Source organism: Pseudoalteromonas sp. SW0106-04 (assembly GCF_001293805.1).
GTDB classification, from domain to species: Bacteria; Pseudomonadota; Gammaproteobacteria; order Enterobacterales; family Alteromonadaceae; genus Pseudoalteromonas; species Pseudoalteromonas ruthenica.
In genome coordinates this window covers 115,343-173,013 of record NZ_BCAI01000010.1, presented here as the reverse complement: position 1 = coordinate 173,013, position 57,671 = coordinate 115,343, and the positions used below count along the sequence as shown (strand labels likewise).

Genomic DNA, 57,671 nt, shown 5'->3' with positions numbered 1-57,671 from the left:
AGCTTAAAAGTGATTATGCCGTGGCCAGGGGTTTACAAATTGAGCTCAAAGTCATCCGCATCCTGCCATGCGGGAAAGGATTCCTTATAGTCCTCTAACTGCGCTAAATCCAAGGTAACCGTAATCGTCTGGGCCTTATTATCCTCGCCATAAGCGAGCTGCTTGCCATCGAAGCGATAAGCTGCGGTGCCGCCATTGTGCTCAACACCTTGACCATCTTCACCAACCCGGTTGACCGCTAACACGTAACACTGGTTTTCTATGGCCCGGGCTTTTAATAACGTATCCCAGGCATCGCGCCGAGCAGCTGGCCAATTAGCAATATTAACCATCACATCATAATCATTACGGTTACGTTGGAATACGCCAAAACGCAGGTCATAACATACTTGAGGAAGGACTCTGACCCCTTTTACGGTGAACACCTTGCGCGCTGTGCCGGCGTCCATGTGCTCACCCTCTTTGCCTAAGCAAAATAGATGGCGTTTGTCGTAATAATCCAGCTCGCCACTGGGCTGCACCCAATATAGGCGGTTAAACTTGCCTGTCTCGTCGGCACTAATAACACTGGCACACAAAACCGCTTGGCGGCGCTGGGCCTGGTCTTTAAGCCAAGCAATAATGCGCTCGCTATGACGCTCCACATTTGGTTCGGCGACAGCGAATCCAGTGGCAAAGGTCTCACTCAGCAAGATTAAATCAACCTCTGGTAGCGATTGCAGCTGCGCCGCTAAGTGTTCGAGGTTTGCCTCTACGTCCAACCAGTGAATGTCATGCTGTAGCAAAGCGACGGTTAGTTTCGACATCGTTACTCCTGTTGCTCATAGATATTTACTGGCACCGATAAACGCGCCCCACCTATCTCGATATGCTGCCATTGCGGCGCTGTTAAAGTAAACTCCCCTGCTGCCAAAGCCTGCTTAATTTGCTCTTCATCGTCAGTAGCGTTGGCCACCTGCAAGTGATAACTCTGCCACTGCTGTTGCTGGTTTTCGGTGAACATCACCCCTTGCAGATAATTGTGTTGCTGGTGCAGCAATAGCCATTCTAACTGCTGATCTTGGTTCACATCGGCAGCAATGAGGTACAAAGAAGCCCCCTGGCCATAATATTTGTAGAAGTTATTGCTATGGATAAACTGTAACAAGCTGGAAGGAGGTTGGTTCGCCGCATCGGCAATGCGCACCCCTTGCAGCCATTGTGACCGCCATTTTTCAAAGTCGCTGGGTTCATCACGATTAGCATATAAGCGAACTATACGCGCTTTAAGAGAGTCATTATCAGTATGCTGTTGTATTTGCTGCAGCGCCTCAAAGCCAGCCTTGCCAAGTTCCCTGTAAAAGTAATACACATCAAACTCATCGGCACTGACTTGCCCCGATTGCAATCGGTGTACTTGGCTTTGGGCACTGAGCTGTTGCAAATTAGCAAGCGGTGAATTGACCGCCAACAACGCCATAAATAATGCGGCGCAGCCGATAACGTTGATTTTGTGCACCCAAATGAGCCATAGCTGGCGCTTGATGATGATAGCCCCGCAGTAACTGAAGGCAAAGTATGCCAAGGTGGCGCTGATCAGCACTCCCCACCCCCGGCTCACTGTCAGGCCATACTGTTCAATGCGCAGCCACAGGCCGTAATGTGCCAACATTGCGTATAGCGGTAAAGTCAGCAGCGCCAATAGCATCCCCCCACGCCACCAGTGATAGTAAGGCAGAGCATCGGTTCGGCTGTACACGGTATTAAAGAAGAACAACAAACTCGCTTGCATCCACAGCAGCATTAAGGTGCTGTTCTCCAGCCGCCAGAGCGACTCTAATCCGGTAAATGGCAAGCTGGCGATAAAGGTAATGGCCAGCACAGCAAGCACGGGCAGTAAAAATTTGGCTAAAATTTTCAGTAGCTTTTCAATATTTTCGACGGCCGAAAGCATGCTTCTAAGAGCAATAGCAGCCCCAGCAAACGCACAGGTAAGCACTGGAATACTAACCCAAGGTTCATCGAGCAGGTCAGCTAAAATTTCAATGCCGATGGTGCTGAATAGCTCGCCGCCAAGTAGCAAAATAAGCCATAAAGCTAAAGCAAAGAAGCAACATAAACTGAACTGAATAAAATGCTGCCAAGATAGCTCATACAGCTGCCGATAGGTGATCGGCTCGCATCTGCTATACAAAGTGGCTACATTAAGTAGCTTTAACGTGGTGATTAAGGCACATAATACAAAGGTGACAATCAACGCGTCGTTATTAAAGAGCTCTTGTTGTGGCTGCTGCGCACCGATATACATCCCCAACACACTCAACAACAGCGAGTAGGGCACGGCTAAAGTTAAAAAGCGCCGCCAACCTGCGCGTTCTAATCGCAGGTAACATAATCCAGGAAAGACGATAGTCAGGGTAACTAAACCCACCAACCAGGTGGGCGATTGCGCTGGCCAGTTGCCATTGTCAACGGCTAAGTACAGCCACACCAGCAAGGCACTTTGCAGCAAAGCCTGAGGCACTAACCACCGTAAAATAAAGTGCTGTTTCTCGGTCATGAGTATGTTCCTATCCTTAGTCGTTCACACTCACCATACGCTATTTTTAGCGCCTTGCGCAAAATCCTTATCGGGACACGAACAACATTATTGTTGGGCGTTGTATGGCCACGTGTGGAAGGTTTTAATATAAAGCTGCTCTACTTCCTCTCTCGCCCAAGGCGTACGACGTAAGAACTTCAGTGATGACTTCACCGAGGGATCATTCTTAAAGCTGTTAATATTGATGTGCTGCGCTAGCACCTGCCAGCCATAATGCTCGACTAGACGAGTCACTATTTGTTCCAGCTTAACGCCATGCAGGGGGTTATTGGGTTGATTATCCATTGTACTTAGCCTTTTAAACAGGGCGCGATTGGCCTCATAGCGCTAAGAATACCATGCAATGCGCAGCGACTGGAAACTGCCGCTGTGCATCATTTAGTCTCAATCTAAAAGTTTATTATGGTAGAAACCGCTTGTTCGTCAGCCGTTTCAATGGATAAGGTAATTGTTCGTTGCTGCCAGTCAATATCAACCATGCCATAGTTGCTGCCCGATTTATTGATAAAATGGCGATTACCCGTACTGAGGCGGCCAATATTATTGCTCACCGTGCCCACTTCACCACCCGGGATCTGAGCGCCACTGCCAGCACAGTTTCCCCATTGCTGAGCAACGCCTTGGCCGTTTGCGTCGGTTTCGGTATAACACCACGGCTTATCATGATCTCGAGTAATACAACCTTGATAAGTTACTCCCGCGTAAGTAAACGGCAGTTGACACTGATGCCGATAAACACCGTCGCCTTGATGATCTGCATAGATAGGCATACGCAGTGGGTTTTCTATATGATACGGCCAATTTTGCCCAAACCCAGAGGCCGTTACCTCATACACTGTGACCGCTTTGCTATACTCAGCACTGGCGGGAATTTTTTTCTGTAGCAGTTCGCCCCAATGTTGGTCGCCCGATAAGAAAATAACAGCTTGGGTACGTCCTTCATTCACGGCTTGCTGAACTAAGCGTAACAGTCTCGCGCGTTGAGCTGGCATCTCTGCCCAAGACTCATAACTCGTTCCTGACATTGTTTGCTCTTGCATACTGCTGAGCGCGTCCTCGAAGGCCTGGCCATCACCATAAGCACAATAGCTGCTGCGGCTACGTTGTTGGTGTAACGGTGGCAGCACTTGAATGCCACTGGCTATTAAGGTGACTTGAGCCGGTTGTTGCAGCTGGTGCTCTAACCACTGCCATTGCTGCTCGCCAAGAATGGTACTTTGCTCACCCTCGCATTGGCCATATTGGCTAAATGTGGGCGAACGGAAGTAGCGTGCATCTAGGGTGATCACATGAGTACGCTCACCGCTGGGGCCAAGCATTTTGGCTTCATATATGCCCTGCTGTTGCTGATAACGTGGGTCAGTTTCGGGGATATCGAAGTGACGTAGATACTCCTGCTGCGCTTGCTCGCGCTTGGGGTAATGCTTACCGTCGTTGTTGCGGCCAAAGTCATGATCGTCCCAAGTCGCCATAACAGGGATTTGTGCAGCCAAAAATTGTCGATAATGCGGGTTTTGCTTCTTATCGTCGTATTTTTGCCGCATAACCTTCATATCTTGGGTGTCGGCATAAATATTATCCCCCAGCCATAAAAATAAATCAGGTTGATGAGAGATCAGTCGCGCCAAGGCCTCTGGCATGTCGCCCTTGGTTTTGAAGCACGAACCCAGGGCAATACGATCTAAACGTTTACTTTGCTGCGGCTGCGTATGTTTAAGTAGCTCAGGTGGCGGCACTGGCGCGCATTCTTGCCAACTGCCATCAGCAATATAACACCAAGGTGCACTGTGATTGCGTGTGCTACATCCATAAAAAGATTCGCCTTGATACTGCGAAGGGGCCTGGCAGCGCTCTCCCTGCACGGTGGTAAATTGAGGGATAGTTTCATTACGAACATGCCCCCATGTCGCACCGTCTATGGCTTCTTGTAAATAACACCATTGCGAACCGCTATTATTTCTGTCGGTTGTGCCTTGATAATCAGTGCCCATATAACTGAAGCGCTTTTTACACGCTTCATAGTGCACCTCGGGCTCAGCCAAGGCCGCGCTACTGAACAGTGCCACCATAACACTTAATGTTTTTTTCATTATATCCTCGGTAAGTTGTAAAGTTCCTTTAAAAGAAACAGCCTACCGAAGTAATGTTAAAAAGAGGTTAAAGTCAGCAGCTCGCCCTTTTACGCGTTACTTATAATGCGCGTACATCTCATCCAAGGTTTGCGACAAACCGTCTTCTTGCACCACACGCACATGCTGACGATTTAGGCCACGTATGTTATTCACTCCACAAGAGTGAGCAATCAGACCTATGCCATAGTGAATATATTTATTGTAGTTCGCAACGCGCTGAGTTTTATCAACCACATCAAGCCCTTTCATCAGTTTCGGGTTGTGGGTGGTGATCCCTGTGGGACAAGTATCTTTGTTGCATTGCAGCGCCTGAATACACCCCAAGGAAAACATGTGGCCACGAGCCGAGACCACAAAGTCAGCGCCCAAGGCAATCGCCCAGGCCACTTTAGAAGGCACAATCAACTTGCCAGAAACAATGACACGAATACGACCACGTAATCCATTATGCTCAAGCAAGTCGACCACCCAAGGCAGGCTCTCTTTCAATGGCAAACCAACCGAGTCCAGCAGCGGTTGAGGGGCGGCGCCAGTGCCGCCATCGGCGCTATCAATAGTGATAAAATCTGGCGCACTGTGCTCGCCACGTTGTTTAATCAGGGCCACCAGTTGCTCAAGCCACTGAGTTTCCCCTAATACTGCTTTAAATCCCGTTGGCTTCCCGGTCACCTCACGCACGTGGTTTATCATATCCAGCAAATCACTAACGCTTTTAATTTCCGGATGTCCATTCGGGCTAATGGAGTCTTTACCCTCAGGAATGCCACGAATTTTGGCGATTTCAGCGTTGACCTTAACCCCAGGTAACATCCCGCCTTTACCGGGCTTTGCACCTTGACTCATTTTGATCTCGAACATTTTAACTTGCTCATGGGCCGCCACTTCCTTGAGTTTATGATCACTGAGCTGACCATGCTCATCACGCACCCCATATTTGGCGGTGCCAATTTGAAAGACAATATCGGCGCCACCCTCAAGGTGATAGGGGCTCAATCCCCCCTCACCGGTATTCATCCAGCACCCCGCTTGGCGGGCTCCGCGCGATAGCGCCAACACGGCGCGTTTAGATAAAGCGCCATAACTCATGCCAGAGATATTAAACACCGCCTTCGCGGTGTAGGGGTGGCGAGATTGCTCACCGAGCACAATGGGCTCAGGGTCAATGGCGTCTTCTTCTAAGGTGGGAAAGGCACAATTCATAAACATAATGGTGCCGGCGGGATCTAAGCTTTGTGTGGAGCCAAATGCGGAGGTGCGATCAACATTTTTCGCCGCTTTGTATACCCAGCTGCGCTCGGCACGGTTGAACGGCATTTCCTCGCGGTCCATGGCGAAGAAATATTGCCGAAAAAACTCGCCTTGGCGCTCGAAAAAATAACGAAACCGACCAATTACTGGATAGTTTCGACGAATTGCATGCTTGTTCTGATTAACATCAACAATATAAAAATAAATCACCACCAGTACGATGATGCCCAACGCCAGTAAAAACAGACTGGTCAAAAAGTCGATGGCGTATATGAAAAAGTCGCTCATCAGCTAACCCCTTGTTGTCCCTAATGCTATGCAGATTTACATATAGTGAGGCAATTGACCAGACTGTTAATGGGGTTATTTGCTTTCTACCCAGAGTACAGCGATTGAAACAAAAGTACGCAGCACCATTAGTAATAACCGTTTTTGCCGTAGGGCACTTCTAAAGTGTTATCTTGTTGGCGAGTCGGCTGACCGCACATTTCATCGTAAGCACTGCTATGGCGCAGTACCATTGCGTGATAGGCAATATCATCGAACAGCTTTTGAATATGCAATGGGCTATTGGCTTTGAGGATCTCGCCTCGAGGGTCTTTGACATAGTATTCAATATTGTTGATTACTACCGATACTTGATACAACGCCATATCCAATGAGTGGATCACTACTTTTTGAATCGGTTGATGATGCTGCAGGTTAGTAAAGTCGATACCCATGATTTGCTCCAAACATTAAGGTTTAAAGCTATACGTAAGCAAAGGCCATGGCGATTAAAGCATGCTATGATGGCCTTGTCCGTTAGTTACAGTAATAATCATGTCACCGCCTATTCGTGTCGCTAAGTTTTTATCTCATGCTGGCGTTTGCTCACGCCGACAAGCCTCAAGACTGATTACCGCCGAGCGAGTGAGAGTCAACGGTGCCTTGGCGCAACACATTACCCATGTCAGTCTCCATGACCATATCACCGTGGATGGCGAGGAAGTGCTGGGACTGGCGCCGAAACGTTATTTTGCTTATCACAAACCGGTGGGCATTGATTGCAAGCTGCAATCACACAACCCTCATAGTCTTATTCATCACCTCCCAGCTGGACCCCGTGTTTACCCGGTTGGTCGCCTTGATAAAGACTCACGCGGATTACTGATATTGACCAATGACGGTGCGCTGTGCCAACGCCTCTCACACCCCGACTTTGCGCATCAAAAAGAGTATTGGGTTGAAGTTGATAAACCATTAAACCCCGAGTTTTTTGTGCAAATGCGCAGTGGCATTACTCTGGGCGAACACACGACGCGTCCCTGTGTTTGCGAACCTCTTTCAACAACTCGCTTTAAAATCATCCTGACCCAAGGGCTTAATCGGCAAATCCGTAAAATGGCGAAGCACTGCGGCTATCGGGTGACCGACCTTATGCGTGTGCGTATAGGAGACTATGTACTGCAACCCGAGCGGATCAACGAACACCATTTTCAAGCACTGACACCGGAGCAGGTGTACGGATTACAAAAATAACTTGACGACATTGACTACAAGTGTAATCTTTAGTTTAAGAATTACATTTGTGAGCAATACTATGATCGAGTTGTCGAAAGCCGAATTTGCCGTTATGGAAGCCCTTTGGCAAGGCCACCCAGCGAAAGCCAGCGAGGTGGTTGCACGCCTGAGCGACGACACCCAGTGGCATGAAAAAACCATAAAAACGCTGTTAGGCCGACTAGTAAAAAAACAGGCGGTCAGCTTTGAAAAACAGGGCCGTTTATACAGTTACACACCCACAATTGGCCGCGAAGAATATACCCTCAAGCAAAGTAAGAGCTTAATACAACGATTTTTCAGTGGCCGTATTGCGCCATTAGTCAGCGGTTTTGCGAAAACAGAGCAACTGTCACAGCAAGATATCAACGAACTCAAAGCCGTTATAAAAGAGTGGGAAGACCAACAAGGAAAGTAATATGTTTGCCTGGATCATCGCCCAACAAGCTTGGCTCTCTGCGTTGTTAATAACACTTGTTATTGTCGAGCGCTATGCCCTTAAATCATTGACCGCCCGTTTTATATATGGCCTGTGGCTTGTGGTTCCTGCAGCGCTCATAGCGCACCATGTTGAGCTCAGCCAATCAGTGGCATCACCGACAGTGCTAAACAGTTACATCGTGACGCCTCTGCAGCAAGCGAGTACGCAGGTTAGCATGAATTGGGAAATCGCTTATTGGTTAGTGGTCACAGTGTTATTGCTAGGAGTTTTCTTGCAGCATGCACAGTTTCAACGCCGCATAGGCGCTAAACTGACCAGCACTGCCAACGTAAGTAATGCATCACTGCCTATTTACGAGAGCACAAAAATAAGCTCCCCCATGCTTATCGGCTTTATAAGGCCACGTATTGTGCTACCTAGCTATTTGGTAACACAGCATAACCCCGACACCTTGGCTTTGATGATTGAACATGAGCATGTGCACCTAAGACGCCATGACAACATCATTAATGCCGCTGCGTTAGGTTGTGTGATTTTAATGTGGTTCAACCCACTAACATGGCTAGGATACTTCAGCTTAAGACGCACCCAAGAGCTGGCCTGCGATGAACTGGTATTGGCAAACAAATCGGCCACACAGCGCTTGCTGTATGGCAAATCCATGGTCGAGTGTGCGAGTCGTTCGCAACTGCACAGCTTGGCTTATTCATACTACGGAGATAAAAACATGATGTTACAACGCTTACATAATATGCAATCGGCGAATCGGGGTCATATCGTCGCTAAAGTGCTGAGTATTTTACTCGCACTCGCGAGCCTAACGCTGATTGCCACAACACAAGCAGGTGAAGGGCACAATCAAGACAAAACCGACCAACCGCAAGCAATGATACGCATAGAACCAAAATACCCAATTGAGGCTGCGGAACAAAACATTTCCGGTTCTGTGGTTTTGCGATTCCAAATTGCGCAAGATGGTTCGGTGAACAATGTTACGGTGGTGAAATCACAGCCGGCCCAAGTGTTTGACAAAGAGGCGGTGCGCGCGCTTGAACAATGGCAATACCAGCCTTATTCGGATCCTGAGCATGAGCACCTAGTGCAACTTGATTTCAAACTCAGCAACGACGTGCAATTGCCTGATTTAACCGAGCGCATTAACGTCACTTCGCACTAATTCGCGACCAACAAAAACACAAAGCAAGCCCCTTAAATTAGGTGCTTGCTTTGTGTTTTTCGTTAACACCAGAAAAGTGCTAAATACTTAGTGCGATCATAGCAATGGGACAGGCATAAGAAACCGCCCAAATTAATGAGCGCAGCAAATGTAAATCAAACCAATAGCAAAGACAGTACAACACCCGCGCAACAATATAGCTGATAGCTAAGGTATCCATAACTGCGGCTTGTTTATTGGCGCCAATCACCACAGCTAATGCCACAGCAAAAATAATCAGGGACTCGAAGCTATTTTGGTGCGCTGCTAATGCTCTTGCGCCAAAGCCGGTAAGCGCTTGTTGTTGCGCCCTAGGGTGGCGATTATCGTACCCCCCTTGCTGGTTCTGCGCCCAAGCGAGCGGCGCTTTGGCAAGTATAGGTAACACACAGGCGATCAACGCACACACAACTAATACACTCATAATCGTTCCTTTTTAAAGGCCACAGGCTTGGTACTACCCTAATCCAATGATAAGCCCGGTGCTAGGTTATTGTTTTTTACGCATCACAGCTCCTATTTTAGCCCCTAAAACAGACACCAAGGTTAAATAATTGTAAATTTCAGCTTGCAATTGTACCTCTTTAGTCTATTTTCTGATCGGAGGTCACACCTCTACCCTGATGGAAATAACAATCAACAGGAACACACATGAAAATAAAACTAATCTCTCTCGCGCTTACGCTCGGAATGAGCCAAGGCGTTTTTGCAACTGAGGGCGTTGCCTTCATTCACGGTACAGGCCAGCAAAGCGATGCCTACAACGACTACTGGACCAGTGGTTTTGTTGATAAGGTTCGTCAAGGCATTGCCAACCCCAATAACTTTACGGTGATTAATTGTGACTTTGAGCAGTTTATGTGGGCCGAAGGCGCCGCAGGTTGCCTAGCCGACTCATTAAACAGCTTTATTGCCAACAAAAATATTACTGACTTAACGCTGATCACTCATTCAAACGGCGGCAATGTCGTGCGTTGGATCCTCTCCAACCCCACGTGGGATAGCCGTTACCCAAGTATCATCAATAAAGTCAATCACACCATCGCCTTGGCCCCTTCCAGTGGCGGCACCCCTTTGGCTGATGCGGTGATTGCCGGTAACACCTTTGAACAAGGGTTAGGTTGGATCCTCGGCTACGGCAATGACGCAGTAAAACAACAGCAAGTATCTTGGATGGCTGCTTATAATGCCGAGTGGTTAAAAGGTACGCCGAATCGCCCAACCCTCCCCTCACGTTTTGAAACCGTGATCGGCAGCGACGTTGAATCTGCGGTGTGGGATTCGGATAGTTATTGCGGTGGTTATCAAAATCAGGTTGGCCTAGAGGTCACGCAAAACTGGTTAGATGACTGTTCCGATGGTTTTTTAGAGTGCAGTTCTCAAGCTCTAGCAGGCTCGGTATGGTTTACCGATAAATCACGCACTCGTGGCAGTGAGCCACTAAGCCACCAGCAAAGTCGTCGCGACTGCTTTGGCTTGGGCGATATGCTGAAAAACAGAATATAGGAGCTAGACATGAAATACACACTAACCCTGAGTGCTCTGGCCATGATGACCAGCGCCGCAATGGCCAATGAACAAACCATATATCAGTGGCCTAATGTATATCAAGGCGACAACACCAGCTTGCAACAGTTAACAAAAAGCAGCCATGAATACTGGCAAACGGTCAGTGGTCGAGAGCTTAAACAAGGTGTGGCTGTGCACGTCACCCAAGCCGACCACCTCATCCGCGTTGCGCCAAAAGCGCGTTTTGACAGCGGCACAGTGATTAAACCGCAGCAGTTGCAAATGGATAAACTGCAACTGCGAGATGCAAAAACTAACGCCACATTGGCCCTAAAAAGCATAGCTGCACAGCAACAAATGCAACAAGCGGGCTTTAAAGATGGCAGTGTTGCCATTCAACTCAAAAATGTCAGTGCGCAGGGCAAACCGATGCTACAAAGTACTCAGCCACTGGGTGACGATGACCAATACTTAGTGCATGTAGTAGAGAAAGACTCCCCCTATGCACTGAAAGCCCACGCCGATTTCAGCGTCGATGAACAACAGCGCTCCCTGGCGATGGATTTATCAATAGCGCAGCAGGGCAACGCTAGCAAGGCTGCCAACAATGTTTCGCTGCGCGTTCACAGCCCAGTGAATGAACAACTATCTGCTCGTTACGCCAATGGTAAAGTGATTTTCAGCCAGCCGTTACAGCATGTAGGAGCGGCGCAAGGATTTTATGAAATAGAAGCCGACACCACAGTAAACATTAACGGCCAACAGGTTAAACGCACCATAAAACTGCCTTTTGTGTATAGTAAAGACACTATTACCATGAAAACCGCAAAAGTCAGTGCGCTCGGTAATAACCGTTTCCAAGCCAGCGTACCGGTGAATGTGAGTGATGAAGGCCGTTACGCTATTCGCGCTACGCTGCAGGGGATGGTAGCAGGTAAGGCCACCAAGCTGGCTACTGTCGAGGTCGCGAAAGAGATAAAAGGTGTTGATACCTTTACCCTGCCTTTCGATGTTGCCACAGCGGCTACGGGGCCATTCAAGTTGGTGGATGTCGAGTTAAGTGACCACACTCGGATGCTGAAATTCACCCCCACCCAGAAGTTTGTTAAAGGCCCGGTAGCCGGGTTTTAAGCGCACGATGATATGCACCCAATATCAGGCTTGGCTTGGTATTGGGTTTATCCTACCTACGCCTACAAACACCTTAAGGTAGTTATTACCTTGGTTAATAATGAGTATCTAATTTCCTCATTCGCCAACGCTACAACACCATGATAACTTAAAGTTTTTCTTGTTGGTTGAATTCATGGCTTGGGTGTTGTTGACATTGTTAGCGGCCTTTTCGCAAAGCTGGCGCAACGCTCTGCAGAGCCAGCTGAGCTGTCATACCTCCAGCCTTGCGGTCACCCTTGCACGATTTATCGTTGCCGGCCCACTCGCTGGTGTTTATCTTGTTGTGCTTTACCAAGTCCAACCAACCCAACTGATCACCCCATCACCGACCTTACTCTACTACGTCGTTGGCGCAGCGCTGATGCAAATACTCGCCACCGCCTTGATGGTACGGTTATTCAAAATGAACAACTACGCTGTGGGCGCAGGGCTGGCAAAGAGCGAAGCCTTGGTCGCGGCTATTTTAGGTATGTTATTTTTTGGCTCAACGCTCTCGTTATTGGGCTGGTTTGGGGTTATTCTCGGTGCTATTGCGGTCATGCTGTTGTCGGGCCCAAGCTTACGCGCTCTCAATGGGCCAACGGTATTGCTTGGGCTTGCCTGTGGCAGTAGCTTCGCCCTCACCTCTTTATGGGTGCGCCAAGCGAGCCTCAGTTCAGGACTGACCTTTCCGCATAGTGCTGCTTGGGTTTTATTGTTTGTAATTACCCTGCAAACCCTCATTTTACTGGCCTATCTTGGCTATAAAGATCGGCCCGCATTATTAAGCTTATGGCGATATCGGCGACTAACGGCTTGGATCAGCTTAACCAGCTGCATTGGCTCTATTGGCTGGTTTAGTGCGATGAGTTTAGAGCACGTCGCCTATGTAAAAACCTTGGGCCAAGTGGAGGTATTTTTCACCATGCTAATCTCCTATCTATGGCTCAAACAGCCAGTAAAACGCCGTGATAGCCTAGGCCTGCTGCTGATTGCTATAGCAGCTATTGCAGTGATGTGGGGGTAACAGCCAGCTCTTATAAAATAAGTTACTTTTTCTTAACTTTGTCTAGGTTTTATTGTATGTTTACAGCTGGACATGTAAAGGGAACACATTATGTCACCAATGAAAAAAGTGGTTTACACTTTTCTTTTCTTTATCTTTACCTTCGCATTAAACCTGCAAGCAGAGCCTAAAAGCCAGCACAGCGGCTTGGTCTCGATCAAAGATAATCCAGGTTTTAAATACTTTAAATCCACCTTATTAAAGGTAATTGAGCAAAGAAGACCTGAATTAACGGGGCAGCACCATTTTTATGTTGCTCACTACCCCGAGGGCAGTGAGCACTCTTATATGTTTTGGAAGGAAGCAAGGCTACTTTGGGTCTTACACCTAGGAACACCAGAAGAGTACGGTTGGATGTCAATGCAGCTACCTAGTAGTGGAGAGTTGCTGCACGTTGATAGGGATGTTGTCGCCACTCAAGAAGAAGTGGGCACAAGCACTTATTTGGTAAGTCAAGACTGGATGAATGATAAAATTTATAAGTGTGTAGTAGACGGAGATTTGATAACTATCACTTACGAATAATAAAGGAAATTATAAAAGGGAATTAGCTTATGGCACACTTTTCAAGTACATCAAATCATAGCAAGCCTATTACCTCAGTATCTATACCTGAAAATGGCTCTAGGCGGCTACATTTAGTAGGGCTGAAAGCAAGGCTTTCTGGTGAAATAAAGTTGGAATCGAACAACACAAACCTAAAGGCTATTGTTAAAAGTGCACCTTTTGATGGGCCTAAAGGGATCTGGGTTATAGATATAAAATGTAGCCAAGCAACGCAGGCTGCTAAATTGAAAGTATGGTATAGAGGTATCGAACAAGCCGTCCTAACTGTCAACATTGTCCAGCAAAAAGTTTACGTCTTACCGCCAGAAAATAACGATAAAGGTCTACTAGTCAGGCTCTTTTTGGTCGAGAGCCTCAACCCTAGTAAAGGAAACCTTTACAATAGCAGCGATGTTTTTAAAAGCATGCTTTGGATGGGATGCACCATTAGGAATAGAAAGGAACATAAGAACCCATCTATATTCGGGATCAAGCTACGCGCAGGAGAAAGTAATTATTCTTACTCTGATGTAGTTAAAGCCAAAAACCAATTTCATGGCTTTGAAAAATATCCATCTCTATATATTGATATAAAAACCAACCTTGCGACCATATACTCGATAGCAAACAATTACAGTCACCCAAAGCAAGATATATATCGTATTTTTATCGATAACGCTGAAAAAGCGGCTTTAATGACTATAAATAATACCTTTACCGATCCTTGTAAGACGGGGATATACGGATGGCGAACTAGAGGGTCCAGCCATCCTGGGGGAAGCTTCGTCAAATACAAAGACTTTGCTGGACAAACTTTTTATACATTAAAGGGCTAGAATGCCCTTAGTTCGCCACCTTTAAGGTAATCACTCCAGCGATAATCAATAACACGCCGAAATAACGCATTAATGATGAGCTATCGCCGTAGAAAAACACCCCAACCAAGAAGGTGCCTGCGGCGCCTATGCCTGTCCAAACCGCATAGGCTGTGCCAATGGGAATGGTCTTTTGCGCCAGCCAAAGTAAAAAGCCACTAACACCCATAAATACAATTGCCATGGCTATCCCTAACCAGCGCGTTTGTGGCTCCTGAGCCAGTTTTAACCCCACTGGCCAACCAATTTCAAATAACCCTGCGCAAATCAAATACAACCACGCCATTAAGAGGCTCCTTTAACTAACTTTACTTGGTACAGATCATCGCGACGATCTTTAAGATTGCGCACTGTGCCTTCACTGTGGAGAATTTTCAACTTATCCATATCAAGATCAGAGAACAACAACATCTCAGTGTTAGGCGTGGCTTCGTTCAAGCAAGCATCATGAGGAAAAGAAAAATCCGATGGCGTTAATACCGCAGCTTGCGAGTACTGCACGTCTAAGCTTTCCACTTCCGGTAAATTACCCACACTGCCTGCGATGACTACATAGCATTCATTTTCAATGGCGCGCGCTTGGGCACAATGGCGCACGCGTAAGTAGCTGTTTTTGGTATCAGTCCAAAAAGGTACAAAGAGAATATCCAATCCCTGCTCGGCAAGAATACGCGCCAGTTCGGGAAACTCTACGTCGTAGCAAATCTGAATTCCTACTCGTCCGGCATCAGTGTCAAATACCGCTATTTTATCACCACCTTGGATCACCCAGTCATTGGCCTCATGAGGTGTAATATGGATTTTGCGTTGTTCATCCACTTTACCACTGCGATGGCACAGGTAACTGACATTATAAATAGTGTCATTCTCAGCAACCGGCATTGAGCCGGTGATAATATTGGCGTTGTACTCCACCGCCATACGCGACATCGCCTCAACGAGCGTGCTGGTATACTCAGCTAAAAAGCGAATCGCCTCGGTCTGGCTGCGATGTTCTTGTATGCCCATCAACGGCATATTGAAAAACTCAGGGAAGAGGATGAAATCGCTTTGGTAGTCGGAAACGGTATCGACAAAATACTCCACTTGCTTAAGCAGCTCATCGACGCTTTCAACACTGCGCATCTGCCATTGCACCGCACCCACACGAACAATCGACTTGGTGCTTTCAATAACTGTATCCGTAGGCTCAAAGAGAATATTATTCCACTCCAATAAGGTGGCATAACCCACCGACTCTTCATCCTCTGGCAGGTACTTTTTTAACAGCCGCTTGACCTGAAAGTCGTTGGCAAGCTGAAAGCTGAGGATTGGGTCATACACCTCTTTCCTATCCACTTTTTCGATGTATTCCATAGGCGACATCTGGGCGCGGTAGTTGTGATAGAGCGGTATACGACCTCCGGCTAAAATAGCCCTTAAGTTATACTGCCGGCATAGCTCTTTACGCGCATCATACAAACGTCTTCCTAAACGCATGCCTCGGTGACTCGCGGCAATCGCCACATCTAAGCCGTACAAAGCATCGCCATTAGGGTCGCTAAACACTCGGTCATGGCCATCGACGATATCATCATAAGTATGAGGGTTAGAGAAGCGCGCATAGTCAACCTGCACACTGAGGGCGATGCCTACTAACTGCTCATCATCAACAATGCCAATTTGCCCTTCAGGAAACTGGTCAATCAAACGGAAAATCGTGTGGCTAGGCCAAGCACCACCTAAATCGGGGTAAGCTTCGTCCATTAGTGTTTTAATCTGTGGGTACTGCTCTTTGGTCAGATTACAAATGGCTAAGCGGGTTTTTTCTACCGACATCATTCCCTCCCATGGGCACTGTAAAACTCTATTGTGGTGTTAGTGCAGGCAAAACAAAAGAGCCAATACACTTATTCGCGATGAAATGCGTAGCGATTAATGTTGGAAAACGCCATCATAATATCTCGCGCATAGTTAACTCTAGGGTGTGCCAACGCGCCTTTGCGCCAGGCCAGATAAATATTGTTTTCCGGTCCTTCGGGGCCCAACTGTACCAAACGTCCGCTGCGAATATCGTCATGACACAAGTAGTCCGGCAACACCGAATAACCCACGCCGGTGCGCACAATCCCCGCCAGAGCACGAATATCAGGGCAGGTCGCCACGATTGGCGAGCGACAATGAGCTTTGAAAATCATATCAAAATATTCTCGAATAAGCGGTAGCTGAGCGTCGTAGCTCACCACTGGCAAGGTGTTTAAAACGCTGGCATCGATTGGTGCTTGGGCAAGCGCATCGGCAAGCAAGCGGTGTGCAACCAGCATCAGCCTCTCACTATCAAGCACCTGATAGTCATAGACCTTGCTATCGGGTAATGAGGCGGTGATCGCTAAATCGGCATTGCCGCTGTCCAATGCCGAATAAATTTGCTCGCGGTTACCGGGCAAGATGGTGACCGTCACATTGCCCCCCTGCAATAGATTTGCTAGCTGCGCGGAGGCCACGTAACTAATGTATTCGGCGGGCCCGGCGAGGGTAATGGTTCCTTGCACATCGGTAGAGCGACTGCGCGTTGACGCCATTTTTTGTTCTATGGCATCGAAATGGCTGCCCAACTGGGCCGCCAACTCATGCGCTATGTTGGTCGGCTCAACCCCACGATGACGGCGCGTAAAGAGCGATTTTCCCACGGCCGACTCCACTGTTTGAATATGCGCTGTCGCCGCCGGCTGTGACAGCCCCAGATTTTTCGCCGCTCGAGAGATATTCAAACAGCGATAGACTTCAACGAAGGTTCGTAATTGCACAAAGTAAGACATAAACTGATATCAGATATTTTATACCTAACCCAAATTAAACTGAATTCTGCTTATTATAGCCCTCCGCTATACTTGTCTCATCCTAAACTTGATTGGAGCAAGTATGCGTATCAAATCAATTACCACCCTAATCGCCACTATGGCGACCTTACTAACCACGGCGACCGTTAGCGCCAATAGTAATGCAGAGCAAGTGCTGGTGCTGCTCTCTAGTGAAACGCAAATGACCCTCGCCGATGGCAGTACCTATGAAACAGGGTATTACCTCAATGAATTTGGCGTACCCGCTGATAAGTTACAAAAAGCGGGCTATGAGTTAGTGCTTGCAACACCGAAAGGGAACGCCCCACAAGTAGACGAGAACTCGGTCAAAGCCATGTACTTTGGGGGTAATGAACAAGAAATGGCACGTATTGAAAAGGTCGTGGCGAACTTAGATGGTATTAACGACACCTTGAGCCTCACGCAAGTGATCGACAACGGCCTGGACCAGTACAGCGGCGTATTCATTCCTGGTGGCCACGCACCTTTGATAGATTTGGCCAATAACCCAGAAGTAGGCACCATTTTGGCGCACTTTCATCGTCAGCAGAAACCTACGGCGGCTATTTGCCACGGGCCTATCGCGCTGTTATCAGCACAGCAAAACCCCAGCGCTTACGAGCAAAAGATTGCCTCCGGGCAAAACGCGTCAGCCACAGACTGGCTCTATGATGGTTACCGTATGACTATTTTCTCAAACCCCGAGGAAGCCAACTTTGAAGCCTCGTTGGCAGGTAAAAAGCTACGTTATTATCCAGCCAAAGCCATGGCCCAAGCCGGTGGCGATATGAGCTTTGCCGACAAATGGCAACCTAATGTAGTGGTTGATAGAGAGCTGATCACCGCGCAAAACCCTTTTTCCGATAACAAACTTGCCGATGCACTTATTTCCGCATTGCGTCAACGTAGCCAGTAGGGTAGTAACACCATGTTAAACTTTGAATTTAAAAACACCACAGAGATCCTCTTTGGCGAAGGCCAAAGCAAGCTTATCGCCGAGCGCCTTAATAGCAATGACAAGATCTTATTGCTATACGGTGGCGGTTCAATTAAGAAAAACGGCGTTTATGACGATGTCGTCGCCGCCCTTGCCGGGTTCGAATTTGTTGAGTTCGCCGGAGTGGAGCCTAACCCCACCTATGAAACTCTCAGTGAGGCTCTGCAAGTGGTCAAAGAACAAGATATCAACTTTATTCTTGCCGTTGGCGGTGGCAGCGTGATCGATGGAGCGAAATATATTGCCGCAGCAGCGCACTATCCTGGCGATGGTTGGGATATTCTCGTTGAAGGGGCTGAGGTAACAAGCGCGCTGCCTATTGGCGCCGTGCTTACGCTGCCGGCCACGGGGTCGGAAAGTAACGGTAATTCGGTGGTTACCAAAAAGGCCACACAGCAAAAGCGCGCATTTGGCTCGCCGTTAGTGCAACCCCAATTTGCGGTGTTAGACCCAACTTACACCTATTCGCTGCCCACTCGGCAAGTGGCTAATGGTGTGGTTGATGCCTTTGTCCATGTGATTGAACAGTACTTAACCTACCCGGTGAACGCGCCGCTGCAAGACCGTTTTGCCGAAGGCATTTTGTCGACTCTTATTGAGCAGGGCCCGCAAGCGCTAAGTACACCGCATGATTACGCTGTAAGAGCGAATATCATGTGGTCAGCGACCATGGCACTTAATGGCTTGATTGGTAAAGGCGTGCCGCAAGATTGGGCCACGCACATGATAGGCCATGAGCTGACAGCGCTTTATAACCTCGACCACGCGCAAACTCTGGCCATTGTGCTACCGGCGCTAATGTTTGTGAAAAAAGAGCAAAAGCGTGAGAAAATCATGCAGCTAGGACGGCGTGTCTTCGCTTTAGAGAATGCCGATGAAGAGGCACTAATCGATGCCACCATCAAAGCGGTTCAAGATTTCTGCGAGCAGATGGGGGTGAAAACCCGCCTCAGTGATTACGGATTAGATAGCCAAGCGGCTAGCGAAGCAGCTGAGAACCTGCGTCGCAATGATTTGCATGAACTCGGCGAACACGGTGATATTACCCCTCAGGTTGCCCAGTCCATTCTCGAACTGGCACGCTAAGGTGATAGGGCCGCCAAGCGGCCCTTACTTATCAATCTTGCTAGCTGTCCATCTGTGTCGGCATGACATGCACTTCACGCACATTCGCCCTAGCATCAGCGCTGATAGCATAGTAAACCGCGTCGGCAATATCGTCAGCGGCAAGCTTATCCGGTTTCGGTTCGTCGAAAAATGGCGTGTCCACCATGCCTGGGGTGATAGTGGTGCAACGCCCCTGCCACTGGGCCATCTCTAGTGCCAGGTTTTGCCCAAAGCCATAGGCAAACCACTTACTCGCGCCATAAATAGACCCCTTCAATGGCATGCGCCCAGCAACCGAGCTAGTAAGAATGAATTGCCCTTGGGTTTTCCGCAAATGTGGCAAGCTGGCATGAGCGGTGTATAGCAAGGCATTAATATTAATGTCTATCATCTTCTGCCATTGCTGTGGGTCGCCCTTTTCTGTGCCCGCTTTACTCACTCCAGTACCGGCATTAGCAAAAGCCACATCCAAGCGCCCATAATGCATCACCGTGCGTTCAACAACATCTTTAAGTGCATCATAATCGGTGGCATCACAGGCAAACGCTACGGCAAAGTCTTCGCCAAGCTCTTGTACCAACTGAGTAAGCTTATCCTCACTGCGCGCGGTCAATGCCACCTTATGCCCCTCAGCCACGAGTTTGCGTGCCGTGGCTTCACCAATGCCGCTTGAAGCGCCAGTGATCAACACTATTTTCTCGCTCATACACTCTCCTTTTAATTAAACTGACCTTATAGACCTTGGGGGGTTACAGGCAAAAACAACCCACTTGTGCAAAAACCTTGGCTTTGCTAGCGTGTCGCAATCACCATTGCACTGCCATAACCATGCATTTTATCGCCCTAACCGCTGAATTGAACGACACCATTGCTGAGCTATTGCACCGCTTTAATGAGCTTAGCCAAGAGCAACAACACCTTGCCCGAGTGTTAGCCGCCATTTATAAACCGATTGAGTTGCATGCCCTAACACGCATTGTGCAGCATCCGGACATGGCCGCAATCGCGCACTTCAGCGACAAAACCTTGAAACATGCCATTACCGAGTTAAAAGCCTTAGAACTGGTGCAGCAAAGTCGCCACGGCGTGGTCATTAACCGTTTAGTCGCCAATTCACTGGTGCGCAGCGCCATAGCTAAAAATCATTACTTGGCAACGTTAACCGCTGCCGAGACCGTGGTTCCGGTGTTGAGTAGTTACCAGTGGCAAGAGCAAACCGCCGATCAGCGTCGCCTTATTCGCGATATGTATTTCCTTGGTGAACACAAGCGGGTGATGGAGCTGTTGGCACTGCCTAAAAACCCGCTACAACTTGATTGGCAACAAAGCCCGGCGCTGTGCGGCTTGGTGTTCTACCCCTTTAACCTTGATGAGTTCAAGACCCTGGATGCACGTTTACAGTATCAAGCCTTCGCCACCCTACTGGCAGCACATCGGCAACAAGGCCAAAGCACGGCAGTACTAGTGCAGTACTTACATCAAGCTTGTGTCGCAGTGCCGGACAACACCTGGCTACACAATTTAAAGGCGGAGCAATATCTATGGCGTGGCGATATCACTCAACTCGCGGCCCATATTAATCCGCAAGATACCGAGTTATATAGTTTATTACTGCAAGGCAGTGCTGCTTTTTTACAACAACAATTCGCAGCAGCGAAGCAGTTATTTGAACAGGCACTACAGGCCAAAAGTCGATATCAACGGCGAAAAAAGCAATACCTGGAAGGGATCTACGGCCTTTTTTACCAGCTCACCTTGCTCACTCTAGGCAGTGGCCAAGACCGCAGCCCCTTGCAGACCCTAGAGCAGCAACTGGATCACCAACAACAAGACAAGCAACGCAGCGAATTTGCACTGACTATCGAGTTGGTTTTAAGGCGCTTTATGCATCATCTCAAAGGCCGTGATAGTTACCGATTTCGCGCCGATTACTTGGGGTTCTGTCGCAAAGGGGAGTTGAATTATCAGCTTTATGTGGTGTTTGCGCTGGCAGCGTACCGCTGGAGCTCGCAATCACCGGAGCCGTGGTTATTAGCGCTCAAAGACCCTGCTCAACGTTTCTTCGAACATAGCCAATGCCAGCTGTTTGGCGCTTTTTTGCAGCAGTTTGACGGCTTATCTACCGACGTTCCCATCAACATTGCGCATTTACTCCGAAGCCAAGAAAGCTGGGATATCGCCCTTGAACAGCTGCTTGCACTCGATACTCACGCTGACAACACACGCGATGAAGACACACGGTTAGTATGGCAATTAACCTCTGAGCGTTTTGCCGCAACGCTCAAACCAAAACAACAAAAACGCAGTAAACATGGTTGGAGTAAAGGCAAAGCCGTGTCGTTACAGCGCCTGCATAAAGAGCCTCAGAGCTTTAACCTGAGCCACCAAGACCAGGCTATCTGCGCCCAAATCGACGTGCGCACCGGCCATGACTTCTACCGCAGCAAAGAATACCATTTACCCCTTGCCAGCGCCCTACCCTGTGCCGTCGGCGCCGACAATATTGTTGATGAGCAAGGCCATGCTTTGGAGCTGGTGCAGCGCGAGCCTAGCCTCCGCATCGTCACCCATGGCGAGGAGCTTAGCCTCAGTATCGCCCAGTTGCCCACCCAGATTTATCAGGCAGAGCCGCCACTTACCTCGGTACGTATGCCTCGCCCTGGGGTGTGTGAGTTCACCATTTTTCAGCAACAGCATCTGCAAGTGGTTAATATCGTTGGCGAGGCGGGGCTCACCATACCCAGTCACGCGAAAGCAAAAGCACTGCAAAGCATCCGCGCCATTGCGCCATTGATAAACATCGAGTCAGACATCGATGGCATCGGCGAAGCACTCATACAAACAGAACCCGCTGCTGAATTAGTGATCAATATTACCCCTTTGGCGTCGGGGTTAAAGTTCGACTGCGTAGTGATGCCTTTTGGCGAGCATGGCCCGACCATGAAGCCGGGAGTGGGCAGCCGCAATGTCAGTGCTCATATTGACGGCAAGCGTATTGCTCTACAGCGCGATCTCGCCTACGAACAACGTTTGCTCGAGCAACTCGATGAGCATTGCAGTGATTTTCAGGCCATGAGCGACACCAGCTTGTCACAACCCGATTGGCAACCTGCGCTGGTCACTTTAGAGCAATTGCAATTGGCGTTAGCCAACCAGCACCCTGATTTACCGCTCAAGCTGCGCTGGCCGCGAGGAAAAGCTATTACCTTGACGCAGCCACTAAAAAGTGAGCATTTACAACTCAGTATCAGCCAAAAAAATGAGTGGTTTGATATTACCGGCAGCGCCACATTGGACGATGGCAAGGTGCTGGAGTGGCAAGCTTTGATCACCGCTTTTGCTACCAGTGGGGGACGCTTTATTACCTTGGAAGATAATCGTATTGTGGCGCTCAGCGAGCAGCTCAAACAGCAGCTCGAAGTGCTCAGCGGGGCTGCCGATCAGGGCTTATATCACCCGCTAACCAGCCGCTTAATTCGCGACCATACCACAGGTATGCGCATGCAAACTGTGCCTGGCTGGGAGCAATTAGATCGCCGCATGCGTGAAGCCAATACGTTACAGCCGCCACTCCCCAGCACCTTTCAAGCACATTTACGCGATTATCAATTGCAAGGTTTTGACTGGGCCATGCGCCTCGCCCACTGGGGTGCGGGAGGATGTTTAGCCGACGATATGGGCTTGGGTAAAACAGTGCAGGCTTTGGCGGTATTAGTTGCCCGCGCCGGGGGTGGCCCAGCGCTGATCATTGCCCCTACCTCGGTGTGCTTTAATTGGCAGCAAGAGGCGCAGCACTTCGCCCCGACTTTAACGCTAACACAATTCTCAGAACTAAAAGATCACCAGACAAGAGCACAAAAAATTCAGGCGCTTGGCGCCGGCGATGGTTTAGTGATCAGCTACCAGCAACTACAGCGTCATATTGAGTTACTTGAGCCTATCCGCTGGCATAGCATTATTGCCGACGAAGCTCAGGCGTTAAAAAACCCGCTGGCCAAACGCACTCGCGCTGCGTACGCCCTAAAAGGCGAATTTAAACTGATCACCACAGGCACCCCCATTGAGAACAACCTCACCGAACTGTGGAGTTTGTTTCGCTTTATTAACCCTGGTTTGCTGGGCAACTTAAAACGCTTTAGTCGCCGCTTTACCCACGTCATTGAGAATGCCGAGCAGGAGCCGGCCAAGGCCTTAAAGGCACGCCGGGCGCTTAAGGAACTGATCAAACCTTTTATGCTACGCCGCTTAAAGTCGCAAGTTTTGCAGGAGCTGCCGCAAAAGACTGAAATTAACCAGTTAGTCCCATTGAGCGACGAAGAACAGCATTTTTATGAAGCGCTGCGCCAGCAGGCCCTTGAGGAACTGCAACAACTAGAGCAGCTCGATAACCCCGGCGAACAACGCATCCAAATGCTGGCGCAGTTGACTAAGTTGCGTCAGGCTAGTTGTCACCCACAATTGGCAATGCCACAAAGCACCTTAACCAGTAGTAAACTTGAAGCCCTTGATGAGCTACTACAGGAGCTACTTGAGAATAATCATAAAGCACTTATTTTTAGCCAATTTGTCGGCCATTTGCGGTTATTGGAAGCGCATATTAAGCGCCGTGGCATCGCCTATCAATATCTAGACGGCAGCACCCCAGCCGCTGCGCGCAAAGCACGCATTGAGGCCTTCCAGCAAGGCCAAGGGGAAGTGTTCTTAATTAGCCTTAAAGCCGGTGGCTCAGGCTTGAACCTCACGGCGGCCGACTATGTTATTCACATGGACCCTTGGTGGAACCCTGCGGTGGAGCAACAGGCTTCTGATCGCGTTCACCGTATGGGGCAAACACGACCAGTGACCATCTACCGACTCATTGCCAAAAGCACCATTGAAGAAAAGATTCTCGCCCTGCATCAGCACAAGCGCGAATTAGCCGACACCTTACTCAGTGATTTTGATAGCACTGCACAGCTCAGTGTCAGCGAGATGATGGCTATGCTTAAAGACACCTTTTAACTCTGTACCACAGCAAGCACAAAAGCCCGCTTAAATAAGCGGGCCGACTGTCTACACTGAGTTGTACTTATTGCATGGGCATCAAAACGGTGTCGATGACGTGGATGACGCCATTGTCACTTGCCACATCCGCCGAGCTCACCACCGACTCGTCGATATACAGCGCTCCATCTTGCAGTGACAAAGTGCTCATATCACCGTTGGCCATGGTGACCATTGGGTTGTCTGAATTAGCGATATCAATGGCCGCATCAGAGCTCACCGTAGCATCAGCAACTACATGATATAAAAGTACATTTGTAAGCGCTTCAGGATCGGCTAACAGCGCATCTAAGGTCGCTTGGTCAAGCTTATCAAACGCCGTATCGGTGGGGGCAAACACCGTAAACTCACGCTCTAAGTCTGCCAAGGTTTGCTCAAGCCCAGCCTCTTGCAACGCACTGACTAGGGTTGTGAAATTACCATCGGCTACAGCAACATCCACGATTGACTGCTCACTAGGCGGCATCAGCACGCTATCAATCACATGAATAACACCGTTGTCAGCAGCCACATTGGCGGTGGTTACCTGCGCATTGTCAATGTACAACATGTCATTTTGCAGCGATAACGTCGCTGTATCGCCATTGGCCATCGTAATCATCGGCTGCTCTGAGTTAGCCACAGCAATGGCGGCGTCTGATTGCACTGTGGCATCAGGAAGTACGTGATAAAGTAATAGATCTGATAACGCTTCAGCGTCGGCAAATAGCGCATCGACAGTCGCTTGGTCAAGCTGCTCAAAGGCCGCATCGGTCGGGGCAAAAACGGTAAATTCACGCTCTAAATCGGCTAAAGTGGTATCCAGCCCAGTGGTTTGCAAAGCCGCCACCAAAGTGCTGAAGTTACCATTACCGACGGCGACATCGACCACAGATTGTGCTGGTGCCGGAACTTGAACTTCACCAACAACAACGGTATCGAGCACATGGATAATACCGTTAGTAGTTTGGATGTCTGTCATGGTCACTGTGGCATCACCAAATTTTAGCGTGTCGTTTTCACCATCAATGGTTATATCTATCTGATTGCCTGATACCGTCTGTGCTTGTTGGCCATTCAAAGAAAATGCCGTGATTGAGTCTACCGAGCCACTGACAACATGCTGCAACAAAATCTCTTTGAGTACTTCTGGGTTGGCCAGTAACGTGTCGATAGTGGCTTGCCCTAATGCCGCAAAAGCCGCATCAGTCGGAGCAAAAACAGTGAACTCCTGCGATTCGTCACTCAAGGTTGCGACCAAATTAGTCGCTTCAAGGGCCGCCGCTAAGGTGGTGAAGTCGTCGCTGGCAACCGCTGTTTCAATAATATTCATCGTTGGCTGCTGCGGTTGCGATTGTGGCGGCGTCAATACCGCATCAATCACATGGATCACGCCGTTGTTGGCGCTAATATCCGTGGTGGTCACGGTGGCCGTGTTGACCAATAACTCGTCACCAGATAAAGACAAGCCCAATGCTGCACCATTGACTGTCGCAATGGTTGAGCCTGCGGCATCAATTGCGGCACTTGAGCTGACCCGCGAGTCCAAAACATGATAAGTGAGGATCGCCGAGAGGGTATCAGGGTCCTCAAGCAAGGCATCAATGGTTTCTTGCCCAAGCAAGGCAAAAGCGTCATCAGTGGGTGCGAACACTGTAAATTGACTGTCGGTATCGCTGAGAGTGGCATCTAGCCCGGTGGCCTGAAGTGCAGCGGTCAAGGTTTCGAAATCCTCAGACGCAGCGGCAACATCAACCACTGTAGTAATGGGCGCTTCGGGCGGTTCGACGACAGCAGTATCGTTGTCATCATCATCGCTACAAGCAGTAGTAAGCGCCAACAAACCTGCTATAAGCGTTAATTTCAGATAGTCTTTCACGTTTGCTTTCCTTTTTTTTGAGTGAGACAGCAAACTCAACTACGTCGGTAAAGATAATAAAAGATCAATAAAGTGTTACTTTATTTATACAAGTTGTGCCTGCCTCATCAACAAACAACGGTGATTCTCTCTATCACAACCACATAGTAACTATCTAAATAAATTGATATTTTTATCGCTTTCAGAGCAAAGATAAAGCACCGAGAGTGCTCCTAACTATTGCTCAATTTTATATAAACCTTATACAACCACATTGTAAGTGATAATTATTTTCATTATACTTAAGTTCTGTTTTCAGTTTTACTTACTACAATAACTATGCGCTACTGTTCTATTTTCTTAGCTGTAATTAGCTCTTTACCGGCTCTTACTCTTGCCAATACGGACACCGAGCAAGATCAAGCGAATAACGATACCATAGAGAAAATTGAGGTAATTGGTCGCGCGTTTTCTCTTTATCGGCCAACAGAGTCAAGTTTCGGTACCCGCACCAATACGCCTTTGGAAAAAATTCCACAGTCGATTCAGGTACTGCCACAAGCATTAATAAACGATCAAGCTGCACGGCAGATCACCGATTTATACAGCAATATCGCCGGCGTTAATGCGTTTAGTTATTCAGGGGTGACCTTTCGCGGCTTTCGCCAAGACGAAATTCTCTATGATGGTGTAAAGGGCGACCCATTTAATGGTTTTGCCGTTCCCCAGCTATTTAATATTGAACAAGTCGCCGTGCTCAAAGGACCAGCTGGCGCAGTGTATGGCAGTGGTAACCCAGGCGGCATTATTAACTACGTGACTAAAAAGCCGCAGTTTAGTGAGCAAACTACGGTAGAACTAGAGATAGGTAATGATGATTATCTTAGCGGAGCGTTTGAAAGCACCGGCGCCATCAGTGATTCCGACGCTCATGCCTATCGCGTTGGTCTATACCGCGATAGCGAAGAGCCTTTTCGCGCCAACACCACCACCGACAACACCATTGTCGATCTAGGCTATACCTGGCTGGCTACTCACGATACCGAGCTGACGCTACAGTATACCTATATAGAACAAGAGCTAGGTGGCGCACGCTTGCGTGGCGTTCCTGTAGACGAACAAGGTAACTTCATCACCGATATTAGTTGGAATCACAACGAAGCGACTGATTTTCAAAACGTTGAGGCCCATGTTTATCAAGCCATTATAAAACATGACCTAAATGATACTTGGCGAATGGATATCACCGCACGTTACTTCGACAACGAGGAACTACAGAATTACCATGAGCCTCGCGGCCTAGTCGATACTGACAACGACGGCGTGGCTGACTGGAGCCATCGCGAATTTCGTGATCAAATACGCGAAAATGAAGGTTTTAGTCTAACAGCCAACGCTATTGCTGAGTTGCAACTTGGCGATACGCAGCATCAAATACTGCTTGGTAGTGATTGGTATAAACATGACTTTGCTGGCGATTACCGTACTGCACGGCAACAGAGTAAAGGCGGCCCCGTGCCCGGGCTCGACCTACACAACCCTGAGTATGGCCTGACTTCACGCGCCGACTATAACATGGATGCCATTGCCTCTCGCTTGAGCGCGACTACGCTGACGCGTTGGGGGGTCTATGCACAAGACCAAGTCGACTTAACCGACCAATGGAGTGTGACTGCAGGGCTACGTTACGATCACTTTGAAGACCGTGATGAGCTCAATCACACCGAATTCTCGGACAGCGATATAACTTATCGTCTCGGCACCAGCTATAACATCAATGACATGTTCTTCCCTTATGCCTTGCACGGTACCGGATTTGTACCGCAAAGCGCGAGCAATCAAGACCCTGCAGCTGGTGGCCCGTTTGACCCAGAACACAGCCGTATCAATGAGTTAGGACTAAGAACTAAGCTTTTCGATGACAGCCTCGCGGTGAACATCGCCACCTACGATATTGTTCGCGAGAATATTTTACAGCCCAGCTTGCTCGGTGATATTGGCAATGATGGCACCGATGATCTGGTGGCCTTGGGAGAAGTGCAAAGTAAGGGGATTGAGCTGGAAGTGGTGGGAGATATTACCGAGCGTTGGGTGATCACCGCAAGCTATGCATACAACGACACACGAATCACCGAATCCAGTGATAGCATTCGCAACCAAATTCCCGAAAGCGACAAGTTTGCTAATGCGCCACAAAACACGCTGGGAGTCTGGACTCGCTATGAACTGCCACAGCTTAACTCATCAATTTCCGCAGGTTTAGACTATGTCGACGAGCAAATGAGCCTAGGTGGATTGCCGGTGAAGCCTTACACCATTTACAATATGGCATGGCAAACCCAGTATCAAAACTGGCAATGGCAGCTCTCGGTTAAAAACCTCTTCGACAAAGAGTATGCATCCAGCGGCTTTATTACCCGTACAGGGCACTTCCCTGGCGAGCCTCGTCGCATTTATGTGAGCGCCAAGTATCGTTTTTAAGGAATACCAGTGAGCGCTAGGCAGTGGTTTAATGTGCACTCATGGGCAGGGCTGTTTGTTGGCGCCCTGCTTTTTGTGACTTGTTTATCGGGTACTTTGGCAACGCTCAGTCACGAGCTTGAGTACCTGAGTGATAGTCAGTTTCGCGCTATCAGTGACAGTGGCGACACCGATTTTGCCGCCATTGAACGCACCTTGAATACGCATTATCCCGGTGCTCAGGTGATGTATCTAGCTCGCCATAAACAAGACTATCTCGCCACTGAAGTTCAGTTAAAAATACAAGGGTCTTTTCGCTTCGTGTATGTGGATGGTACCACCGGTGCATTACTCGGAGAGGGGCCGTGGGCGCGTATCTCACGATTCTTGCGTAACTGGCATATGACCCTATCCATGGGCTGGACGGGGAAGCTGATCATCACCAGCTTAAGCTTACTATTAGTGGTGTTGTTGGTGTCCAGCCTTTACGTATACCGTCAGTGGTGGCGTCACTTTTTGAAGCGCCCCGCTGCTCTCACACTTAGCAAGCGCAATAGCTGGTCCGATTGGCATAAACTCCTCGGCCTGTGGAGCTACTGGTTTATCTTGGTGATGGCACTAACGGGGTTATGGTATTTAGTTGAACACGGCCTACAAACGGCGAAGATAGATCATTATGTTGCACCGCCGCCAGCAGTGACTCAATTGGCCAATCAAAATGAAAAGAGTACACGCCCGCCGCTCACTTTGAGTGCCGCTTATCAGGCAGCAAAGCAGGCCTTCCCAAGCTTGGATATTCGCTATATCAGCTACCCACAACACAGTCATCAGGCTATCCAAATTCGCGGTTACAACGACGATATACTGCTGCGTCTACGCGCTAATAAGGTCTATTTGCACCCGGCAACAGGTGCCGTATTAGGTATTCAAAAAGGCGAGCAGCTGCCCTTAGTACCGCGCCTAAAAGACACCGCCGATCCATTGCACTTTGGTAACTTTGCCGGCCTCGGCACTAAGCTCATTTGGGCGTTCTTTGGCGCGCTGATGACCTTTGTGAGCGGTGCCGGTGTGGTGATGGGCTGGTTACGAGTGCGACGCAAAACCTCTGCTATTCGCTGGCTGGGGCTATCCGGCGTTATCGCTATTGCCTTAGTGCTTGCCTCGGTGGTTGCCACGAGTATGTCATTTAGTGTGCGCAACGTTCCGGCGCAGTTATTTTCGCCAGTGCTCGGCGTTGAGAAGTAAGAGAGTGTTGCAATAGTGCTACCACTCTAAAGATAACAATTAATCCCTTATCTATTGAGTTGAAAGTAAAAAATTAGCGCTTAATCAGCTTTATTAGCAAAAAATGAACAAATGATTATTGTTTGCACTTACATAACAGATCTATAATGCGAACGATTTTCATTTTTCATACAGGGAATTATTATGAAGTCCTCTCCCGCTCTCGCTCCCTTAGCCAGTGCTATTACTTTGGCGTTATGTGCAGCAAACAGCTTAACCGTTCACGCCGATGTTCAGGATATCGAAAAGATTATTGTCAGTGGTCAAAAAATTGATCGCGGTCTACAAGAAACCCCCACCAGCGTTGCCGTAATAACAGAGCAAACGGTAGAGCGTGAGAACCTCAATACCTTCTATGATGTCCTTGCTCGTACCCCCAACGTATCTGGAACTGACGGTGCAGGCTTTAATATTCGTGGCATTGATGCGTTTAATGTTACCGGCGGCGGTTCTGGCGGTTTAGCCAGTGTGTATATCGATGGCGCGCCTGTGCCGTACAGAATGATGCAACAAGGCGGCTTTTCTACTTGGGATATCAGCCAGGTGGAGGTTCTTCGAGGCCCGCAATCGACCCTGCAAGGCCGTAATGCACTGGCAGGCGCGGTGGTCATGAATACCCGCGATGCAGAGCAAGAATACAGTTTGAAAGCTCGCCTGGGCATGGGCGAATACGGTGCTCAAGAAGCCGCTATTGCTCTTGGGGGTGGCCTGGTTGAGGATGAACTGGCATTTCGTCTCAGTGCTGAAAAACGTGATAGCGATGGTTACAACACCAATGTGGCTACCGGTGAAGAGTCGGACTTTGACGACAATGAATTCTATCGCGCTAAGCTACGCTATACGCCGACAGCCTTACCCCAGTTTGAAGCACAACTGAGCTTTATGCACAGCGAAAACGAAAAAGGCATCGAATGGGTCGCGACACAAAGCGGTAATACGGCTTATCCGATTAACGATATCTTCGCTGATCGTTACGTTTATCTCGACTCACCAACCTTTGAGTTTACCGATACCGACATGTATGCGCTCAATATGCAGTACGACCTCACTGATTTCTGGCGTCTCACTGCAATCACTACTTACTCTAACTCAAAGTATGGCTATGAATGGGATGGCGATGCGTCGATGGTTGGACCGCAATCAACACTCACCGATCGCCGCGAAGACAAAACCACTTCTCAAGAACTGCGCTTAACCTATGATGGTGAACGCCTCAGTGGGTTAATCGGGCTTTACTATTCCGATGTTGATGTTAATGACATCAGCAGTGGTGAGCGTGGTGTCACCTTTGAGCAGCTGGGTGTACGCACGTTACTGACAGCCCCCCCTGAGTTTGGCGGGCTGGGACTACCCGCTGTGTTAGCCGAACAAGTTCTGCAATTATACCGTGGCGCTGACCCCTTGTTTATTAGCCAGTCTGCCCATTATGTGCAAGGGATCACCACCACCGCCTTGTTCGCTGATTTTACCTATGAGCTAAACAACCACTGGGACGTATTCGTTGGCCTACGCTATGACCGCGAACAACAGGAAAACGGCAACACCACCGATATCAGTATCAGTGCACGCACCGAACAGGCGCTACCACAACCCAGTGACTATGCGTTTGATCCCATGCTGGCACAACTGATTGGCGGTATTAATCAGCAGTTATACGCGATGGCCGCCGACGCCTCAGGCGACGAGCCCGTTGAAGACGCTGACTTTGATGCTTGGCTGCCCAAAGTGGGCGCTACGTATCGCTTCAATGATGACGTATCATCTAGTTTTACAGTGCAACGCGGTTATCGCTCAGGTGGTGTGGGCACTAATATTGCCCAGTCGACGCCCTTTACGTTCGACCCTGAATACACTTGGAACTACGAGTTAGCAATGCGTTCCGTATGGCTTGACGACGCATTAGTACTCAACGCCAACCTCTTTTATTTGGACTGGGAAGACCAGCAAGTTGATGTCTATCTATCCAGTAACCAATATGATCGTGAGGTTCGCAACGTTGGCGCGTCCCATGTCCAAGGTTTTGAAACCGAATTAAGTTACTCGCTCAACCCAAGCACTCGCTTCTATGGCGGTATTGGTTATTCGCAAACAGAGTTTGACGACTTCGTGCAACTCTTTAATGGCGTTGAGACCAATTACAGCGGACGCGAATTCGCCGGTGCGCCGCAATGGACTGCGCTAATGGGAGTTGATTATTTCTCACATCAAGGTTGGGTCGCCAATGTGAATGCCAGCTACACCGGCAGCTCCCAACGTCTTTCCACACCCTTAGAGCAGGGGTTAGACCCACGCAATGACGCCCACTGGCTGGTCAATGCCCGTGTCGGCTACCAATGGCAGCATTATGGTGTGTACGCCTTAGTGCAAAATGCGCTTGATGAGCAATATGTTGTGTTAGCCCCAGCGGGACTTGGCAACCAAACCTTAGGCGCTCCGCGCACCTTCAGTGTGCGCTTTGAAGCGCAATTTTAGTTAGGCATTCATCGCGCGGCCCAGCGCCGCGCTCAAGGGGCAAAAATATGACAAAAAAACGCACCTTCAGTGCCACCAAGCGTCGGCACTTTCTTGCCTGCGTGTTGGCACTGCTCACTTCGGTAGTGATTATTCCGGGCATGACAACCTATTTACCTTTTGCCATGAGCGAGCAAATTCTCATGCCAATTATGCTGTTTCCGCTTATTTGGACGGCGCTATTTATGTACGCATATATGGCGGAAAAGGCATGGCATCCGTTGGCAGTAATGGTACTGCTGATAGTTATTCATGGCGTATTGAGTTTTATCGCCCTAACAGGAGCAACAGGATGAAATCATTAACCATCAAGAAGCTCTTTAATATCCATAGTTGGGTGGGAGTTATTACCGCTGTATTGCTATTTATTGTCGCCTTTAGTGGTGCTATTGCGGTATTGAGTCGCCCTGAGCTGAAAATATGGGCGAACCCCGAAATTCAACAGGCTCCAAAAATACCAGCGCAAGCAATCACTGAGCTTGTGAACCAATACCATGAGCAAGTACCCGCACCATTCGGTGAAAATATTCATGTGTATCTGCCTAGCGGCCATAACACTCATTTACTGACCTTGTTATTTGAATCGCATCATGGTGATGATAATTACGACCAGGCTGTGGCGCACGTTTTTCAATTTCACCCCAACACCTTGGCGTTGCAATCGACTTACTATGGTCCGAGCCAAACCTTCTATGCTAAGCGCAAAACAGATGCTGCCAGCTTTATTGGCCATTTTCATGCCGACTTACATCTCGGCCGACCGATTGGGCTAATACTCACGGGGGTGCTAGGTTTGACGCTGTTGGTGTCGACGCTCACCGGGCTGTTTATCCACCGCCAGTTTTTGCGGCAACTGTTTACCTTTCGCCGCCACAGAGGGACCAGTCTGTGGGTAAGTGACGGGCACAAAATCATGGGGATTTGGGGAAGTCTCTTTCATGGCGTGATTGGTTTTACCGGGGCATTCCTTGGCCTAGCCACGGTTATTTTATTGCCAGCCGCCGCTTTGGTTAACTTTGGCGGCGATCAAGATAAGCTGGTGGAAACATTTACCGCCATTCCTGAGCCAGTCATTAGCCATCAGTATCAACCGACCCAACTGGCCGACATTCTTGCTGATGCCGAGCAGCGCTTCACCGATGCCCATATTCTTGATGCCACGATTATGGCGCATAACGATGCCAACAGCGAAGTCTATCTGCGTTTGCTTGGCGGGGAGTCGGTGGCCTCGCAGTTACTGCATTATCACGGCGATGGCGAGTACATAAAATCAATGAGTAGCTTTGGCGATATCCCCGGCGTGTCCATCAAAGTGTTAGAGCTATTGTTTCCCTTGCACTTTGGTAATTTCGGTGGGATTTTTATCAAGCTCGTGTGGACTGCGCTGGGCTTAACCACAGCACTATTGCCACTGTCAGGGATCATGATGTGGTTAAGTAAACGCGCTCGAGGCAACAACCCGAGCTTAAGCCACAAAGCTTATCAGCGCTGGAACCGTTTTATCATTGGCAGCTGTGGCGGCTTAGTACTGGCCTGTATGTTACTATTTCCGGCGCAAGTGCTCATCAATGCCTATGTTCCACCCACCGCGCACAATGCCATTATCGGCCCGCTGTTTTTCTATTCATGGTTGCTCTGGTTACTGCTGGGCGCATTACCTTGGCATTATCATCGCTATTTCCAAGCGACATTAGCATGCATAGGCAGCTTAGCGTTGTTGGTGCTACCGCTTAATGTTTTACTCTCTGAAAACCACGTGTTTAATGCTGGCAGCTTATTGGTAAGTAGTATTGATATCAGCTTTTTTGCTATTGGCTTGGGTTGCTACTACGCCCTTAGACGCCTCTATAAAGGCGCTGCAACTCAGTCGCAGCTTGTTAATCAGGAGCAACAAGTATGAAGCTAATAATACTCGTGTGTGTCTCGATGCTGCTGTTGGCCGCCACCGGATTAGTGCGTAAACACCCTAAAACCCCACTTACTGTGCTGAGCTCGGTGCTTGGTTATGGCTTAGCAGCCTGGGGGTTTGTTTATGTCTACGGTGTTATCGGCGGCGCTTTCACTTTCATTGCCAGTGCCTTATTAGCAGGGATAGTTATCGCCTTGAGCTTAGGCAAACCTGACCAGTAATAACGACCTCAAGCGCCACCACTGACGTCAATAAAAGTACCAGTGGTGAAACTTGCTTGTTCACCGAGTAGCCAGGCAATGGCTTGTGCTACTTCGTGAGCATACCCACAACGGCCTAAGGGTAACTGCGGCCCAAGACGATGCACACGCTCTGGTTCCCCGCCGTCGCCATGAATATCAGTGGCAATCACGCCCGGGCGCACACCATTGACGCGGATGCCTCGCGCAGCAACCTCTTTTGCCAAGCCGATAGTGAAGCTATCCATGGCTCCTTTTGATGCTGCGTAATCAAGATACTCAAAGGGCGCACCCGTGCGCGCTGCAGCTGAAGACACATTAACGATAGCGCCGTTATCAGGCATACGTAGCAATGCTGCTTGAGCACATAAGAAGGCACTGGTTACGTTCACGCTCAAAATGCGATTGATGCGCTGAGCATTGAGCCCTGCCAGCGAGGTTTGCGCTGCCAAGATGCCAACATTATTCACCAAATGAGTAAGGCCGCCGCAATGCTCATCAATGGTCGCAAAGAGACGCTCTACCTCTGACTCTTGGCTGACATCGCCAGCCACGGCGAGCGCTGTGCCACCACCTTGTTCAATCTCTGCTACGAGTGCATGCGCGGCGCGATGATTATTCAGGTAGTTAATGACGACTTGATAACCTTGCTCAGCCAACAACCGGGCTGTTGCTGCGCCAATGCCTCGACTTGCGCCGGTGACCAGTACGGTATGTTTATTCATAACTTAACTGCACAAAAAAAGCGGCTAACGCCGCTTCTCTTATTTTTCTTTCATATTCCAAAGAATACCTTGGTCTGAGCCCATAACCGTAGTCGGCATCTGACCATTCCATTGCTGTGCACGCATGTACTCAACTAGGGTGGCATTATTCTTAATGGCTTCAGCTTTCTTCTGCATTGCTTCAGCTTCCGCTAAACCTTTTAGTTTAATTGCTTCCGCTTCGGCCTGCGCCTCGATTTTAATCGAATAAGCTTTACCGTCTGCTTTTGCTTTTGCGGCATCACGTTGAGCCATTGCGGTATTTACTTCACGCTGAGCCTCAAGCTTCTGGCGCTCTAGACGGTGCTTTTCAGCCGCCGCAAGGTTCTTTTCTGTTTGCTTGGTCTCGATAGATTGGATGTATTTTTGCGGCAATACCAAGTCTTCGATTTGCGCCGAGTCTAACTTCACCGGATAAGCTTTCATTTCATCAAGTAACAGCTCCTCTATACGAGCGATAACTTGCGAGCGGTTTTGAATCAGCTCTTCTGCTTTGTAACGCGCCAGCGCATCTTTTGTTGCCGAGCGAAGCTTCGGGTCCAAGATACGATTTTCGAACTGGGTCAACCCGCCATAGCTTTTAAAAAGATCAAAAGCTTCGGTGCGGATCACTGTCCAGTTGATACTCACTTCAGCGGTTAAGGGCATTTGCTCGTGAGTAGCCGCCCGTAGCTTTTCTACGTTTTTGCGTGTGCGGATTTCTAACATCTCGACACTATCGACGAAAGGTATTTTGGTGTGTAGCCCCGGATTCACTTGTTCGGTGGCTTCGCCAAAGCGTTTAATGATGCCAACATGACCTTCATCAACGGTGTACATCGCACTCATTACCAAAAATACGGCTAATACGATGGCAATGACAGAAATGATAAGTCCTTTTTTCTTGCCTACCGAGGCGGTTAAATCAGGTAGGTTATTATCGTTCATCCTCGTTGTTCCTTAATTACTTCACTGTAGGAACAACGAGTATAAATTAACCATTCACATTTGTTAACTAAGCATTCATATTAATGCCCATGATTCTCAATGGTTAAACTACGGTAAAATAGGGTGGTTACTCGCTCTTTGGGTAACCAGTTGGCGTATTCAAGCTCAAGCGCCCCGAGTGGGTCTGCCGCCAATACTGACTCGAGGTCTTGATGCTCATCAATCGCAGCCACCATCAGTGATTTCGCTTTGCTGAGCAACTGATAATATCTCTGCAGCCCTGCTTTATTGCTCATAGGCCCGTGCCCTGGGATCACCTGAGTGGAGTCATCTATTTGTGTCATCACTTGCTCAACCGCAGCTAAGATGCCGTCCACGCTGCCTCCGCTATCCACATCAACAAAAGGTAAACTACCTAAATTAAAGTAGATATCGCCCATATGCACGACATTGGCGGTATCGAAAAAAATCACCGCATCGCCATCGGTATGCGCATGGGCAAAGTGTACCGCTCTAGCATGCTCGCCGTTAAAGTGTAATGTTAAGTCTTGGCCAAAGCTTAGCTTAGGTAAGTACTGTGAACCCTCACCATGCTTTTGCTGCAAACGCTTATGAACATTGTGATGGGCAATAACATGGGCACCAGATTGGGCAAACACTTCGTTGCCGCCGGTATGGTCACCATGGTGATGGGTATTGATAACAAACTCTGGCGCATTCGGGTTGAGATTTTTCAGCGCCGCTTTTATTTTTGGGGCTAACTTGGCAAATTGGTCATCAATGATGTAGGTGCCATCTTTACCTACGTGCGCGGCTATGTTGCCTCCTTGACCGAAAAGAACATGAATGTGTTCGCTCAGTTGCTGAGTTTTTATTTCTACTTCTTCAGCTTGAAGTGAGACGCTCATGGTGGTCGCCACCGCTGCCGCTATAAATAACGAGGGTAATTTCATTGTTTTTCCTGTTGATGGTGTTGTTATTACTGTAGAGAACGCAATTGTCTGCAGTTTAGTTCATATTCGCGCTTTTGGCGGCGTCACTTTGTGGCGGTAACAGTACCCAATGACTTGTTAACAACTATCAATAGCCATATAAATCATATAGTTGCCAGCCTAACAAAATTACCCTTATGCACTATACTCAATAGTCATACGATTTTTCATCGGCAGTAGGTCGTCCATTGCAGAAGCTACCCAGCAATACACACTCAGCTGAAGGTATTTTTGAGCAGGTTGAAGAGCTCAAGTTTAAGATTATTGTACGCGTTGCTATCTTCGCTGCCGTGATTCACGCTGCTCTGATCCCAGGCTTTTATGTCATCGGCGCGACTCCTTTAGCGATTTTGAACATATTTAGTACCTTAAGCTGGCTACTCGGGATTTGGTTAATTAAAAATAACCGACAAAGTTGGGGGTTAAGGGTGGTCAGCGTTGAGGTAGTGGTACATTCAATTGCCGCCTGTGCCTTTATGGGCACGGAAACCGGCTTTCAGTTTTATCTATGGAGTGTTTCATGTATTTTAATGGTTGATTATAAAATGCGAATGGGTAGTGCAGTGGGCTTCAGCCTGACCTTGATCGCTATATTTGCTGCCATATACATTTTGTTCTCCGGTGTTGCCTATCCCTATGCGTATGGTGAGTTTTTACGCTATATCGAGGTCGCTAACATTCTTGTTGCCGGAGTACCGATGATTTATACCCTTGCACTGATCCGCCGTATCACCCTAGAACAACGCTCCACGCTCGCAGATATGGCTGCCAAAGATTTCCTTACCGGATTATATAATCGACGCTTTGCCAAAGAGCTTATGTTGAAGTTACACAATCGCTGCAGCACAGCAGAGCAATCCATGTGTGTCGCTATCGGCGATATCGATTATTTTAAGCAGATTAACGACCAATATGGCCACGAAGTCGGTGACAAAGTGCTGGTCGCACTGTCGCAAACATTACTTGAACACACTCGCTCCAGCGATGTTGTCGCGCGCTGGGGAGGGGAAGAATTTATTATCGCCCTGCCCAATATTGATATTGATACCGCCTCGGCAAGGATAGAATCTATCCGCAGTGCCATCAAAACCATGGACGCACACCAGGTCAGCCCCGAATTGTCATTGACTATGAGCTTTGGTCTTAGTCAGTGGCAACCACAGCAAAGCGTGGAGGACGTTATCAACGTCGCTGATGACGCTCTGTATCGCAGTAAATCCAACGGTCGTGACCAAACGACCTTAGCGGCGTCAGCGCCAGTGACACTGACACAAGTCACCTAATCAGCAGCCCGGAATTCAATACGATGCACGGGCTCGCCGGGTAATAAAGACGTCGCTTGATGCTCAGCAAATTGCTGATAACCGGCGCGATAAAACGAAGACAACGGATGTGCCGATTGACCACCAGGAATGGCTAAAATAGCCTGTTCCAAACGCCCCGGTTGCGCAATAAATCGCTGTGAAGCGCCAAATTCTGGGCGCTGCACTGCGGGCATAAAGCTATCACCAAACCCGGGGGTAATTGGCATATCCAGCCATGAGCTCAGCAACGGTATCTGTTTGCTGAACGGGTGCTTGAGCGCTAACGCATTCACTTTGCCCCATTGCCATTGCTGCATATCATCGCCAAATTTGTCACGTAAACGCTGAGTCGCGAGCTCGAAGCTGCGCATCAGTAAGCTCTGTTTATCGCCCAACTGCCAGCGCTGAGGCTGCGCCAAAAGCTGCCAGGTGGCGGGCTCAAGGTTGCGTTTGATAGGCCCTAGAGACAAAGACTCTTGTGCTAGCGCCGACTCAATATCGGCAAACACAGTGTCCATCACTGCGCTGCGGAAGTAGCGAACTAAGGTATAGCCAATGGAGTCAGTGCATGCACAGCCCTGCCAATTGCGAACCGCCTCTAAGTATGGGGACTTAGGTTCGCTCTGCAAAGTTGTCACCAATAGCGCCTGCCATTTGCCTAAAAAGCGTGCCTCGTTATCAAGTTGCAGGTCAAGGAATGCCTGTTCATCAAACTGCTCACGTGCAGCGAGACGGTCGCGGATCTGCTGCTGGCGCGCTCCTAGCGCATAGCCACCATCACCAAAGCGCTGATGCTGCTGCGCCGACATAACACGCGCATTGGCGGTCCAAATACGCCCCTGTTTAGGGTTTATCACGCGTGGTCGCTGCGGCTCATTACTAAACCAAGCTTGTTCAAACTGCTGTTCGGCGATGGCGGTATCGCTAGGTTGAGTGCGTGCTGCAATAGCGCCCATGGGCTGCCAGCCTAGCTGGCCTTGGGCATCAACAACCACTAGATTCTGCACCGGCATGCCGGCTGTATTCGCTAACTGAAAGGCTTCGGTGACCGTTTTGGTGGTGGCTAGCTCAGCTAAATCAAGGTTCAAGGCATAATCGTAATGACCCACCCAACTAAGCGCGTAGCGCTGACCACCGACTTCCCGTACCGGGCCATAGTCGCTCATGAGTAAGCGATATTGATGCACACTGCCGTCATCAAGGGCGATGCTCTCTTGTACCTCGACTAAATCAGCGTCGTCGCTAAGGCGAATCCAATCAGATGTGTCGACGTAGGCATTGGTGAATCCCCACGCAATGTGGTTATTACTGCCAACAACAATGGCGGGTGCACCCGGTAACGATACCCCAGTTACTTGGGTATCAGCAAAATTCAGCTGCGCACGATACCAAATAATGGGCACCGCTAAGCCTAAATGCATGTCGTCGGCGACCATAGGTTGGCCGCTTGTAGTTAACTCCCCCGACACAGCCCAATTGTTGCTCCCCACTTCCAAACTAGGAATGATTTCCCGTATCTGAGCATGCTGCGCTGAAGCCGGCAGCAATGGAATCGTCATCTGTGGTGCCAAGAGTTCGCTGTTATCGAGCGCAGATTGATAGGATGAAGGCTGAGTTAAAAACTGCCGCATTGGCGCACCAAACTGCTGCTCGATACGCTCTAGCACCATGTCACGGGCAAAAGTACCGGCTTGTAAATCGAGGTACATGCTGTAAATCACTAATAAGCTGTCGACTGGCTGCCAAGGCTCAATATCGGCACCCACTAACAAGTATTCAAAGGTTTTTAAACTCTGCGCCTGCTGGGCATCATTCACGCCTTGGCTATAGCGCTGCAGTAACTGTTTTTGCGCGGGCTTAAGCTGAGCATAAATGCGCTCCGAGCGTTTGCGCAGTTGATGGAAGCGCATTTTTTTATCCATTGGCAAGGCGGCTTCACCAAAAAGCGCACTGAGCTCGCCCGCCGCATTACGCCGCAGTAAATCCATTTGAAAGAACCGATCTTGCGAATGGGCAAAGCCCAGCCCATATGCGGCATCGGCCATTGAGTGAGCATCGACAATGGCTTGCCCTAGCGCATCGCGCTTTATCGTCACCACTTTATCAATACTCTGACTTTGACCGCGACCATCTAGGCTTGGCAAACTGAGATATAAAATGGCATATAGAAGTGCCGTTACGAGAAGTAGCAAAACAATGACTGCAATCGCTAAGCGCTTAATCCACATCAACATAATCTGTCCGTATCGAGTTTATTGTTATTCTGCCCACAGCTAGTGTATGACATTTTTTAAGCTTTGTTCGTGTTAAAGGCAAGTTACCGATATAATAACGGCCATAGTAAGATTTCTTCGCAATCAACTGCGTGTCGCTTTATTGAGAACATTATGACTGAACAGACTTTTATCAAAGGTAAAGACAGAGACTTAGAATCGTCTATCTCTACCATGCAAAACAAACTCGTGGCATTAGATATCAATGTGGAGGAGGCTTTGTGGCTGAACCCAGTGGCTAACTGCTACTCGGTCCACATTCGTGATAAAGACTGTGGGGTGATGTTCACCAATGGTAAAGGGGCTACCGATAAAGCGTGTTTGGCGTCAGCGTTAGGGGAGTATTTTGAGCGTTTAAGCTGCAACTACTTCTTCGCCGATTTTTACTTAGGCGAAGAGTTCGCGAACGCCGAATTCACCCACTACCCCAGTGAAAAGTGGTTTGCCGTCGACGGCGAGCAAGTGCCAGAGGGTTTGATGAATGAGCCGCTATGGGACTATTTTGACCCCGAGCGCGAACTCACCCCATCTCACCTTTATGACTTTAACTCCGGCAATACCGAGCGCGGTATTTGTGCGCTGCCATACACCCGTGTGCGCGATGAAGAAATTGCCTATATCCCCGTCAATGTCATCGGCAACATCTTTGTATCTAACGGCATGAGTGCCGGTAACACCAAATATGAAGCGCGCGTGCAAGGCCTTTCAGAAGTGTTTGAGCGCGCCATTAAAAACCAAATTATCGCTGAAGGAATTTGCCTACCCGAAGTGCCTGAAGAGGTGGTGAAGCAATATCCGAAGATTCACCAAGCCTGTGAAGAGCTACGCAGCCATGGTTTTCATTTACGCATTGCCGATGCGTCGTTGGGCGGTAAATACCCGGTTATGAGTGTGACCCTAATCAACCCAGTTGATGGCTCGGTGTTCGCTTCATTCGGTGCTCACCCGTCATTTGAAGTGGCGTTAGAGCGTACCGTTACTGAGCTTCTTCAAGGCCGTCGCCTTGACCAACTCGACGTATTCCAATGCGCCACCTTCGATAACGACGAAGTAGCGTCAGCAGAAAATATCGAATTACATTTTATCGACTCCAGCGGCTTGATCTCCTATGACTTCTTCCGTGACCAAGCCGATTTTGACTTTGTGCACTGGGACTTCAGCGGCAACACCGAGCAAGAGTACCAATTCTGCACGGATCTGATCCACGACATGGGCTACGACATCTACATCATGGATTACACGCACTTAAATGTGTACGCCTGCCGTATATTAGTACCCGGTTTATCCGATATTTACCCTGTGGATGAGCTCATCTGGCGCAACAATAATGAAGGCGCTAAATTCCGCCAGGACTTCCTGTCACTGGATCAATACGACGCCGAACAATGGCTGGAAATCTATGACCGCTTAGAAGAAGCAGGACATAGCGATATTATTCGCGCTGCCGAATTTATCGGTGTGGTGACTGATGCCGACACGCCTTGGCATACGCTGCGCATTGGCGAGCTAAAAGCGCATCTATGCCTTGCAGCACAAAGCGAAGAAGCCATTGATTGGGTCGAGTGGATTCTGCATACCGATCAAATCAGCCCAGAGCGGATTCGCTTCTTCCGCTGCTTAAAAGCGGTCTTGGAAATCAAATATGACGAACAACGAGCGTACAGCACTTATCAAAGCTCATTGGCGCTGATGTTTGGTGCTGACAATGTTGAACTCGCGATTGAAATAGCAGAAGCGCGGATACAGTTCCACGGGCTTAGCTTCCCAGGCTTAGCACTTGAAGGTTTTAAAAAGCATCACGCACTGCTCGATGGCTACCGTAAACTGCACAGAGCAAAAGCGCAGTTTTGGGATCGCCAAGTAAGCGATAGCTAAACTATTTTGATGATGCGCCCAAAACCTGGGCGCATTGTTCCTATGCCCGAAAAATCAGCACCTTAGCTGATATATTAATTCGACAAGCCTCGCTACTGCACTATAGTTTAAGGTGTTGTTCAACCACTGACTATTTGCAGCCATGCCACCAGCTTCGAAAAGCCGCTTTTATGCCATTGCCTTTTACGGCCTAATCGCCCTCACCCTGGCTGTGGCTGTATTTCTCGATCACCTCAATTATCAAAAAGCTGAGCAACAATATCGCCAAGATGTGCGGGAAGTAGCACAAAGTTATCGCAGCCAATTACAGGCACTGATGACCGCCAATATTCAGCTTGTACGCGGATTAATACCGGCCATCGCTGCCCAACCCAACCTCAACCAACAACAATTCAGTGTCGTTGCACAAAGCCTGTTTACCAGTTCTAAAGAACTGCGCACCATAGGTGCAGCACCAGATATGGTTATTCGAATGACCTACCCTTTCAAGGGTAATGAAGGAGCCATTGGCCTCGATTATATGGCCAACCCCAGTCAACGTGATGCAGCCTTGGCCGCTAAAGAAGGTGGAGAAATAGTCATTGATGCCCCCGTTAATTTAGTGCAGGGCGGTGTTGGCATTATTGCCCGACTGCCCATTTACCTGCAGCAGCCGAAACAAGAATTTTGGGGGCTGATATCGGTCGTGCTCGACGCCAACAAGGTCTATAGCAATGGCGGACTCGTGCAATTACAAGAACAATTCAATGTCGCCTTGTATAAGCGTAATCCAGATAAACACATGTTTGGCGATACCGCTATTCGCTATAGCGACCCCATTGAACTATCGATTAGTCTACCTAATGATACTTGGTATTTGGCAGTTCAACCACAAGCGGGCTGGCAGCCTCCTTGGGAGAGCTTTGGCTATGCGCGCATCGCGATTATTTTAACCACCTTGTTAGTGGTACTGTTTTTAGCTTGGTTTCGAGCCTTATTCTTAAAACTCATGGTCAATGAGCAGCGTCTTCAAGCATTATTTGACCTTTTTCCGCTTGGTATCGCGTTATGTGATGCTAAAACGGGCCGCTATATCAATGCCAATAAAGCCTTACTTAGCTCGCTCGATACCCACTTACAGCAGCTAAAACAACAACACTTCGCCAACACTCTGCGCTTCAACGAGCGCACAGTACCGGCCTTAGACCAATTGCGCCATGGTCAACATATTGTTGCGGGAGAAGCTCTGTGGCAAAACAACGCCACCTTCCCGGTGAATGTGAATGGGGTGCAATTTACCAATGCTCAGGGTGAACCTTTTGTGTGGCTACTCATTGAAGATTTGCGCGAAAAGAAGGCGACACAAGCAGAAATACTGGAAAAGAGTCAGCGCCTAGCACTCATCGTTGAAAATATCGGTGTCGGAACCTGGGATTGGCAAGTACAAAGCGGCGAAGTGACGTTTAACGAGCGTTGGGCGCAAATCATTGGTTATGAGCTCGAAGAGCTCACCCCCATCAATATTGATACTTGGCTCAATCACACCCACCCTGCTGACTTAAAAGAATCAGGACTACGTTTGGAGCAACACTGGCAGGGGCACAGTGAACAGTATGTATGTGAAGCCCGAATGCGTCATAAATTAGGTCATTGGGTGTGGGTTCTGGATACCGGCCGAGTCATTGAATGGTGCGATGATGGTCGACCAAAACGTATGATTGGCACGCACTTAGATATTAGCTCACAAAAGTCGACAGAAGCGGCACTGCGCCATGCTAAGCAAGAGATCGAGCGCTTCTTTGAGCTCAGCGCTAACTTTATGGCTATTCTCAACGTACATGGCTTTTTCGAACGCGCCAACTCACGCATATACCGGGGCTTGGGCTTTACAGCCAGTGAAATACTTGCCAAGCCGCTACTCGACTTTGTCGCCTGTGATGATAAAGAGCGCGTACAACAACAATTTGATAAGTTGGGCCAGCAGGACAATGAAACTCAATTTGATTGCTACTTGCGTACCCACTCACACAAACAGCTGCTGTGCCGTATTAACTTGGCTCTGGATCAAGAGAATAGCAAAATTTATATGGTAGCTAGCGACATCACTGAGCAGCAACGAATCAGCAAGCAGCTGTTGACGCATAAACAAATGCTCGAAGCAATGAGTACCCAGGCACGCATTGGCGCATGGGAGCTTAATAACGATACTAACCACGCGTTCTGGTCCAAAGTGAACCGCGAGATTCATGGCGTCGATGACAGCTACCTGATCACCGCAGATAATCTTTTTCACTTTTTCACACCCAGTTCCCAATCCCAGCTAAATACGCTCATTAGTCGCACTATTAATGACCGTCAGCCATTTTGTACTGAGCTACAAATAGTCACAGCTCAAGGCGATAAGAAATGGGTACGCGTACGCGGTGAAGCGGAGTTTGACCAGCAACGCTGTATTCGCATCTTTGGCTCTACCCAAGATATAGATGGCGAAAAGCGCGGCCAGCTCGCACAACAACAATTAGCACAACGTAATAGCGCTTTAGCAGGGCTCACGGTCGATGACGCAATTCTCAATGGTGATTTAGACGCGGCTAAACACATTATCACCCGCATGGTCAGCCGCACCTTAAACACCCACAGGGTCAGTATCTGGTTGTTTGACGATGCCCATCAAGAAATGCATTTACTGTCGCTGTACGAGCAAGACAAAAACAGCCATAGCGAGAGCGGTGTATTAGTCGGGGAGCAATACCCAACTTACTTTGGCGCGATACAAAAGCGAGCAGTATTAAGCATCAGTGATGCTCACAATGATCCGCTGACCAGGGAGTTTTTACAGGACTATCTGCAGCCGCTCAATATTCATGCGCTTCTCGACTGTGCCATTCCTGGGCGCCATGGCATGGTCGGCGTGGTGTGCGCAGAACAGCTTCATGAACCGCGTGTGTGGAGTGAGAATGATGAAAACTTTCTTATAGCTATCGCTAATATCATCGGTGGTGTCTATGCCAACCACGAAAGACAACTAACGGAAATTGCCCTTCGCAACGCGAAAAATAAAGCTGAGCATGCCGCGCTCGTAAAAAGTGAGTTTCTTGCCAGTATGAGTCATGAAATACGTACGCCGATGAATGGCGTATTGGGCATGTTAGAGCTACTAGATCACAGCACACTAAATGACTCGCAGCATCATCACCTGCAACTAGCCCGCTCTTCTGCCAACACCTTATTAAGTATTATCAATGACATATTGGATTTTTCTAAAATTGAAGCGGGCAAGGTAGAAATTGAACACATTAGTTTTGATATTCACCAAGTGTTGTCACAGGTTGTTGAGTCGCTAGCCTTGAAAGCACAGCAACAAAACAACCGTTTATATCTGGATGCGCATCAGCTACCACAGCAAACAGTTGAGGGTGATCCCAACCGCTTGCGCCAAGTGCTGGCCAATTTATTATCGAACGCGATTAAATTTACCGAAGACGGTGAGATAACGATTACCGCAACACTTGATGAGCATGGGGTATTTACATGCAGTGTCCAGGACACCGGCATTGGTATCTCTAAGCAAGCTCAAGCGCAGTTATTTGATGCCTTTACCCAGGCTGATAGCTCCACCACCCGGCGCTTTGGCGGCACCGGTTTAGGTCTTGCCATTGTCCGTCAGCTGTGTCAGCTCATGCATGGCGATGTCAGTGTGAAAAGCACTGTGGATCAAGGCAGTACATTTACGTTCTTCATTCAACTGGAAGCCGGCGAGCAATCTTCCATCACGCAACACCTGTTGGGTGAGCATGTGGCTATTTTCTGTCATGATCGCCAAGAGAGTATCCTAGCTCGGCAACACTGTGAGTTGATGGGAGCAAAGGTCACCTGCTTTACGGATGGCAATGACTTGCTTGAGCATTTGGCTAACCAAAGCGTCGAGCGCCTCATTATCGATGCCGAACCGCTATTAAAAAAGACCCATGAGTTACAGCATCGACTGAAAAGCACGCTTAGTGAACAATGTCAGCTGTTGGTCTTAGCGAATATGGAACAAACTAATGAGGTCAGCGAGCAACTGGAATTTGAACACTTCCGGTTGGCGTTTCATCCATTAACTAGTTTTGATATTTACAGCGGTTATACGCGCTCAGAAGAGACTGGTGCGCAGCAGCTCACGGGGACTATTAACTGTTTGCTTGTAGAAGATAACCAGGTCAACCAAATTGTTACCTCATCCTTATTGGACAAACATGGTTGCAACTACGAAATTGCCAATGATGGACAACAAGCGATAACACGCTTGCAACAGTGTCCTTCGGGGTATTTTGATGTGGTGCTGATGGATTGCCAAATGCCCATTCTTGATGGCTACCAAGCGGCCACTCAAATCCGCCAAGGCAAGGCCGGAGAGCAACATCAAAACATTGCGATTATTGCCCTGACCGCCAACGCAATGGAGGGCGACAAGGAAAAATGTTTGCAATCGGGTATGAACGATTATTTGAGTAAGCCCCTTAAGCCAGACGCGCTCTACGAGAAGCTGACCATCTGGGCACATATGGCATCGCCGTGCGAATAGCACGAGGCAAAATAGCAACCCCGAGGTCGGCGCTTTAATTTTTTTGTAAATGCTTACATAATAGCTGCTTACCATCTTGCTCAAGCGGGGGAATTATGCGAGCCGAAATCGTTGCCGAAATGAGAGTGCAACCTAGCATTGATGTCCAACAAGAAGTTACTCGTCGGGTGTCATTTTTAAAACACAAGCTTCAACAAGCCCACTGTCGCACCTTGGTGCTTGGCATCAGTGGCGGTGTTGATTCCTCTACTTGCGGCCGTCTTTGCCAGCTTGCCATTGAAGAGCTCAACGCCGATCACGATACTGAACAATATCAGTTCATTGCCGTGCGCTTGCCTTATGGCGTGCAAGCCGACGAGGATGAGGCGCAGCTGGCGCTCGATTTTATTCAACCCAGTCAGCGTGTGACCGTGAATATCAAACCCGCTACCGACCATATGCACGAACAGGTGCTAAGCAGCCTCGCTGGCAGTGATTTAAGTTTACCCGCACAAAGCCATATTGATTTCGTCAAAGGTAATGTCAAAGCGCGCCAACGCATGATTGCCCAATATGAGCTAGCGGGTCTACATCAAGGTTTAGTCGTTGGCACCGATCATAGCGCGGAGAATATTACCGGGTTTTATACTAAGTTTGGGGATGGTGCGTGCGATCTAGCGCCGCTGTTTGGCTTATCTAAACGCCAAGTACGTGCGCTTGCTCAACACCTCGGAGCGCCTGACGCCTTAGTTACCAAAGCACCGACCGCCGACTTAGAGTGCGATCGCCCCGGCCTCACAGACGAAGAAGCACTGGGCTTGAGTTATGACCAAATCGACGACTTCCTTGAGGCGAAACCCTTAAGTGCAGAAATAGAGCAACGCATAATCGCCATATATCAGCGCACTCAGCATAAGCGTCAACCGATTCCGACCATTTACGATTAGTGCACATAGCCCATGTCAGTACATGGGCTATGACTACAACAAAACTAACCTCAGGCGTAAATGATCGACCGCTCTCGCCCATGCGTAAACACTGCAATCCTTTTGTCATTTGTTTATAGTAAGAGCAGTTCACGCTTAAACTGAAGAAGTTATGTCCTTTCCAATTTTAATAACCGGGGCCGGACAACGTATAGGTCTTGCCCTTGCCCAGCATTTTGTAGCTGAGCAGCACGATGTCATTATTACCTACCGTACTCGGCACAATGCAGTAGATGAGTTAGCGGCGCAAGGTGTTACTTGTATTCAAGCAGATTTTAGTGACGATGAAAGCATTGTGCACTTTATCAATGAGTTACGAGTCCACACGCCAAAGTTACGCGCTATTATTCATAACGCATCAAGTTGGGATAGTGAGAGTAAAAACGATGACTACGCAGCCTTGTTCGATAATATGATGCGTATTCATGCCAAGGTACCTTACCTTATCAACCAACATTGCCAAGACATGCTCGAGCACAGCGATGGCTATGGCGACATTATTCATTTAACCGACTTTGTGGTCGAGACAGGCAGTGCCAAACACCTTGCCTATGCAGCCAGCAAAGCGGCATTGGATAATTTAACTAAGTCATTTGCGGCCAAGTACGCACCACATATAAAAGTGAACGCTATTGCCCCTTCGCTGATTATTTTTAACGAGGGCGACAGTGAACAGTATAAACATAAGACATTACAAAAATCCCTCATGGGCATTGAACCTGGATGTCGAGAAATTATTAATGCTGTCGAGCTTCTGCTAACCAGCGACTATATAACCGGACGCAGCTTAGCCGTTGATGGCGGCCGTCATCTAAAGTAATTGAGAACATTATGCACGACGAATTAAAACAGAGTTACCAACAATTAATCTCCGCCGTTGGCGAGGACCCACAACGCGAAGGCCTACTAGATACCCCCAAGCGTGCAGCCAAAGCCATGGAGTACCTAACTCAAGGCTACCGTCAGACATTGGCAGAAATCACCAATAATGCGGTGTTTACCTCTGATGCTGATGATATGGTTCTGATCCAAGATATAGAGCTTTACTCAATGTGTGAGCATCACCTGTTACCCTTTGTCGGCAAAGCACATATTGCTTACATTCCCGACGGTAAAGTCTTAGGGCTTTCAAAGTTTGCCCGTATCGTTGATATGTTTGCCCGTCGCTTCCAGATCCAAGAGCAATTGACTCATCAAATCGCTCAAGCAGTTGAAGAAGTCACTGGCGCCAAAGGCGTTGGCGTGATCGTTGAAGCTAAGCACATGTGTATGATGATGCGTGGGGTCGAAAAGCAAAACTCTAAAATGCGTACGTCAGTTATGCTCGGTAATTTCCGCACTGATCCGAAAACGCGCAATGAATTTCTGCAGCTAGTGAAGAATTAGGACACACCATGACCAACGCCATTATCAATGTTACTAATCTCCGGCTAAGAACCTATATTGGGTTCAACCCCGAAGAACGGGAAAAAAAGCAAGATGTTGTGATTAATATCGAGATCCACTATCCGGCAGATAAGGCGTGTACCAGTGATGAGGTGCAAGAGGCACTCAACTACAAGACCGTCACCAAGGAAGTGATCGCACTGGTAGAGCAAGGACAGTTTCTACTTTTAGAAAAGCTAGTCGCGGATATCTTAGCGCTCTGCCACCAGCACCCTAGTGTACATTACGCTAAAGTACGGGTGGACAAGCCACATGCGTTGCGATTTGCCGACTCTGTATCGTTGACCTTGGATTGGCACGCTTAGCTGTCCAGCTTATGATTAAGCACTCGCATTAATTGGCGAGTGCTTCCCCCCCGCCATACAATGACTGTATGCCAAGAGCCATCAATATAACCACCCAATACCGCACACCTTTACCGATACTGACAATAGCAACAAACAGCCAAAACCGGACTCGAAAGATACCACCTATCACGGTGAGTGGATCGCCAATCACCGGTAGCCATGCGAAAAACAGGCTATACACACCGTAACGATGAAAACGGCGTTTCGCTTTTTCCATCGCTGCGACTGAGACCGGAAACCACTTTTTGTGTTGAAAGCGTGTAACTTGGGTCCCCAAGGCATAATTGACACAGCTACCAAGAACATTCCCGAGTGTTGCAAACAACCATAACAACATTAGGTGATAGCTACCTTGTGTCACCATCGCAGTAAGTACCAATTCCGATGAGCTAGGTAGGAGCGTTGCCGACACAAAGGCGGTTAAAAATAAACTAAAATAGGCCAGCAAAACGCTCCTGTATTGCTATTTTTTATGTCTAATGCTTATAAAAACTTAATACACAGCGGATACTTAAACTCTTTGCCTTCGTAGGCTTTGATGCTAGCAATAATCACCATTACGAACGAGAAAATGGCGACTAAAGGCAGTAGCACAACCCCAATAGCAACAAAGATAAGTAAGAAGCAGACGATGAAAGCAATAAGCATAGTTAGCTGAAAGTTCAATGACGCGCGGCCATGACGGTCAACCACTTCCATCTCATCTTTTTTCACCAACCAGACAATCAACGGGCCAATGATAGATCCAAATGGCACTATAAAACCCGCGAGTGCGGCTAAGTGACACAGCATCGCCATGGTTTTCTCATCATTACTTTGCTTGTTGTTATTGTTTGCCGGTGGCGGGGTGTCATTCTTCTCTGGTAATACGGGTTCCATATTCTCTCCTGCTTTATGGGTTTGGTATTCAGATTCGCAGGTTTTCTTGCTTGTGTCTAGATACCCGCTCGGTATTAATAACAAACCAGATGCGTATAGGTGGCTCTGTGAGGACAGCCTAAGCATTGGTATTACGGCGTATTAGCGCTAGACTAGGGCTCTTGTAATATCATCGCCGGAGTTAACGTGGGTACTGAAGTTGTTAATATTTTAACCATGGCAAAGGTCATTCAAACAGCCGTCGCTCCGGTATTTTTAATCACAGGGATTGCGGCCACTCTTGGGGTACTATCAAACCGCTTGGCGCGGATCACCGACCGCGCTCGTGCCTTGGAGAGAAAACTAAAAATCAGCAGCGATGAAGAGTTTAATCGCTCACTAGCAACAGAGCTGCGCGCCCTGTTAAAGCGTGCGCGTTGTATTCATATCGCTTTTAGTTTCAGTGTGCTCAGCGCCACCTTAGTGAGTGCTGTCGTTATGCTGTTGTTTATGGCAAATATCCAAGCCATTAACCTTGGTACTGCTATTGCTGGGTGTTTTATGGTCGCGATGCTGCTGCTTATATTGGCATTTATCGCGTTATTAGGAGAAGTCTTTTTAGCGACTAGAAGTATGCGCAGGGGCATGATATTCGCAGACATTGATCTCGGAGAATAACCACAATTGCACATACCTTCAGCGTTTAGTAGGACTTATTAGTCATTGCAGCGATTATTAGCGCACTTGCTCTTGTGTTCACCGTCCTGCTTAGGTAAAAAGAAGGTTGTTTTACGAAAAGGGGCAAATGGAATGAAACTAAAAACATTATTGGCGGCGACTCTTATCGCCACATCGGGTTCAGCACTAGCAAACTCCGTGTTCGAGAAGCCGGAAGATGCGATTGAGTATCGGCAGTCGGTCTTTTCATTGATCCGAGTGCAAATTGGTGACATGGGCGACATGCTTAAGGGTAAGGTTCCTTTTGACGCGGCGCGCTTTCAACAACGCGCAGATAATGCTGCAGCGCTATCACAAATGCCTTGGGAAGCGTTCACTACAGGCTCAGACCAGGGTAATACCGATGCCTTAGCAGCCATCTGGGAAGACAAGGCCACCTTTGATAAAAAAGCCAACACCTTTGCACAATATGCCCAAGAACTTGCTGTTGCTGCTAAAAGTGGTGATAAAAAGCAAATCGCTCCTGCTTTTAAAAACTGGGCGAAAGGCTGCAAAGATTGCCACAAGTCATTTAAAGACTAAACAAACCCGTTCATGGCGGTATCAATCAGTATGAAGCTCAAGCTGATTATCATGATAGAACACCTATAAAAAACGGCGCCTTCAGGCGCCGCTTTTATGTCCATCGCTCAACGAATTAGCTGCGACGACGACGCAACCACATCAGTGGTGCCATCAGTAGCGCTAGCCACCCTAATGAGCCCGAGCTAGTGCTCTTCTTCACAGGAACTTGAGGCTGTGGTTCTGGTTGCTCAGATGCTTCATCAGCTAGGTTAGTGACATTGACCATCACCGTTGCCGTGTTAGAAATATTGCCGCGGGTATCTGTGGCAACAACTTCAAACATCACCTGTTCAAGACCACTGTCGTAATCAAGCTGTTCGGCATTGGCCACAACGACCTCACCATCGCTGTTGATATCAACGGCGGTCGAGCTTGAGCTCACAACAATAAACTCTGAAATAGCGCCAGCAAAGGTCGCATTGCGCTCAGCGGTAAGTGTACCAATGACCGTACCTTGCTCAGTGTTTTCGTCTACCGAGAACTGCGCATCGGCCAAACTAGGCGCCACTTGCATATCATTGCGTGGTGAAGTGACAATGGCTTTGGCACCGTTGGTAGATAGAATAGTGAAGTTAGCATCAGCAAATAAGAACTGTGCACTTTCCCCTGGAGCAATACTCTGTACTTCATCACCTTGAGCATCGACTGCCATTGCCACAATTTGTGCAGGTGCGAAGTTATAGTTACCTTGAGCGGTATCAACGGCGTTACTGCCACCTGTTGGGAAGTTATCAGGCGCAGTTCTGAAACGTACCGTAGCATTGACATTGCCCAAGTCCGCCGCAGTCAAACCATAATCACCAATACAATTTTGCAGTGTTACGTAGTTAGTCGCACTGTCGAAGTACAAGTTACTAAGGTTACCGCTTAATTGACCATAAGGCGTTGTAAAGGTAATAGGTGTAGGTGTCGGGCCATCAAACAGCGAGTAGTTCACTGAATGTGCTGTGACATCCCAGCGGCCATCACCATCCATATCAAAATCTGCGGCAAAGCCACCCATATCAGCGTGGGCTACAGGCTGGTCAACAACCAAAGTTGTAAATACGCCATAGCCTGATTCACAGAACGAGGCTGGCACAGCCAATGTCTCGACACTGCCTGCAACAATATCTAAACGACCACCATCACCCACCGTGTCTGTTACTGTATTCTCAACAATCACCGGTGTCAGCTCCGCCGCACCTTGGTTGTGCAGTGTATAAACGACACCTTGCTCACCTTTTTCAGCGCTGATCACAGGTTTTGCCGCTGCACGTGGAAGTACATGATAAACCAAGTGCAAGGCCTGTTCACCGCCTTCACTAAAGACCAAGGCACCATCTAGCTCTGAGTCTGTCAGCAACTCAGTCGCTGCTAAGGTGTCAATATTGCTGCCACTTAGCTGCCACTCTGGCAATGTTGTGGGGTCAATAGTCATTGCCACTTCAAACTCGACGGATTGGCCCGCCGGAATAGTCACTGAGGTGGGATACTCAGCCATTAGGCTGCCGCGTTCAACATCGTCTGCAAAACGCTGCTCTAAACTGAGCTCATATGTCTTAGCACTGCTTGAGAAGTTTTTAACTACCACGGTTTTAGTCATCGTGGTTGTTTCACTTAAGCTTTGCAGCCCGAATGACAGCGCAGCTTGATGCGTGTCTTTTGCCCACGCCGCTACCGGTAGGTTCGCAGCCTTTTCGACGTCAACCAAACCAGAGCCAATGGCGCTAATCGGTGCCATTGCTGCGTTCTCATCAAGCGCACGTGGGGTGACGGTAACATCAAGGTTTGCTGCGTTCATCAAGGTTGCTTTAAGTTCCATCGCGTTGCGCTCTGGTAAAGCCTCTTTAAGCATACTGATAGCACCAGCAGTAATTGGGCCTGAGAATGACGTGCCTGTTGCTCCTGAAAGCCCTGTGCCTGTGCCAGGCTCAGCGGTCATGATATTAACACCGGGAGCAGTGATCTCAGGTTTTAATAGGCCGCTGACCGAAGGTCCACGAGAGGTGAAATCGGCCATTGCACCAGGTGTTGCCACTAACTCAGAGGAAATATTGAAGCTAGCGCCGCCTTTTAATTGCGCCCCAGTGGCAAAAGTAACCCCCACTGATGGAATACTCACGGCTTCGTCAAATCCGCCCATAGGCGCTGGCGTGCCATCATCAACGTTATTGGCGATAATCACAAAAGCAGCACCCTTAGTTTGGGCAGCCAGTACTTTATCAGTGAAATTACAGCCACCACGGTCCACCACTACAGCTTTACCTGTAAAATCAACACCTTCAGCAAAAGGCTCACAAGCGGTTTGGTTGGCATCTGGATAAACCAGCTCAATGTCATCGCTGCTAAAGCTGAACGCACCTGGGCCAAAATTGGCGCCCTGAATAACAGCTTCTTCGCCTGTCACTGTGCCTTCAGCCACACGAGTCTCATCCGTTGGGTGAGTCATGGCTCCCACAGAAAGTGCATTTTCAGTGGTGCTTGGGCCACCAACGATAAATGGATATGCACCATCGTTGCCGGCAGAGATAACCACACTTGTACCTAACTTGGCGGCGCGATTAATAAATAAGCCTACCGCATCTTCCGCAAGGTCACCGTAGTCGCCACCCAAAGACATGTTAACTACATCGACGCGGTCTTCAATATCCATGTCGCCATTAGGGTCCATCGCTGATTCTAGCGCCAGTAATTGTGCAAGCCCTGGACAACCACCGCCACACACGGAATACACAAACAATTCTACATTAGGTGCAATCCCCGTTACCGAGTGTGAAACATGTGTACCGTGGCTCGTGCCGAAGTCAATCGGATCGGCATCATCATTAAAGTAGTCATAACCACCTTTAACAATACCTTGCGGCCAAGTTACCGTCGTTGGATCAGCAGTGGCTGCGTCATAAGCCGCTTGCGTACCCTCACCACCAAATACTGCGTGGGTATAATCAATGCCGGTATCAAGCACTGCCACTCGAACTCCTTCACCAGTTGCGATTTGGCTCTCAACTAAGGGCGTTGCTTTGATGTAATCAGCGCTATCAGCAACATTAAGCTCATAGTCGTAAACCGGGTAGATTTCTTTCACATCCTCGTGCGCCAGCACTTTTCTCACTTCAGACTCATCGCCGTTAACAACAAGCGCATTAACCAGCTTAGTGGTGCGTGTGATCACATTGAGATTTAAATCGGCGCTTTGAATATTACTTAATACGCGCTCTTGCGCTTGCGAGATATGCGCACTTTGCGTGGCTTGCTGATCTTTGCTTACTGAAAACATCGGCTCACTGTTAAGCTCAATAAGCCAAGATACTGCACGTTTGTTCTGTTTTTTAATTGCGCCAAGCTGGCGCTCAATTTTGCTTTGATGCTGCGGTGTAAAAATTTTATTCTGTGGTTCTAGCTCTGAAGCTGCGACTTGAGTGCTAAGCAGGGCAGATGACACGCCCAGTGCTAATGCACTCAATTTGAGTTTATTTGAAGCCATAATTTCCTCTGAAAGACATCATTATTGTTGTTGTTCATTTGCAACTATAATGAAAACAAAAAGAGGGGCAAGATTAAATTAATGTAAGATTATTATAAGTAAGTTGGAAAGCGGGCTATGCCCGCTCAATGGACTTTCAATGGGTCACCATGAATATGTAACAAAGTATGTTTTAAATAAGACTTACGAGTGGCTCGTAACCCCAAGTACATAACAACGCAGCCAGTATAGCTGCAAAAACGACAAACGCGGGCCAAGCAGGTTTGACTACCGTTGTTTCTTGCAATGCATTATTGCGACCGGTGATCATCGCTGGCACCAGTCTTTTACCTTTCAATGCATAAATCACAATAGCAGCAATATGCAAAGCAATGGCGGCTAGGATAAAGTCAAAGTTTTGATGGTGCACGGACGAGGCCCACTCAACCCAATCGTAAGATACATACTGAACTAAAGGACCATCGGTAAGAATGTCGTCTGTGGTCATCAATCCGCTGAGCAGTTGCACCAATAACAGTGCAAAAAATAGCAACACCATGTAGCTGCCCGCCGCATTATGCCCGGCCACTTGTTCGCTTTGTCTTAGCGCCCTAAACACGGCTTTGGGTGAGTGTAATAACTTGCGCAAACGGGCACTTTCGCTACCAAAAAGCCCCCATAACAAACGAGTTGCAAGCAATGCTAAGGTAATGTAGGCGAGCACAAAGTGTAATTCCATCGCCCCCTCCTCCGCAGAGAAATAGAGGCCAGCAATACACAGCACTAAACTCCAATGAAAAAAGCGTATAAACCCATCCCAAACTTTCATTTTTGACTCCTTAACTTGGCAATATTGCGATTATGCCAAACTCTGTGTCATGCTGCGTGCTTGATCGTAAAAAACTTTGCTTATGTCTGCTGTTACAAACGCTAAAAACCGAACCCGCTTACATCGACTGGCCTTTATCAAAGGTCAGCTCGATATGTTGCCGCTAAACTTAGCGGTTTTACCTTGGGGGCTATTATGTGGCTCGTTGGCGATGCAAAACGGCTTCAGTGCCTGGGAAACACAATTGATGTCGTTATTGGTCTTTGCCGGCTCGGCGCAGCTAGTGGCCATCGAGCTTATCGCCGATCATACGCCACTGCTGACACTGCTGTTTACGACCTTCATTATTAGCTCTCGCCATTTTCTGTATGGTCTGGCAGTACGCCAGAAGGTGATTAGCCAACCGCTGCGCTGGCGCTTGCCCGTCAGCTTCGTGTTAACCGACGAGCTATTCGCCTTTTCCCACCACCGCAAGGCATATCAAACGAAAACACGCCTTATTTATGCGCTCAGCGCTGGCTTTAGCTTTTATGTGGCCTGGAATATATGGACTCTATTGGGCATCTTGGCAGGCCAGCTATTACCCGATTTAACTAATTTAGGCTTAGACTTTGCCATCGCCACCACTTTTATTGCCTTAGTTGTGCCCACCATAAAAAACAAAGCAACCTTGGCCTGCGTAGTGATCACCGGGGTTTGCGCCGCCACTTTCAAGGCTTGGGGGCTGGAACTCTGGTTGGTACTTAGCGCCCTAAGTGGTATGACGATGGGCTACATGGTCAGTAAGGGTAGCCAATGATACTGACGACCATAGTGCTTATGGCATGTATCACCTTTGCCAGCCGTTACCTGTTTTTACATCGCGCCTTACCCTTTCGGGTCGGGCCCAAATTGCAGCGCTTTTTAAGCTTCAGTGCGCCGGCGGTACTGACCGCTATTTGGGTGCCCATTGTCCTCCTTCCTGAGGGGCAGTGGCATATTAGTTATCGCAATCCTTATTTACTGGCCGCCGTGCTAGCCATTATTGTTGCCTATCGCAGTAAAAGTATCTATCTCACCACCTTAGTAGGGATGGCTGCTTATTTTCTGCTGCGCTGAAAACAAAAAAGGGGCTTTCGCCCCTTCCTAACTTTACTCGTTGAGGTAATCGTCAAAATCATCGTAGCCGAGATTTTTCCGCAGCTTACGCTGCTCTAGATAATCATCGAGCTTCTTTTTGACCTTGCGCTTACGACGGTCATGTTGGTTACGCCCCATCGCTT

Annotated in this window: 49 protein-coding genes (1 of these 49 cut by a window edge); 28 read left to right on the top strand and 21 right to left on the bottom strand. The window is 48.5% G+C overall.

Features of this window, described 5'->3' with window-relative positions:
* Positions 1-32: 32 nt before the first annotated feature.
* From W04_RS12715 to W04_RS12690, 6 genes are all read right to left on the bottom strand, one after another.
* Positions 33-806, bottom strand: coding sequence for an amidohydrolase (locus W04_RS12715; RefSeq protein ID WP_053911093.1), 774 nt, complete (start codon positions 804-806; stop codon positions 33-35).
* Positions 807-808: 2 nt separating this feature from the next.
* Positions 809-2,539 carry a DUF4153 domain-containing protein gene (locus tag W04_RS12710; protein ID WP_053911092.1) on the bottom strand — a complete coding sequence of 577 codons (1,731 nt, stop codon included), beginning with the start codon at positions 2,537-2,539 and terminating at the stop codon, positions 809-811.
* An 87-nt stretch (positions 2,540-2,626) separates the two neighbouring features.
* Positions 2,627-2,866: a VF530 family DNA-binding protein gene (locus tag W04_RS12705; RefSeq protein ID WP_053911091.1), complete on the bottom strand. Its 240-nt coding sequence runs from the start codon at positions 2,864-2,866 to the stop codon at positions 2,627-2,629.
* Positions 2,867-2,970: 104 nt separating this feature from the next.
* Entirely contained in the window at positions 2,971-4,671 is a 1,701-nt protein-coding gene (locus W04_RS12700; protein ID WP_053911090.1) for an alkaline phosphatase D family protein, read from the bottom strand.
* 96 nt (positions 4,672-4,767) lie between these two features.
* Entirely contained in the window at positions 4,768-6,249 is a 1,482-nt protein-coding gene (locus W04_RS12695) for an FMN-binding glutamate synthase family protein (protein ID WP_053911089.1), read from the bottom strand.
* A 128-nt stretch (positions 6,250-6,377) separates the two neighbouring features.
* Positions 6,378-6,683, bottom strand: a complete 306-nt coding sequence (locus W04_RS12690; RefSeq protein WP_022945016.1) for a DUF6482 family protein — start codon at positions 6,681-6,683, stop codon at positions 6,378-6,380.
* A gap of 100 nt (positions 6,684-6,783) precedes the next feature.
* Between W04_RS12690 and W04_RS12685 the strand changes: the two genes are divergently transcribed.
* From W04_RS12685 to W04_RS12675, 3 genes are all read left to right on the top strand, one after another.
* Entirely contained in the window at positions 6,784-7,482 is a 699-nt protein-coding gene (locus W04_RS12685) for a pseudouridine synthase (protein ID WP_053911088.1), read from the top strand.
* 61 nt (positions 7,483-7,543) lie between these two features.
* Positions 7,544-7,921 carry a BlaI/MecI/CopY family transcriptional regulator gene (locus W04_RS12680; RefSeq protein WP_022945014.1) on the top strand — a complete coding sequence of 126 codons (378 nt, stop codon included), beginning with the start codon at positions 7,544-7,546 and terminating at the stop codon, positions 7,919-7,921.
* Position 7,922: 1 nt separating this feature from the next.
* Positions 7,923-9,122 carry a TonB family protein gene (locus W04_RS12675; protein ID WP_053911087.1) on the top strand — a complete coding sequence of 400 codons (1,200 nt, stop codon included), beginning with the start codon at positions 7,923-7,925 and terminating at the stop codon, positions 9,120-9,122.
* A gap of 79 nt (positions 9,123-9,201) precedes the next feature.
* Here W04_RS12675 and W04_RS12670 read toward each other — a convergent pair whose 3' ends face one another.
* Positions 9,202-9,585 carry an MAPEG family protein gene (locus W04_RS12670; protein ID WP_022945012.1) on the bottom strand — a complete coding sequence of 128 codons (384 nt, stop codon included), beginning with the start codon at positions 9,583-9,585 and terminating at the stop codon, positions 9,202-9,204.
* A gap of 227 nt (positions 9,586-9,812) precedes the next feature.
* Here W04_RS12670 and W04_RS12665 point away from each other — a divergent pair, with 227 nt between their 5' ends.
* From W04_RS12665 to W04_RS12645, 5 genes are all read left to right on the top strand, one after another.
* Complete coding sequence (locus tag W04_RS12665) at positions 9,813-10,667, top strand: hypothetical protein (protein WP_045979380.1); 855 nt, start codon at positions 9,813-9,815, stop codon at positions 10,665-10,667.
* A 9-nt stretch (positions 10,668-10,676) separates the two neighbouring features.
* Complete coding sequence (locus tag W04_RS12660; RefSeq protein WP_053911086.1) at positions 10,677-11,801, top strand: DUF4785 domain-containing protein; 1,125 nt, start codon at positions 10,677-10,679, stop codon at positions 11,799-11,801.
* A 175-nt stretch (positions 11,802-11,976) separates the two neighbouring features.
* Positions 11,977-12,849, top strand: a complete 873-nt coding sequence (locus W04_RS12655; protein WP_053911085.1) for a DMT family transporter — start codon at positions 11,977-11,979, stop codon at positions 12,847-12,849.
* Between the two features lie 90 nt (positions 12,850-12,939).
* A complete protein-coding gene (locus W04_RS12650; RefSeq protein WP_053911084.1) occupies positions 12,940-13,413 on the top strand; it encodes a hypothetical protein in 474 nt (157 codons plus the stop codon).
* A gap of 29 nt (positions 13,414-13,442) precedes the next feature.
* Positions 13,443-14,270 carry a hypothetical protein gene (locus W04_RS12645; protein WP_053911083.1) on the top strand — a complete coding sequence of 276 codons (828 nt, stop codon included), beginning with the start codon at positions 13,443-13,445 and terminating at the stop codon, positions 14,268-14,270.
* 7 nt (positions 14,271-14,277) lie between these two features.
* On the opposite strand, the gene W04_RS12640 is transcribed toward W04_RS12645, so the two are convergent.
* The 3 genes from W04_RS12640 to W04_RS12630 all read right to left on the bottom strand — a co-directional run bounded on the left by W04_RS12640 (position 14,278) and on the right by W04_RS12630 (position 17,107).
* Positions 14,278-14,595 (bottom strand): multidrug efflux SMR transporter, encoded by a 318-nt coding sequence (locus W04_RS12640; RefSeq protein WP_022945006.1) that lies wholly within the window; start codon positions 14,593-14,595, stop codon positions 14,278-14,280.
* Positions 14,595-16,127, bottom strand: a complete 1,533-nt coding sequence (locus W04_RS12635; RefSeq protein WP_022945005.1) for a carbon-nitrogen hydrolase family protein — start codon at positions 16,125-16,127, stop codon at positions 14,595-14,597. The genes W04_RS12640 and W04_RS12635 overlap by 1 nt, the downstream gene beginning before the upstream one ends.
* A 71-nt stretch (positions 16,128-16,198) precedes the next feature.
* The gene (locus W04_RS12630; protein WP_053911082.1) at positions 16,199-17,107 is read right to left on the bottom strand and encodes a LysR family transcriptional regulator; all 909 of its coding nucleotides are present in this window, start codon (positions 17,105-17,107) and stop codon (positions 16,199-16,201) included.
* Between the two features lie 103 nt (positions 17,108-17,210).
* Here W04_RS12630 and W04_RS12625 point away from each other — a divergent pair, with 103 nt between their 5' ends.
* Both W04_RS12625 and W04_RS12620 read left to right on the top strand, forming a co-directional pair.
* The gene (locus W04_RS12625; protein WP_053911081.1) at positions 17,211-18,065 is read left to right on the top strand and encodes a type 1 glutamine amidotransferase domain-containing protein; all 855 of its coding nucleotides are present in this window, start codon (positions 17,211-17,213) and stop codon (positions 18,063-18,065) included.
* 12 nt (positions 18,066-18,077) lie between these two features.
* Positions 18,078-19,232: an iron-containing alcohol dehydrogenase gene (locus W04_RS12620; RefSeq protein ID WP_053911080.1), complete on the top strand. Its 1,155-nt coding sequence runs from the start codon at positions 18,078-18,080 to the stop codon at positions 19,230-19,232.
* 40 nt (positions 19,233-19,272) lie between these two features.
* On the opposite strand, the gene W04_RS12615 is transcribed toward W04_RS12620, so the two are convergent.
* Positions 19,273-19,959 (bottom strand): SDR family oxidoreductase, encoded by a 687-nt coding sequence (locus W04_RS12615; protein WP_045979392.1) that lies wholly within the window; start codon positions 19,957-19,959, stop codon positions 19,273-19,275.
* A 122-nt stretch (positions 19,960-20,081) separates the two neighbouring features.
* On the opposite strand from W04_RS12615, the gene W04_RS12610 reads away from it, so the two are divergent.
* Positions 20,082-24,254 carry a DEAD/DEAH box helicase gene (locus W04_RS12610; protein WP_053911079.1) on the top strand — a complete coding sequence of 1,391 codons (4,173 nt, stop codon included), beginning with the start codon at positions 20,082-20,084 and terminating at the stop codon, positions 24,252-24,254.
* Positions 24,255-24,321: 67 nt separating this feature from the next.
* On the opposite strand, the gene W04_RS12605 is transcribed toward W04_RS12610, so the two are convergent.
* A complete protein-coding gene (locus W04_RS12605; protein ID WP_053911078.1) occupies positions 24,322-26,154 on the bottom strand; it encodes a fasciclin domain-containing protein in 1,833 nt (610 codons plus the stop codon).
* Between the two features lie 318 nt (positions 26,155-26,472).
* Here W04_RS12605 and W04_RS12600 point away from each other — a divergent pair, with 318 nt between their 5' ends.
* From W04_RS12600 to W04_RS12575, 6 genes are all read left to right on the top strand, one after another.
* On the top strand, positions 26,473-28,614 hold the full coding sequence (locus W04_RS12600; protein ID WP_053911077.1) for a TonB-dependent siderophore receptor: 2,142 nt from the start codon (positions 26,473-26,475) through the stop codon (positions 28,612-28,614).
* 9 nt (positions 28,615-28,623) lie between these two features.
* On the top strand, positions 28,624-29,838 hold the full coding sequence (locus W04_RS12595) for a PepSY domain-containing protein (protein ID WP_053911076.1): 1,215 nt from the start codon (positions 28,624-28,626) through the stop codon (positions 29,836-29,838).
* 183 nt (positions 29,839-30,021) lie between these two features.
* Entirely contained in the window at positions 30,022-32,349 is a 2,328-nt protein-coding gene (locus tag W04_RS12590; RefSeq protein WP_157576442.1) for a TonB-dependent receptor, read from the top strand.
* A 47-nt stretch (positions 32,350-32,396) separates the two neighbouring features.
* Positions 32,397-32,684 carry a hypothetical protein gene (locus tag W04_RS12585; protein WP_022944995.1) on the top strand — a complete coding sequence of 96 codons (288 nt, stop codon included), beginning with the start codon at positions 32,397-32,399 and terminating at the stop codon, positions 32,682-32,684.
* Entirely contained in the window at positions 32,681-34,288 is a 1,608-nt protein-coding gene (locus W04_RS12580) for a PepSY domain-containing protein (RefSeq protein WP_053911074.1), read from the top strand. Before W04_RS12585 ends, W04_RS12580 begins: the two co-directional genes overlap by 4 nt.
* Entirely contained in the window at positions 34,285-34,518 is a 234-nt protein-coding gene (locus tag W04_RS12575; protein ID WP_053911073.1) for a hypothetical protein, read from the top strand. The genes W04_RS12580 and W04_RS12575 overlap by 4 nt, the downstream gene beginning before the upstream one ends.
* Positions 34,519-34,526: 8 nt before the next feature.
* Here the strand turns inward: W04_RS12575 and W04_RS12570 are convergent, their stop codons facing one another.
* From W04_RS12570 to W04_RS12560, 3 genes are all read right to left on the bottom strand, one after another.
* Positions 34,527-35,261 carry an SDR family oxidoreductase gene (locus W04_RS12570; protein ID WP_053911072.1) on the bottom strand — a complete coding sequence of 245 codons (735 nt, stop codon included), beginning with the start codon at positions 35,259-35,261 and terminating at the stop codon, positions 34,527-34,529.
* Positions 35,262-35,300: 39 nt separating this feature from the next.
* Complete coding sequence (locus tag W04_RS12565; protein WP_053911071.1) at positions 35,301-36,227, bottom strand: prohibitin family protein; 927 nt, start codon at positions 36,225-36,227, stop codon at positions 35,301-35,303.
* Positions 36,228-36,307: 80 nt separating this feature from the next.
* Positions 36,308-37,180: an MBL fold metallo-hydrolase gene (locus tag W04_RS12560; protein WP_197275965.1), complete on the bottom strand. Its 873-nt coding sequence runs from the start codon at positions 37,178-37,180 to the stop codon at positions 36,308-36,310.
* Between the two features lie 227 nt (positions 37,181-37,407).
* Here W04_RS12560 and W04_RS12555 point away from each other — a divergent pair, with 227 nt between their 5' ends.
* Complete coding sequence (locus tag W04_RS12555; protein WP_231658144.1) at positions 37,408-38,502, top strand: GGDEF domain-containing protein; 1,095 nt, start codon at positions 37,408-37,410, stop codon at positions 38,500-38,502.
* On the opposite strand, the gene W04_RS12550 is transcribed toward W04_RS12555, so the two are convergent.
* Complete coding sequence (locus W04_RS12550) at positions 38,499-40,757, bottom strand: penicillin acylase family protein (RefSeq protein ID WP_053911070.1); 2,259 nt, start codon at positions 40,755-40,757, stop codon at positions 38,499-38,501. The two genes, W04_RS12555 and W04_RS12550, sit on opposite strands and share 4 nt — an antisense overlap.
* Positions 40,758-40,910: 153 nt before the next feature.
* On the opposite strand from W04_RS12550, the gene ycaO reads away from it, so the two are divergent.
* The 6 genes from ycaO (at position 40,911) to folX (ending at position 49,933) form a co-directional block, all read left to right on the top strand.
* A complete protein-coding gene (gene ycaO, locus W04_RS12545; protein WP_053911069.1) occupies positions 40,911-42,671 on the top strand; it encodes a 30S ribosomal protein S12 methylthiotransferase accessory factor YcaO in 1,761 nt (586 codons plus the stop codon).
* A gap of 142 nt (positions 42,672-42,813) precedes the next feature.
* A complete protein-coding gene (locus W04_RS12540; RefSeq protein WP_053911068.1) occupies positions 42,814-47,217 on the top strand; it encodes an ATP-binding protein in 4,404 nt (1,467 codons plus the stop codon).
* Between the two features lie 95 nt (positions 47,218-47,312).
* On the top strand, positions 47,313-48,143 hold the full coding sequence (nadE, locus tag W04_RS12535) for an ammonia-dependent NAD(+) synthetase (protein WP_053911067.1): 831 nt from the start codon (positions 47,313-47,315) through the stop codon (positions 48,141-48,143).
* 151 nt (positions 48,144-48,294) lie between these two features.
* Positions 48,295-49,002 (top strand): dihydromonapterin reductase, encoded by a 708-nt coding sequence (folM, locus tag W04_RS12530; protein WP_053911066.1) that lies wholly within the window; start codon positions 48,295-48,297, stop codon positions 49,000-49,002.
* Positions 49,003-49,013: 11 nt separating this feature from the next.
* The gene (gene folE, locus W04_RS12525; RefSeq protein ID WP_022944983.1) at positions 49,014-49,568 is read left to right on the top strand and encodes a GTP cyclohydrolase I FolE; all 555 of its coding nucleotides are present in this window, start codon (positions 49,014-49,016) and stop codon (positions 49,566-49,568) included.
* An 8-nt stretch (positions 49,569-49,576) separates the two neighbouring features.
* The gene (gene folX, locus W04_RS12520) at positions 49,577-49,933 is read left to right on the top strand and encodes a dihydroneopterin triphosphate 2'-epimerase (protein ID WP_022944982.1); all 357 of its coding nucleotides are present in this window, start codon (positions 49,577-49,579) and stop codon (positions 49,931-49,933) included.
* Positions 49,934-49,961: 28 nt separating this feature from the next.
* Here folX and W04_RS12515 read toward each other — a convergent pair whose 3' ends face one another.
* Both W04_RS12515 and W04_RS12510 read right to left on the bottom strand, forming a co-directional pair.
* The gene (locus tag W04_RS12515; protein WP_053911110.1) at positions 49,962-50,420 is read right to left on the bottom strand and encodes a YqaA family protein; all 459 of its coding nucleotides are present in this window, start codon (positions 50,418-50,420) and stop codon (positions 49,962-49,964) included.
* A gap of 38 nt (positions 50,421-50,458) precedes the next feature.
* Positions 50,459-50,773, bottom strand: coding sequence for a DUF4870 domain-containing protein (locus W04_RS12510; protein ID WP_045979475.1), 315 nt, complete (start codon positions 50,771-50,773; stop codon positions 50,459-50,461).
* Positions 50,774-51,040: 267 nt separating this feature from the next.
* Between W04_RS12510 and W04_RS12505 the strand changes: the two genes are divergently transcribed.
* Positions 51,041-51,511 carry a DUF2721 domain-containing protein gene (locus W04_RS12505; RefSeq protein ID WP_022944979.1) on the top strand — a complete coding sequence of 157 codons (471 nt, stop codon included), beginning with the start codon at positions 51,041-51,043 and terminating at the stop codon, positions 51,509-51,511.
* Positions 51,512-51,643: 132 nt separating this feature from the next.
* The gene (locus W04_RS12500; RefSeq protein ID WP_053911065.1) at positions 51,644-52,093 is read left to right on the top strand and encodes a cytochrome c; all 450 of its coding nucleotides are present in this window, start codon (positions 51,644-51,646) and stop codon (positions 52,091-52,093) included.
* A gap of 115 nt (positions 52,094-52,208) precedes the next feature.
* On the opposite strand, the gene W04_RS12495 is transcribed toward W04_RS12500, so the two are convergent.
* Both W04_RS12495 and W04_RS12490 read right to left on the bottom strand, forming a co-directional pair.
* Positions 52,209-55,601, bottom strand: a complete 3,393-nt coding sequence (locus tag W04_RS12495) for a S8 family serine peptidase (RefSeq protein ID WP_053911064.1) — start codon at positions 55,599-55,601, stop codon at positions 52,209-52,211.
* Between the two features lie 172 nt (positions 55,602-55,773).
* On the bottom strand, positions 55,774-56,409 hold the full coding sequence (locus W04_RS12490; protein WP_053911063.1) for a cytochrome b/b6 domain-containing protein: 636 nt from the start codon (positions 56,407-56,409) through the stop codon (positions 55,774-55,776).
* A gap of 82 nt (positions 56,410-56,491) precedes the next feature.
* On the opposite strand from W04_RS12490, the gene W04_RS12485 reads away from it, so the two are divergent.
* The gene (locus W04_RS12485) at positions 56,492-57,208 is read left to right on the top strand and encodes an AzlC family ABC transporter permease (RefSeq protein WP_053911062.1); all 717 of its coding nucleotides are present in this window, start codon (positions 56,492-56,494) and stop codon (positions 57,206-57,208) included.
* A complete protein-coding gene (locus W04_RS12480) occupies positions 57,208-57,507 on the top strand; it encodes an AzlD domain-containing protein (RefSeq protein ID WP_026111113.1) in 300 nt (99 codons plus the stop codon). Before W04_RS12485 ends, W04_RS12480 begins: the two co-directional genes overlap by 1 nt.
* 33 nt (positions 57,508-57,540) lie before the next feature.
* Here W04_RS12480 and W04_RS12475 read toward each other — a convergent pair whose 3' ends face one another.
* Positions 57,541-57,671: the 3' portion of a PA3496 family putative envelope integrity protein gene (locus W04_RS12475; protein WP_022944972.1), read on the bottom strand. 58 nt of this gene lie beyond the right edge of the window; the window shows 131 of its 189 coding nt (coding positions 59-189); its start codon lies off the right edge, out of view; its stop codon occupies positions 57,541-57,543.

Bases quoted from the DNA above. Each gene is read 5' to 3' on its own strand.
- W04_RS12715 (WP_053911093.1), bottom strand. From the start codon at position 806: ATGTCGAAACTAACCGTCGCTTTGCTACAGCATGACATTCACTGGTTG.
- W04_RS12710 (WP_053911092.1), bottom strand. From the start codon at position 2,539: ATGACCGAGAAACAGCACTTTATTTTACGGTGGTTAGTGCCTCAGGCT.
- W04_RS12705 (WP_053911091.1), bottom strand. From the start codon at position 2,866: ATGGATAATCAACCCAATAACCCCCTGCATGGCGTTAAGCTGGAACAA.
- W04_RS12700 (WP_053911090.1), bottom strand. From the start codon at position 4,671: ATGAAAAAAACATTAAGTGTTATGGTGGCACTGTTCAGTAGCGCGGCC.
- W04_RS12695 (WP_053911089.1), bottom strand. From the start codon at position 6,249: ATGAGCGACTTTTTCATATACGCCATCGACTTTTTGACCAGTCTGTTT.
- W04_RS12690 (WP_022945016.1), bottom strand. From the start codon at position 6,683: ATGGGTATCGACTTTACTAACCTGCAGCATCATCAACCGATTCAAAAA.
- W04_RS12685 (WP_053911088.1), top strand. From the start codon at position 6,784: ATGTCACCGCCTATTCGTGTCGCTAAGTTTTTATCTCATGCTGGCGTT.
- W04_RS12680 (WP_022945014.1), top strand. From the start codon at position 7,544: ATGATCGAGTTGTCGAAAGCCGAATTTGCCGTTATGGAAGCCCTTTGG.
- W04_RS12675 (WP_053911087.1), top strand. From the start codon at position 7,923: ATGTTTGCCTGGATCATCGCCCAACAAGCTTGGCTCTCTGCGTTGTTA.
- W04_RS12670 (WP_022945012.1), bottom strand. From the start codon at position 9,585: ATGAGTGTATTAGTTGTGTGTGCGTTGATCGCCTGTGTGTTACCTATA.
- W04_RS12665 (WP_045979380.1), top strand. From the start codon at position 9,813: ATGAAAATAAAACTAATCTCTCTCGCGCTTACGCTCGGAATGAGCCAA.
- W04_RS12660 (WP_053911086.1), top strand. From the start codon at position 10,677: ATGAAATACACACTAACCCTGAGTGCTCTGGCCATGATGACCAGCGCC.
- W04_RS12655 (WP_053911085.1), top strand. From the start codon at position 11,977: ATGGCTTGGGTGTTGTTGACATTGTTAGCGGCCTTTTCGCAAAGCTGG.
- W04_RS12650 (WP_053911084.1), top strand. From the start codon at position 12,940: ATGTCACCAATGAAAAAAGTGGTTTACACTTTTCTTTTCTTTATCTTT.
- W04_RS12645 (WP_053911083.1), top strand. From the start codon at position 13,443: ATGGCACACTTTTCAAGTACATCAAATCATAGCAAGCCTATTACCTCA.
- W04_RS12640 (WP_022945006.1), bottom strand. From the start codon at position 14,595: ATGGCGTGGTTGTATTTGATTTGCGCAGGGTTATTTGAAATTGGTTGG.
- W04_RS12635 (WP_022945005.1), bottom strand. From the start codon at position 16,127: ATGTCGGTAGAAAAAACCCGCTTAGCCATTTGTAATCTGACCAAAGAG.
- W04_RS12630 (WP_053911082.1), bottom strand. From the start codon at position 17,107: ATGTCTTACTTTGTGCAATTACGAACCTTCGTTGAAGTCTATCGCTGT.
- W04_RS12625 (WP_053911081.1), top strand. From the start codon at position 17,211: ATGCGTATCAAATCAATTACCACCCTAATCGCCACTATGGCGACCTTA.
- W04_RS12620 (WP_053911080.1), top strand. From the start codon at position 18,078: ATGTTAAACTTTGAATTTAAAAACACCACAGAGATCCTCTTTGGCGAA.
- W04_RS12615 (WP_045979392.1), bottom strand. From the start codon at position 19,959: ATGAGCGAGAAAATAGTGTTGATCACTGGCGCTTCAAGCGGCATTGGT.
- W04_RS12610 (WP_053911079.1), top strand. From the start codon at position 20,082: ATGCATTTTATCGCCCTAACCGCTGAATTGAACGACACCATTGCTGAG.
- W04_RS12600 (WP_053911077.1), top strand. From the start codon at position 26,473: ATGCGCTACTGTTCTATTTTCTTAGCTGTAATTAGCTCTTTACCGGCT.
- W04_RS12590 (WP_157576442.1), top strand. From the start codon at position 30,022: ATGAAGTCCTCTCCCGCTCTCGCTCCCTTAGCCAGTGCTATTACTTTG.
- W04_RS12585 (WP_022944995.1), top strand. From the start codon at position 32,397: ATGACAAAAAAACGCACCTTCAGTGCCACCAAGCGTCGGCACTTTCTT.
- W04_RS12580 (WP_053911074.1), top strand. From the start codon at position 32,681: ATGAAATCATTAACCATCAAGAAGCTCTTTAATATCCATAGTTGGGTG.
- W04_RS12575 (WP_053911073.1), top strand. From the start codon at position 34,285: ATGAAGCTAATAATACTCGTGTGTGTCTCGATGCTGCTGTTGGCCGCC.
- W04_RS12570 (WP_053911072.1), bottom strand. From the start codon at position 35,261: ATGAATAAACATACCGTACTGGTCACCGGCGCAAGTCGAGGCATTGGC.
- W04_RS12565 (WP_053911071.1), bottom strand. From the start codon at position 36,227: ATGAACGATAATAACCTACCTGATTTAACCGCCTCGGTAGGCAAGAAA.
- W04_RS12560 (WP_197275965.1), bottom strand. From the start codon at position 37,180: ATGAAATTACCCTCGTTATTTATAGCGGCAGCGGTGGCGACCACCATG.
- W04_RS12550 (WP_053911070.1), bottom strand. From the start codon at position 40,757: ATGTTGATGTGGATTAAGCGCTTAGCGATTGCAGTCATTGTTTTGCTA.
- ycaO (WP_053911069.1), top strand. From the start codon at position 40,911: ATGACTGAACAGACTTTTATCAAAGGTAAAGACAGAGACTTAGAATCG.
- W04_RS12540 (WP_053911068.1), top strand. From the start codon at position 42,814: ATGCCACCAGCTTCGAAAAGCCGCTTTTATGCCATTGCCTTTTACGGC.
- nadE (WP_053911067.1), top strand. From the start codon at position 47,313: ATGCGAGCCGAAATCGTTGCCGAAATGAGAGTGCAACCTAGCATTGAT.
- folM (WP_053911066.1), top strand. From the start codon at position 48,295: ATGTCCTTTCCAATTTTAATAACCGGGGCCGGACAACGTATAGGTCTT.
- folE (WP_022944983.1), top strand. From the start codon at position 49,014: ATGCACGACGAATTAAAACAGAGTTACCAACAATTAATCTCCGCCGTT.
- folX (WP_022944982.1), top strand. From the start codon at position 49,577: ATGACCAACGCCATTATCAATGTTACTAATCTCCGGCTAAGAACCTAT.
- W04_RS12510 (WP_045979475.1), bottom strand. From the start codon at position 50,773: ATGGCGATGCTGTGTCACTTAGCCGCACTCGCGGGTTTTATAGTGCCA.
- W04_RS12500 (WP_053911065.1), top strand. From the start codon at position 51,644: ATGAAACTAAAAACATTATTGGCGGCGACTCTTATCGCCACATCGGGT.
- W04_RS12495 (WP_053911064.1), bottom strand. From the start codon at position 55,601: ATGGCTTCAAATAAACTCAAATTGAGTGCATTAGCACTGGGCGTGTCA.
- W04_RS12490 (WP_053911063.1), bottom strand. From the start codon at position 56,409: ATGAAAGTTTGGGATGGGTTTATACGCTTTTTTCATTGGAGTTTAGTG.
- W04_RS12485 (WP_053911062.1), top strand. From the start codon at position 56,492: ATGTCTGCTGTTACAAACGCTAAAAACCGAACCCGCTTACATCGACTG.